Below are 57,671 nucleotides of genomic sequence, written 5' to 3' on the forward strand. Positions count from 1 at the left end.
ATTCGGACCTCCGACTACCTATAGACCATTTGCCGTTCTCCCTTTTTGGTCGTTCGATATTCCATCCCTTCACACTAGGAACGGAGTCTATGGGTTCTCCCCTGTTGACACTCCATCTTTGTATTACATGAATAGCTCCTTCCGACACCGCCAAAGCATCTGCCATCTCGCCATAACGAAGGCAGATATATCGACTTCCGTACTGTCAACTACGTCGTCCTTTGGATTTATAGTCTTTCGGTGCTCAATCACTATCCCTGCAACCATGCTGTCTACGCTTCGTGTAGCACGTTACCATACCACACGCAAGACTCGCTTCCGATGCTGCGGCTTACAGCTTATCGGGCGGACGTTTGCAATCCACTATATGAAGCGCCCTTAGCAGGGCGCACTGACAGGCACCAACGTCTTGATATTTTCCTTTTTTCTGCCAACCTTTCTTATTTCAGATGCATCTGAATGGTTTAGCTCAACAAGAATATGAATTATTTCGATTTCATGTCCGTTGAAATCTACAAGCTGTCTTATGATATCAAAGCCATCAAAATCATCAGAAAAATCCTTCACTACACAATTTGATGATTCCAGGTCCTCTATACTTGACTGTATTCCTTTACCACTAAAAGCATTGGCATAATCTTTTTCAAACAGTTTAGATAAATAATCCCGGTACGATTTCCATTTTTTCTGACTCGTATCACTATCATTCACTGAATACGCCAACATAAATACGGGACTTCTGTAATCCACATCGTTCCCTAAAACTTTTGCCATATGATCTTTATATGTTGCTTTACCTGAGAATTTACCCAATACAAATGCCTCAAACAGCTCCCTATCTGAACGTGGCTTTACACTAGAAATCATCATATCAACTTCAGACGAAGATTCTACACCGAGCTGCTTCCATATATTCCCTGTAGTACTCATCTTTTGCTGAACAGCAGCAGTTACATTAAACAGTTCCGTATATGCCATATTGAAACATTCACGGAATAAGATACTTACATGGTCTTCCATAATTTTAGCTAACTGTTTTGAGTCTTTCCCCCTTGCATTTAACAACTTATTTACTTCCAACAGATATGGTACTGAACCCTTTATAGTCCGACAGGTATTAATCACTGCTTTCAGTAAGAAAGCTCCATACCAATCTACGTCAGCCTCAATTGGTATACTACATTCCGCAAGTAATTTGGATTTATCGGCAATAGGTCTGGTCATATAACTACGTAAATAATGTACTATGTTCTCATCTTCATCTACACCAGTTGGCCTGCATCTTAATGTGGTATCCGGTTCTTCATGATGATTTTCATCTTTGTTTTCGCTGTTAGAATCCATCATCATATACAGCATAGTACCATCAAGTCGTATGGCAGTTGTATCTTGAATATGCAAAAACAAAACAGATATATTTTTTTCAAGCATTCGACCCACATCTGCCAATAGCCCTAAATATTTATTTCTAAGATCTTCATCCCATGCTTCTATTTCTCCTAATGTAAACTCATATATCCATCTGAAATCATCATTAATTCCTTTACGGTCTATTGATAAATCCTCTGTCGTATCTGTGCCCTTTAAGTTGTTTAACATAACATAGATGCAGTATAAATAATTGTAGCACGCAGAAAATGAATACTTCTTCCTATCCTTCCCCTCAAGTATCAGTCTCCACTCATGCAACGCCATTTTGTAATCTTTAACACTTGAAATATCATGAGTTGTCATGGCAGCAAGAAAAAATGTGTCGCCGGTTTTTCTTAATTCTTCAAATCTTCCGGAAATATAAAGAAATCTCTTTTTCAAACTCTCCGCTTCTAGATACACTGTACTGTTCTCTGAAAATCCTCTGTTTTTATAGAACGAAAGACGATTGTTCAAATCAGACTCAATATATGGATAGAGACATTCGATTTTCCTCTCCAGCACACAATCTATATATTTCTCATTATTGATTTTGGGGACAAGTTCCGCTTTCTCTGATCTACCAACGATTCTTGAAATCTCCTTGATAATTTCTTTCACCACATCATCGTCATCAAGAAGTCCCGAAAATAATACGAGCTCAGAGAGCTCACATCCAAGTAACTTATCAAGAAATGCTTCAAACAACTCACTACTCGTTTTTATAGATTCAAACGCAGCTTTAACAACTCCGTCCATGTCATACATTACGATATTGTCATAATTCAGAGCTGAGGTTGATATCATTATTTTATCAAGAAGTTCTTCCAATAGAACCATTGCATCTTTATCAGAAGCTGCTTTTGTCAAAAACGCTATGCTGATTTTAAGCCTATACTCAAAGTACTTAATTTGCTTTTCTTTATCGCTATAATCAAAACCAAAAAGTGTTTTCTTTTCATCCAAAGGCAATACAGAAATATGCCGTTCAAATATCTCTCTGCTGAATGATTCTTTAAATACTCTTACATCAATAAAATGACTGAATCCGTCATTTTCACCCACCAGCACTCTATACATGGATTCATATGCGGTTTGAAGAAGGCCAGCTATAATTTCACCTGCAAAATAACCTGCGTCGAGCGCTTTGTCTGTATACTCTGCAAGAAGATAAAAGCATCTACTATGCTCTACATCACTGTGTTCGGATTCCATAATGGCTTTAAAATAGTCCGAAACCCCATTAGAAATCCGTTCCCCATAATTTCTTTTAAAACCAAGGTCCATCAAATGTTTGTATACGCAATAATATGGGTTATCATATGTATCGGATTTCCTTGAGCATTTATTCTGATGTACCAAATATAACATGACATCCAGTATATCCCTGGTTTCCGGAAAATAAGTTCTCTGCGCATAAAAGTCAAAAACCTTTTCAATCACATCACACAAGGATGATACATACTCACGAATCTGTGTTTTTTCCATCGGAACATTAGAAAGCAACAGCTTTGCTCCCGGATAAAATGTTTCCGAATGAAGCATCATTTCCAAAATGCTTTCCCCTGGAACTGATATGTTTGAAGTTGTTATTCTGTCACTGTCGAAATATATTTTGAGCAACTTATAGACATCTTTCCTGCCCATAAGCTCCACGTATCTGATATTATTAATGATGCTTCCGAGATAAAAATAATCGCCCCATCTTTTTCTATATTGGCAAATATAAGTATCTTCATATAAAGGTGAAGTATAATTTCGAAACACTCTGTTCTCGTCACTTATGAATTTTTCAAATCTTTCACGTGATAAATCTAACCCTTTGTAGTAACAAAACATTGCTGCATTAATGAATTTATCAAGTTCAGAAGAACCGGATACATATTTACTGTCATTCTCAACGGCTGTTGCTATAGTCTGTAAAAGACGCTCCTTACTTTTATAATCATCATTATCCCGGACATAATCAACAACTTCAGGAGATAACCCTATCTGAAATGCTATTCGAAACCACTTTTCAGATAGAACCTTGACATCCTCATCCGAAGAAACATAGTCCCAAAGCCTTGCCATAGCCTTAGTGATGTTACTGCTATGTCTCCCCTCTGAAAGATATGCTTTATCTCCAATCCGTTCCACAAAATTGTTATCAAAGAACCAATCAATTTTCGGTACGCTATCACAGACAGCCCTCCACTGATCCAGCATACCGGTCAAGTCCTCAACCTTGATCCAGTATTTTCCTACCGTCATATCACTTTGATCATCCACCCATAGAATAAATCTCAATATGTCGGCATCAACATCCGCTGTACAATCTTTCCAAGTCTCATCCTGCCCTTTGTGGGTATGATGTCCGATAATATGATAATGTCCATAGCAAGTCTCCACCCATCCTCTACTTATGAGATCTTCTACAGTATAACTAAACTCCGGGTTCTCATTCTTGTATAATTCAATCAGTATGGAAACCTCATCATTCTGTACCGCATCCGACTCCAGCAGTGCCTTTTTGTAAAGCTGAAATAGTATATCTGTAAGAGGAAAATCAATTGTTGCTCCAGGTGCATAATTCCTTTCTCTGCTGCCAATACAATATTTCACTTTAGAGATTAATTCTTCACGTTCTCTGTAAAATGCCATGCTACAAAGCATCTATAACCTCCATCATCCGATTTCTTAATATCATCAAACCAATTGAAGAAAGCAACAAAAACATGAATTTGCTGGTTTTATATCTCGTATAAACATGCCTATCTCATTTAGAAACAAATACAGATTATGTTAATATAAGCAACTGTAATTATCTTATTAATGCCTGATCCAGCAGCTTCTGTATCTCAGCATCCTCATACCCCAATTCCCTCAAGACAATTGCGTAATTCAAGTGTTCTACCAATCGAATTGATTTGACAGCCTTAATGTCAGGGTGATATTCTCTTTTTTCATGCGCCAGTTCATTACGCCATGTATTAGCCGCCTCAGCCAGTATTTCAATGTCCTCAGGTTTAAACCAATCCTCTGACAAACCTGGTCTCAAAGCCTTCCAACCTTCATAAACTTTTCACACTGCAATCTATTTAAGTGTCATTGTTTCATGAATACGCCACGGGCTCAAGGATACGTAAGTTTTACTACTTACTCATCTGCCTGCACCTCCGAACTCATAAATCGGTCGGAAATAATTCTTCCAGATCCACTCTCCGTTCTTGTAATAACCGGTAACAATGGATGTTACGGAATAGGCTGTGGGTATCTCCCGCTTCATAACCCTGTAGTCGCCGAAGTCACCATCTATTTCATACTTTTCAAAGTATCCGCCGATGTTGTCCCAATAATTCTGATGTGCCAGCCTTTTCTCCGGCAGATTCTGAATCTGCGTCGTCCACATCTGATACTGGATGTATGTTGTGTTATCTTCTTCGAAGTTAAAATCCTGATCTGCGATCCAGTAGAGGTCATTATGATACTGATACACCCAGCAATGGCAGTCCGGCCGATATACACGAGGAATGCCAGCCGCTATAAACTCCGCATCTATATTCGGTGCTGCGAAGTTCTCTTCAGGGAAATAATGAACGCCAGCTGACGATATGAACACACCCGTGGATAAGGGCAATGTCAGCGGCCATTGAATCAGTACTTCGTACTCACCGTCTTCTGCTTCTCCACTCGCCGTAAAGCCAACGTTCGTGTAATCCCGGTCGCAGAGGAAATAATCATTTACATCAGGTCGAGCCAGTCCATACTCCATATTCAGCATTATCTGTTCTCCGTTGTCAGCCGAATGCAGAAGCAGCTTCGGAGTACCCATGGGATAATCGTAACGAAAGGCAAAGCCATTAAGTTCGACTTTACCATCATGCAAAAAAGCCTTATCAATCTGAAAACAGTAAGCTCTTGATGTAGTATCCGCTTCCACACCGATTGCTCCGCGCCCGTGGATATAGACTCCGAGACAGACTATCATGAAAACAAGGCTAATGGATGTGATCACCGCCGTCCTGCGTTTCCCGGAGGCCAGTATGCTGACAAGGGTGAAAAGCTCGATACCAATCACAGCGCCGAGCGTGTTCGAAAACACATCATCCCACTCAAACAGTCCTCTCATCAGAAACAGCTGGAGCGTCTCGATTGTGAGGGAGAACAGGATAGCAGTCCCCGTTATCACGGCTACTCTGGACTTGTGGTTGGAGGTCGGCAGGACAGAGCTCACCAAAAAACCAAACGGAATAAACATAGCTATATTGGCCATGATTTCGTCTCTCAGATTTGTATCCCCTGCAAACCACCGCTTATAGGAACAGAACAGTTCAAACCTGGCTATATGATATCCCGTCGGCCGTTTCAGCACAGTGAACCACAGGACAGTGAAAATGTAAACGAGTAGAAAGATCAGGCTCATCATATGCCTGGTGCGATTGTTTTCGATATGGGTCACCTCCCATGGATAATGACGGTTTAGTACCACAGAATCGGTAAAATGTCAAATAACTCATGTTAATTAAGACAAGCTCACAAATTATTACGTTTATATCGCATCTCTGCGCCTGAGCCTACTAGCAAGAACAAACCAACGCTGCCCTCAGTTCTTCTAAAGGACCATTGGAAAACGACAGATCCCGGTCATGTCCCATATCTATCACATACAACGGATAATCCGGCACAAATTGCCTTACTCTCTTATCGATATCCACCATATCATGCATCGACCTCGGTCCATCCCAAACGTCCTCGCCTGTATAAAACACAACTGTAATTATAGGCGTTACCTTCTTCCACTTTGAAACGCCTGAAAGACGTTCATCTACTGTCCATGATCTCTTGTCCCAGGCACACGGTTCAATGTTTCTACCCATCAACTATAACTGTTTTTGAAGAACTTCAGCTCTCGCGTACACTCGGCTCCAGCCACACTTCCCTGGAAACAACCTTGTCTCCCCTTATCATGCTGTTCGTCCCGTTAAGCGGCACAACCACCACGCGATAGTTACCGGACTCATTAACAAGCTCCTTCAGGTCATACTCCAGCACATTCTCCACCCTCATTGTCTTTTCCTGTGCCTTGATCTTTTCGTCCTTCTCGGTCCCCGTTGGTCCCTTGCCCACATCTCCGAACACTTCCATGGTCTCCTTATGTGCCTTCGTGTTCGACTCGTCAGCAATCACGGTCCTGTAAGACCAACCATCCTTCATCACCTTTACCTCATAGGCTGAAGAACCCAATGCCTCGTCCCACGACACTATTCCCTCCGGCGATATCTTTACAGAATTAACACTTCCGGTGTGCGTCAATGCAAGCTTTGCTATCTTTACCTTTACAGTCGCATCATACCCGTCATTGTTCACTTTGACTTCCTCAACAGTAACACCGCTCCCCGCTGTTCCTCCGGCAAGAAGATTAGTCACACTGACGTCTTCTTTCTTAAGATTAAACTTATAACTGTTCTTACCGGTCAAACTTATCAGGAATTCCGGTTCGTCATCCAGTCCCCATACAGGGTCCTTATGGTTAATCGTCATAACACTGACTTCATAATCACTATTCTCCTTATCGTTATTGATTATAATGTTCTCCGTCCCCACGCTCTCACCGATCTGTATTTCCGGTTCTATCGTCAATGCCAACGACCGGATCGTCTTCGCAAAAGCCGCCCCGGTTGTTGACCCACTCAGAACCATTAAAACAACTAATACTCTCAAAAAATATCCTGCTCTCTTCACGACTCTATCCCTCTATGAAATATCACACTTGTTTAATGTGATTAAAAACGTGGGAAAGACTTGTAAAAACAGTCTGTCAACCTACCGGAGCTAAAGTTTATAAAAAATTCCCGATACACGGTTCCAATGTGCTTGGAGCATGCCCACATGTTGAGAAATCACCAATACGAAGGTCGAGGAGCTTCTGGTTTCGTGCGCCCGTATCATACTGAATATAACCCAATCAAAAACTTTGAACACCGGATAGAGAAATGGATGATGCTCTTTCATGAAGGAGTTTATAGGATGTACATCCATTAAATCGAAAACTGCTTTTACGTCCTTATCTCTGATATATGGCCATACCGGCCTGAAGGCAGTAATCATTCCTGTCGCCGGTGTAATAATAAGATTTGGCTTTTCAACGGTTTTCCATAGTTTCTTCAGGTTCCAGGTGAAGTTCAGTTCGAAAAGTACACGTCTGAAGGAAATGCTCTTATGGTAAGGCGTAGTGGGAACCAGCATAATCTTCAGATTATCTTGAACTGATATTGCCTCTTCCGACCTAATTTTATTAAGTCTTCTAGAATAATTCGATGTCCACCACACACAGTTATAGTTTTTTGAAAGCTCTCGTCCGAATCTTAAGTATCGTATTTCCTGGGTGTTTTCCCCTGGAATCAGTCCATAGGGATACACAAACCATATTGTTTTCACTTATGATGCTCCTGCTCAATCAGCGACGGTTGTCGCCGCGAGCCAATATTTCTTCCCATTCCATTTAATCTGCTGTTCATGGAAAGTGTAAGTTGTTGTATCGATATTGTCTGGATATCCGGTGATCCCTTCTCCTGTCATCTTGGCCACAGCCTCTTTGCGGCACCAGATACGGGTAAAGTCACCGTCGTACACAGCTTTCTCAGCATCTCTTAGCGACCGCTCTATCAGATGTGGAGGGTAGGAGGTTTTAATGATTTCCACGTCCACACCAACCAGATGATCGGATATTGCTACAACGCAGATACCATGACTGTGAGAGAGGCTGAAATAGATGCTGGAATCAAGTAGGTAAGGCTTACCGGTATCTGTGAATGTGACATCTCCTATCGGAAGGCCGTTTTCCTGTATTGTTTGATAGAGAAGATTCCAAACTGAATAAGATGCATATTTAACAATTCCGTGGAGACCACCCAGATGCTCGGATAAAACAGTTCCGAGTGGCGGGATTGTTTCGGTTTCAGTAATTGGAGCCCATTTGACGGTCATCAAGACTTTGTTTCCCCTTTATCGGGCATACCTTTAAGCACATATAGCATCTTACACACTTCGTCTCATCTATTGCTGGATACTCAAATCCCTCATCATCTTCTATCATTGAAATTGCCCCCTGTGGGCATATAGCAAAGCATGCCGTACAGCCACAGCATAATGCTTTGCTTTCATATAAAACCGGTAGTGCTTTCTGCATGAAACTTGCCTCCATCAAAAATGAAGAGTCTTAAAAATCTTTCTTTTGATTCTTGTTAATAATGGCTGATGAATACTATGGACGATATACTTGCTTATATCTTTTCCTCCATTATGTTCGAAGAAACTATCCCTCTTGCTATTTCTATTAACCGATTTCACAACCGGTGAATTAGTTTGAATAACAACATCGTTTTGAATCTCGCAAAGGTTTACTGTTTTTGATAACTCTTCTAAAATACGAATCGCTCTATCGTTATGAGCCAATATAATGCTTGTGCCTTTGTCATCAAAGAAATCTGGCAGTAGCGTGTGCACACCCCAGAAATCAGCTATTGTGAAATCTGATTCTCGTTCAATACCTCTAAAACTACACTCATAGCAAGATTCTCTTAAGTACAGATTATTTAAGAATCCTCTCATGTAAGGATCCTTATGCTGAGATTGTAAATATGAGTTTCCATTATCGAAATCTATCCGAAGCCCAAAATTCCTCCATCCGTTTGTCTTGTCGCGGAAATTAATATTGGTAATCTTTTTGTCTTCAGACACTTCTCTCAAATATCTACGCCAAACCATTCTGCTCGGAACTCCGTGACAAATAAAATCAATTGTCACCAGTAATTCTTTCCAAGCATTATCCTTTATTGTATTTGTCAGATACGAAATAAGGCCTTCAACCTGACATGGCGTTCCACAAAAAAGCACCTTTTCCCCAGAAAGCAATGCTCCCCTCACGTTAGTATAAGTATTGCCCATCGAGGATTGCACATACTTACTCTGCATAATCCTTTGCAAATCTTGAATACTACTACATGCTTCGTGATGCACTTGCCATTCACTATCAAATGCAGCACCAAATACGATTCCACCTTCAGAAAGAGTCTTTTGAGCCATGGCATAGAAAACTCCACCCGAAGAACTCATTGCACGAATCGACTCATCCTTATTGTAAGCAGCAAATGATTTTGTAGTGCTCATGCTGCCACCTCCATTCCGTAGATGGTAGACGGCATTATTTGAGCGCTAGCTAATACCCCCCCGGGTATTTAGTGAGTTAATCATCATCTTCTTCACCTTACTAATTAAAGAAGTTTTCGTGAGGCCATCAACAATTGTAATAAAGTTTTCTCCTTTATTGAGTCTTTCAAAGAATTCCTCTCGTTTTTCATTATACTTTGTTGATTCAGCAATGCATGAATTTCCCTTAATGGCTCTTTCGATATTCGCATCTGCTATCTTAATAGAGTCCGTAATGCCCTCAAATAACCGCATTCCCTGCTCCGTATGAACAAGTACCAGGGATGTTCCCTTATTATCGTCCATTTCTGGAAGATGATCCCACACGCCCCAATAATCTCCAAGAGTAATATCTGTGCATCTATTTACTCCCTTAAAACTACATGAATAGCAAGACGGACGAAGGTATAGATTTGCCAGCATTCCTTTCATATATGGGTTTTGCCGTCTTGGAGTCACTGTAGTCGAACCGTTATCCATTATTTCTTTCCACGCATAGTTTCCATAAGTCCAGCCTGTAGATTTGTCTCTCATATTTATAGAAGCTATGTTGTTTCCTTCTAAACTTTTGGACTTTTTATACCCATTCCACGCAACCCGCCCTGGCACTCCATGACAGACAAAGTCAATAACGTACAGATGAGTGCGAGGTGTTTTAGTCTCATTTACTAAAGACACAAGACCCGCACATTGACAAGGTGTTCCCACAAATAAGACTGATTCATAATTCCTTAATCGGCTGATAATGCTCCGAAATGTTGTGGAGAGTGAGGATTGGACATATTTAGATCCTTGACTATCAACGATTTCATGTTCGTTCTCGATTGTTCTATGGCAAACATCGAGGTTGTCATCATAGCACGCAGCATATACAACTCCACCATTATGTATCACTTCTCTTGCAATAAGCGGATAAATGCCACCTGATGAGCTATGACTTCTTTCCTCATCATTGAGGCTGTAACAAGCAAATGCTTTTGTGATCATTAAAGTTCTCCTCATTCAAAAGCCAAGGATATCAGCGATTCTTTCCATCCTCAAAAAACATAGTACTTTTCGTCCAATAAATATCACTATAAGGCTGCCAAACAACGCTACAACAAATGATATCGCTGCCTGAAACATCCAAGTGATACCTAGCAAATTGACAGTTAATGACTTAACTACTCTTGCGCATAAAATGATAAAAAAATAGTGTATAAAATAGATCCCATATGAGTGATCTCCCAGATAAGCAAATGCCTTGGAGACCAAACTCATTTGTGTCGATGACACTTGCACTCCGATGAACAACCTTACTACTATCGTAGCCAGGAGAAATGCACTAATCCGTATTTGACTACATGCGAAATTAGTAGGAAAGCCAAGTCGTAAGGAATAATACGCCTCAATAATTTCAAGTATAATAGCCACTCCAGGTAGTATAAGCGATTTTATCCCCTTGCATGTTTTGTTTCTACTTTCCAATCCCCATACATAAAAACCGATCCAGGCTGGAAATACATACTGGTACAAAGGTGGCATTGTTCCGTTTAAATAGCACCAATAGTATATAAAAATCAGCCATATAGGCGTGACCGCATATAGTATCTTTGAATATCCGCTCTCAATACACTTTATCAAAAGAGGCGTGATTACTGTTAATTGAAGCAACACGACTATATAATACAAGTGTGGAGCTGATTTCCCGGTAATAATCCGTACTGCAAATGGCACCACACCAATCAGCTCGCCACCCGAAACATACGCTCTAATAAAACTGATTAAGGCATAAAATGTGGACCATATGAGAAACGGTATTAGTAGCCGTACCCCCCCCCGCTTCAAAATAAACGACTTATAATCTGAGTATTTGCTGTAGTTCGTAAACCTTCCTGCAATAAAGAAGAAAAGGGCGACAGGAAAATTGACGAACTGTCGAAGCATTAGCCAGCTATTGAAATCAATAGTATCTTGCGGAGCGTTAATTGCGTTTGGGCAGTGTATCAATATTACGCATATGATTGCGACCCCTCTCGCGATTTGCCAGCTTATATCTTTCCTTGTAGGTGAAGACTTTTCCATATTGTCACCTTCAAAATGATAATCAATGCCGTCTGTGAATTATCTTATTCTTAATGTTCAAAATCATTCCTTTTTCAGATTCATTCATTCCGAATAACCACATAGAGATGCTAAACACTATTCCATAAACTATCGCCCATAATATTAATTGCAGCAAATTGTTGACATGAGCAAATTTCATAATGGCAACACCGGTTATGGCGGGTAGAATAAGAGCGGGTATGAAAGAAAGAATATTTTTCCAGAATGCCGGAATGTCAAGCCCAATATGCTTGTGATAATACCAATTCATAAACAAAATGTTTCCAACAATCAATGCGACAGCTGTTCCGATTGCTGCACCGATTGAACTGAACTGTCGAATTAAAGGAATGCTCAAAAATATATTTGCAATGGCTATACAAAAATACACGACAGCCCTTGCTTTATGCTTATTCTTCGCGCGCTGGATCTCAATGCCCAAATTCTGAATTAATGGTACCGTGACAGGGATAATTAGCCAAAGCGCAACATAATAGGAATCTACATATCCCTTGCCTCCCCAGAATCTCATAAACGGTTGACCAAGAAATATGAATCCAGTCATAACTAAACTAAGAACAAGAAATTGGATTCTGCCAACACTGTTAAAAATAACTGAAAGTTCCCTGTCATCATTAGTCTCAGCCACAATTCTATTTACTTTAGGAACAAAGACGGAAGAAATCGAAGTGGAGAGCATTATGTACATTGAATTTATCTGAGCGCCCAGACTATAAATCGCCACAGCTGATGTTCCTATCATTCTTCCAAGTAAAAAGCGATCTACACTCCAATTAATCTGATCAATAATTTGGTTCAGGAAAATAAAAAAAGTAAAACCCCAAATCTCTCTTAATAATGAGAAGTCAAAACCCTTAAAGATAAACTTGGCATGTAACCTAAAACACACAAACCAAATATTTGAAACTAGATGTGCAATCGTAATCACCGTTGTGACAACAACCATTGCGATCGACCCGTATCCCATAAGGAGAAGTGGGAGTGTGAGGAATGGATTGAGGAGGTTTTGTAGTACAAGAAGTAACCGCTGAAAAAAGAACTTTTCATGAGCTGATGTTATACAAGTAAAAACGCTATTGGGAAAAGTCAATGCAAGATTTAATACCATCAGCATCATGAGAATTCTGGCTGTATCGTATTCATCAGTTGTTAAGCCATTCTTGAATATTGCTTCGATTTTTATCGTCATAACAGAGCCACATACTACAGCAATTGTAGCAATGACGATAAATACAGTAAGAAACATTCCATTTAGCCTTGATATCTCATCTTCTTGCCCCCTAGCTTTATATCTGGAAAAGAACCTTACATATGACGCAGTAAACCCTAGACTAAGAAGACTCAAATAGGAAACGACTGAATATACTAATTGATAAAGGCCATATTCACTCTGCCCCAGAAGTCTTAGCATTATAGGGGTATATACGAGTGATGTGATTATTTTAATTATCTCAGAAGCATATGAAAGCAATACCCCTATCTTTCTCTGATTTTTCATTAAATCAACCTTTTAAATCTTTTTTGTGCACAACTACCTGTAGTATTAGATCAGACGTGTCCAAATCGAATTATCGAAGAAGTGTTATATGTACTTCCATATAACCATTCATATACCCATTGAACTTCTAAGGAATGCATATACCTTTTTTCGTTCCTCTTCCAATCTTTTATATCCATTTTCATAGTTGCACTCAAAATCATCATTTGGCATCTCTTTATCAACAAATTTTCTTTCCAAATCAAACATAGAAAACAAAGTCTCAAGTCTAGATAACATATCAGTATCAACGCCCTCCCGTGCATATAACAAAAATGGTCTTCCAAACAAAAAGGCAAAGATACAAGCATGGAAAGAGTCTGTCTGTATGATTTTTGCATTTTTTATAAGATACAGAAACTCGGAAGGGCCAGACGTAAACAACCCTGTCGCTTGTGTGTCAAACATATTATAAACCTCAAGGCGGTACTCTCTCGAAAGATATTCATTTTTACATTTTGCCTTCTGTGGCTCTCCACCGATAAAATAGTTCAGCACATACTCATTCTTAACGTCGACTTCTGATGGCTTTTTTATAACCTTCGACCATTCATCTGCGTCGATCATTAGTGTAGGATCAATTAAAACTTCAGCCTCACGTCCAGTGAGTTCTTTAATGATATCTCGCCCCGCGGTTTCCCTAACTGAGAGCATCGGAATAGTTTCCAAATGTTTTTTAAAATACGTCTTCCACTCATCTGGTAATTTGCTAACTCCGAAGCTTGGAGAAAAACAAACCTTTTTCCTGTCTTCCGTGAATGTCAGAAGGAATAACTCTTTTTTTATGTTATCGTACCTTTTTGGATTCCAGACCTGGTCAGATCCTAGAACAAAATAATCTGCGTCACTAATAGCCTTTATAGACGCATACCCTTTTGTATGAATGAACTGATTATTAAACAACTCAAAGTTTTTTTGTCTCTTATACTTATTCTTTAGTTCTACCGATGATTGAAGAATAAGTTGAGCATATTTAGAAAAATAAAGATCTATTAGTAATTCACGGATTCTCTTTTTATACGGTTGTATGTAGATTACTTCCGTATCAAAACCTAATCCTCTCAAAACCTGTTGAGCGGCATAGCTCTGAAGTCGATTTCCATAATTAAAATATCCGTAAAGCGAAACTATTCCTGCCTTCATAACATTTCCTCCAACGTAACAACAAGTAGTCATTAATAGTCTTTATCTCTTATAAATCTACCAATGCAGATACCCCATATCATAGCATGAGGAATAGTCATTACCGATTCTTCAAAGAAATAGCTGATAGCTGTTAACACAATCATTGAAACCATAGTATAACTCATTACCGGTGCATCAGTGGATTTTGCCCTAATCATTTCTATCGTTTTGGCTAGCAAATACACAATAAAGATAATAAGAAGGACTAAACCAACATATCCGTAATCGTATAATGTTTCAATCAAGCTGTTATGTGCAAATCTTGCTTTTCCGAACGGTCGTAGATTATAGAATACGGAATGAAATCCATGACCAAATAATCTTTCACTTTTGGAGGAATTATTAAAATCAGCTAGAATTAATTCCCAGATTCTTGTACGCCCAGATCCACCATCATCAATGGCATTTGATAATCTAGTCAATATCCCTATATTATATTTATCTATCAGATACCATCCAAATAGGTATATTGCGACAAGTATAAACACCGCTAATATCATGCGATGAATCTTTTTCCCTTGCTGACCTGCAATATAACTATTAAGGATATAATATAAGCTAATACCAATTGCAACAATAATAAATGCACCTCTTTTTAATGTAAATATCATTAAAACCGCGACTATCGCACTAAAGATAGTTGATAGTCTCTTGTTACAGTACAAGTAAACAAATGGCAAAAAAGAAAAGCTCAAATATGTGGTAAATACAGTTGAGCCGCCTATAGCACCAAAGCGAATTATACGCGTTAGAACAAATGCAACAAGAGAGCAAACAAGTGTCATCCCAATAATAGTTATTTTGTTCGCAATTAATATAGATAATTCATTGTCTCGTGAGTAATCTAAGAAAACGATGAATAACAAAGGCCATGCGATTACATCTATAATTATGTTCGGAATGATAAACATATTATTCGCTGCTGAAACTACCAGTTCATAAGTCACAATCGCGAACATTAGTATCCCGATAAATTCCAACCTTATATATCTTTTACTCAACAAATAAATGAAACCCAGAGCTATATTAATAAACACCGGAGCAGAAGATATTATTTTCCAGCTATAGCTGTATGTTAGTCCATAATATATATATGTGAGCGCAAAAATATATGAAAACAAATATATAAGCAAAATACATGCATCCTTAGTTCTTACTTTCATAAAAAACTACCCCTCAGTGTATTCGCCACAATCATCGGTGAGCAGTTCGACCTGACAATATAATCTCAGTGATTTTTCGGTTACTTGTTAACAATTCTCTTGTTTTTGTCATAAGTAAATACATCCCGTTTTTTATAAAAATTGATTTCATTTTATCAACGCCACCGTATTCTCCTCGAATCCCTTTCTCAAGAGCCGAGCAGAACGGCTCGCTTTTTACAAAACGATTTGCATCACGATGTTTATCAAGGAATGATTTTGGATTGTCTTTGTGAAAAAACTCCAGATTAATCGCACGATTCATCTCATGAAACGCACGATACATGTATGCCAACTCAAGTCTTTCTGTCAGTTTGTTTTCTACAAAGAAGCTGTTTGCTGCATTAAAGAACTTAACCATCTCAGCGGACAATCCCGGTCTATATCGGTGCGTCGCACTACTGCCATGCATTACATAGTGGTAAAGATATTTGTCTACATAAATGATCGAACGAACTCTATACAGTACATCAAGTGCAAATAGAGTATCCTCTGCGAATGTAATATCTTCATTAAACCTTATTTCATACTTCTTTAAAAAACTGTTTTTATATAGTCTACTACATGGTGAACCAAGTGAAAAGTAACTCAAATATCCCTTTGGTAGTCGACCTAGCGATAACGCAGATTCCATTACCATAAGTCTAAGATCATCACTACTACCATAGTCTATATTTTCTTTGAGAAAGAACTGATTTTTTGTCAGAATTCCTTCTGCGTCTTTATATCCATTGAGAATTATCAATTCCTCAGCATTGCTTAAATAAGGTTTCACTTTAGAATACCAACCATTTTCCAGATAGTCATCCGAATCCACAAACATAATCCACGTGCCAGATGCGTTTTTCATTCCGTAGTTTCTAGCAAATGAAACACCTTTATGCGGTCTGTGAAACACCTGTACTCGATGGTCAGAAATAAATGAATCAGTAATGAAATGATACTTTTCCTCAGAGCCGTCATCCACTATCAATAATTCAATATCGGCATCCTTAGGCTGAAGGATACTCCTGATACACCGTTCAAATAGATTTTTTTCAGTTTTATAAAACGGCACAATTAAAGTAATGGCAGGCATAATTTTTCTCCAGTTTCACGAATTATCAAGTCAAAAAAAGATGGCTCGTTCTAATTTTGTAGAGTATTTTCATCTGCTTTTAAAATACTGACTAAGACATAATTTTCAGATGAACCATAAAACCGTTACAACTTCATTTTTGACGTTTTATTTATTTGGCGATAGTTTCTAGGACGTCTCTGACACTCTCTACCGTATCAAAGAATCCGCGGTATTCATCTGGGGTCCACTTCTCTCTTATTCTTTGCTGCACTCCAGCAAGCCCAACAACGCTTGGAACACTAAGTGCCACTTACCTGCATCCGTGTTCACCCATCAGTACTGAGCTTTCACGCGAAATTGTCGGCCGCTGATTAATGATCGCATCGGCGAGCTGGCATACGCAGGTAGCTATCCAATAATGTGTTCTACCCTTAGCTGCTATTATTTGTCCACCCATTGCTTTCGTCTTTTCAGCCAGTTTTTTCCTATCTTCTGCATCCCATTTTAGTCCTACATCATTGCAGTATTCTTCAATCGGAATTCCTCTTCCGACCACCCATACTTTCAGCTTATTCACAACGATACCTCAATCTCTTATTTACCTGCAAGAACTTCCAACTCAGCAAACTTCACCTTGCCGTAATCATTCCGTGGAATCTCGTCAATGACAAACACACGGAAGGCTGAGTTATGCAGATTGGTCTTTCCGCTGATAAACGGAATGATTTCATCCTTAAGCCCTGCGTCAGTTATAAAGATATTCATTTTCTTGTCATCGCCGGTGCAACAGAAATCGACATTCGGATACTGCGTTTTCAAAATACGCTCTGTCTCATCAAGACTTACCCTTAATCCGAACAGCTTAAGGAATCGACCTTTGCGCCCGATGATAAAATAGAATCCGTCGGCATCCCTTTTGGCTATATCACCAGTGTGATATTCCCCGCAGAACTCATCGTCTTTCTGAAGATCATCTTTATTCAATGCATAACCCATCGTGACATTAGGTCCACGATAACCAAGCTCTCCCGTTACCGTACCGTCCTCACCTTCAGCCTCATCAAGTAGAAACAACTCACCGTTAGGAATCGCCTTGCCTATGCTCCCGATCTTCTGAAGAGCGAGCTCTGGATCAAGGAAAGCCATGCGAGCACTGGTTTCACTAGTTCCAAATGTTGCGCAAAACCGCTTACCATTCTCTTTTGCATAGGTAGCGATCCACTTAAACATCTTATCGGTCAGTTTGCCGCCGCCCTCGGCCAGAGTATAAAGCTTCGGTAGATCCATCTTGTCAAAGCCCACTCTACGCATAACCTCATAGCTAAATGGCACACCACAGAAGCTGGTTCCTCCATTAACCTTGATAAACTCCCAGAAATCGGGATCCATTAGATTGGCTTTCACCATGAGAACGGTTGCACCGACCACAAGGTGGCTATTGATAACGTTCAGCCCCATGGTATAGTTCATGGGCAGATCACAGATGCCAACCTCTTCATCTGGTCGCCAGGAGAAGACTTTAGCTACATTTTCCGCGTTTGCTTCCAAATTGCCGTACTTATGCCGCACCAGCTTGGGGCTGCCCGTTGAACCAGATGTAGTCAGAAGCATAGAGAGTTTGTCGTTCAGCGGATAGGGCTCATACTCAGTCTTCAGAAGAACATAGCCGTATGCTGAGAACACTTTCTCACCTTTGATTTCCTCAGCCTTCCGTTCCGGCACCCAATAATAACTTGGTGTGTACATGGATTCAAGGTTGCTTCTCAATCCTTCATCCAATCCGGCACCGAGAAGAAGTGGAACCTGTTTGTTGTTTTCAAATGCCATATAGCCAATCAGTGAGCCAGCGCAATTCTCACAGAGGCAGAAAATAACAGAACGTGGGAGATTCAGAGCGTCAAACTCCTCTATCGTCAGGCATACATCACCATAGGTGAGCTTGTAACCGCTATCATCTTTGATTGCCATTTTATTTTTATTATGCTTATCGACATTTAAAAACACTTTTCTAACTCCTTTGCGTGGGATACCACGATTTCTTCAAACTACACAATATTGCTTGGTCTACATAATAGTGCAGCCGTCCACAGCCAGCACCTGTCCGGAAACATAGGTAGAAAGATCAGATACCATGAAGAGACAGGCTTTTGCGATATCTTCCGGCTCTGCCAGATGTCCCATACAGATGTTGTTGATCCTGCTTTGCAACTTCTCCGGATCAGCCTGCTTCATCATGTCAGTGTTGGTAAGGCCAGGCGCAATAGCATTTACACGGATCTTCTTCTCCGCCAGCTCTTTTGCGGCGGATTTAGTTAATGAAATCACCGCACCCTTGGTTGCCGAGTAAACCAACTGGCCCTTATTACCTCTCAATGCCGTCATGGACGTAATATTCACAATACTCCCGCCGGTCTCCTGGCGTCCCATTATTCGGCTCACCATCTGGAGCATGTTAATAGTACCGTAGACATTCACAGAGAACATTTTCTCCATGTTATCGTGACTGATCATACCAATGAGTTCATTGAACTCTACACCGGCATTGTTGACCAATCCATCAATGTAACCGCAGGCTCTCTTAATCTGCATTACGCCGTCCCTGGCAGCACGTTCATCGGAAATGTCAAAGTACAGGGACCGAACCTCCCCGCTCACATCCTTATTGAACTCCTCAGACCACTCCTCCACAGAGCCTTCACGAGTTGCTATCGCATAAACGGTAGCTCCATTCTGAGCAAAAACCTGTGAAATGGCCTTTCCAATCCCCCGGCTTCCGCCGGTAACGATACAGACTTTTCCTGTCAGCATATTGTTTCCCCTATTAGAATTCTACTCCGTACCTTTTAAGAATCTCGATCCCGTTCAAGTAGGAGCCGTAGTGAAGAATATCATCCGATTCGAACAGGACATCAAATTCATCCTCAAGTTCCGAGATCAGCGAAAGATGAGCAACCGAATCCCACTGAGGAACAGCTTTGAAAGTGAAGTTTTCATTCAGCACGGACTCGTTTACATTCAATACTCTGCAAAAAACATCATTGTATTTTTTCAAATTATCCATGCGATAATCCTCACTTTTCCATCAGAGACATGATATCTGCAACCGTCTCAAAGGCTTTAACCTCAGCACCAGTTACCTTCTTATCGAACTCATCATCAAACATCACGATAAGAGAAAGCTTTGCCATAGAGGTATATTCATCCAGATCTGCCAGTACGGTTTCCGGAGTCAGCGTGCCTTCATCCATTTCGAGAGTTTCTTCGATAAGTGCCAGTTTTTCCTGATTATTCATTGTATTTTCCTCCTAAAATCTTTTACTATTGGTTAGTTTCTCAATACTGTCCGGGGATAAGTTTCCCCTCTTTGTAGTAATCCTCAGTTTGCACAATCGGATAAATCTTATCTGTATCAACTTCAATATTTGCAACGCCCCAGCTCAGGCCGATACCGAAGCCGCAAATAAGTGCCTTCAGTTTCTCCCCGCTCTTGTCTCCGTACGCATCACAGAGTGTTAACGGGATCGAGATACCACCAGTATTCCCGTATCTGTCCAAGGACAGCGGAACTTGATCATTGGGGAGCTTCATTTTCCGGATCAACTGTTTGATAATAAACTGGTTTGCCTGGTGGAAAAGGAACGCGTTGTAGTCGGCCACGGTCGTTTCTGTTAGCCTCAGATAATCCGTGATCGCCTGCGGTACATCCGAGATGGAGAACGAGAACACTGATGTGCCATCCATGAAGATGTCGTACAGCGACCGTTCAATACCATCACTGCACATAAACCGTTCATGTCCGGGGTTCATATCGCGGAATCCACCCGCTGGCAGGACAATCGCTTTATAGCGGCTTCCATCGCTGCGAAGAAGAGATGTTGTCTCCACTCCGTCCTTCCGCTCCAGAAGAATCGCAGCGCCGGCGTCCCCGTACATCATCACGATGGACTTATCCAGAGGATCAACAAGCTTTGTTGCTGTCTCGCCCATAAGAAGCAGTCCATACTTGTAATCGGAGGCAGACATCATAGCCATTGCAGTTTGAAGTCCATAGACAAAGCCAGAGCATCCCAGGTTGATTTCCATACAGGAACAATCAATAGGAAGTCCCAACCTGAGCTGAACGATGCTTGCGCTGGACGGTCTCCGATAATCAGGGGACTGCGTGACGAGGAACATTGCTCCGATTTCAGACTTATCTATATCAATGTGGCTAAACAGCTCCTGTGCCGCGTCAACAGCCAGATCGCTTGCGGTCTGCTCCGGAAGCGCCTTAAATGTTGCTTTAATCCCTGTGCCGGAGGTAAATTTGCTTGTTACTTCTTCACCAAATACAGATGTAAAGCTCTCTACCGGTACATTGTTTTTCGGAACAGCGCATGCGACCCCTGCGATACCAATTCCGCTGCTTTTGAATACTGACATGTTTTTTCTCCTTCACCGTTTTAATACGAAACCATGAAAATGCCCCGGATAGACCTTTGTTCCATCTGGAATAGCATCTATTATCTTCTTTCCCTTTTCTTCCCATTGCTTCTTGCTTCCGCCGGGAAACCGTACCTCTATCTCTTTCCCCTCCAGCAGGCTGTCACCAGAGAAGAATATATCGTCGATCCAAATTCCTATGCTACCGGGTGAATGACCTGGAATCTCGACCAACTTTATTCTGTGTCCCTGCCAATCAATACGCTTCTCACATTCAAAAGTGATATCCGCCTCACAGGTAAATCCCAAATCAAAGAGGGACGGATCCCACTGTGCAGAAAAGGATTGTATCTCACAAAACGAATCAAAGTGTCTTGCCTGATTCTTCTTTGAATCCTTTATCCTCTCACTGCAAACCTTGCTGCATAATAACGGAGCGCCTGTTTGTTCTTTCCACGCATTAACCCCAAATATGTGGTCGTAATGCTCGTGAGTAATGAAGAGGTAGTCGATGATGAACTTATCCGCTGCATCTGTAATTAAGCAAGGATCAATTACGATTGCGTGACCGTTCTCTGATACGACATACATACTGGAGTTCAGTAGTCCGGAGTCAACTCTCTCAACTATCATTTGTTCACTGCTTCCAGTGTAGAATTCAGTGTTTTCAGGTTTTCCACCCTATATATATTCACACCTGTGAGCGTCTTCTTCACCAAGCCAGACAGTGTTCTTCCCGGGCCGCACTCAATGAAGGTGTCTATACCTGCTTCCCTCATATTCTGCAGTGTTTTTACCCATTGCACAGGAGACATGGCCTGTTGGACAAGCAAATCTTTCACCTTGCTTCCATCCTCAATGGCCTCCCCATCCACATTCATGTAGACAGGGATTGCAGGATATGAGAATGATTTGCTTTTAAACAATTCTGCCAGTTTCTCCGCCGCTGGTCTCATCAACTTACAATGGAACGGAGCACTCACTGGCAGCTTCATGCAGGTTATTCCGCGCTCTTCAGCGATACTTACAGCCTCATCAACGGCTGCCGCTTCACCAGAGATAACAGTCTGCGCTGGACTATTATAGTTTGCAGGAATCACATATCCCGACTTCACCATTTCACAAATCTCAGCAGCTTGATTTGATTCCTTTCCAATCAAAGCTGCCATCGCGCCTTGCCTTGCCGGAACAGCCTCCTGCATCGCGTCCGCGCGAACCTGTACTATAAGAAAGACATCATCCTGTTTGATTGCCCCTGCAAATGTCAGCGCCGCATATTCACCCAAGGAAAAGCCTGCTACAGCTTCCGCCACGACTCCTTTTGATCTTAATAATTCGCCAGCCGCAAGATCGGCGGCAAGGACACATGGTTGCGTATTATGCGTTAAGTTCAGATCTTCCTGCGTCCCGTGGAAACACAGATCCGAGATCGAACGTCCCAGAGCTTTATCTGCCTTATCGAACACATCTCTTACAACTTGCTCTTCCTGATATAAATCCTGTAACATTCCGGGGTATTGCGCCCCTTGTCCTGAAAAAAGGAATGCTATCCTCATCTTCTTACTCCAACTCTTTCATCCTTTTTGCCGGGTTTCCAAGCACGGTTGTGCCTGCCTTCACATTAGAAAACACAACGCTTCCTGCAGCGATAGTAGCTCCGTCTCCAACCTTCTTTTCCGGTATGATGAATGCATGTCCACCAATGTTGACCTCTGAGCCGATCTTGCATCCACCACTGATTCCGGTTCCGACCATGATCGTTGTATAGTCGCCTATCTCTACGTCATGTCCTACGGATACTCTGCCATTCAGAAGGACTCCATCCCCGATCTTGCAGTTGACGGAAATGCTCGTGTATCCATAGATCACGCTGCCGGCTCCAATCGTACATAAAGATGAAATACGGGCATCCGGAGCAATAATAGTCTCAAACTGTACACCCTGTTCCGTAAGCCGCCGCTGTATCTTTGCTTTGGTCCTTGGATACCCGATCGTGCATGTGCACACACACTCGTCCTTATGCTCAATAATCCATTCACCGGTTCCCAGCCACGGATATCCGTTAATGATTACACCTTCATGATACTGGGAGCCGTCATCAAGAAAGCCAAGGAGCTTATAGGTAGGCGCCACTTCGTTAATTCGTTCAATAATATAAGCTACTTCTTTGCCAAAGCCGCTGGCTCCATACAAAACGATATCTTTCATCCATCAATCCCCCTATACTCACGGATAAGGGAGAATGCTTCTGCCGCTTTAAAGCCAGAGGTTGAACCTCTCAGCTTCGCTAGTGCTTCCACGGCTTCAATAGATCTGGGATTAGGGAATTCACCAACCTGCGAAGTAAAACAGGCCATAGCTTCAAGTTTCTTCGGCAGATAGTCGGTAATATCAATAAAAGTATTCGGAATGAACGAGTTAGTCACATGGGGAATGTTCCACTCCGTTTCTGAAAGGCACTCATAGGAATATACAAACCGAGGCACATGCGCATATTTCGGCCTTACTGCGACCATAACTGCCTCTGAAACAATTGTATGATCTTTTTGCATATCTCCGAAGTGGGGAATAAAAACCACATCTGGCTTGACCCGCTGAATAACATCACTGATCTTTCCGTTAACAATATGTCGTGGTTCATTCTCTAAAAGGACACATGGGAACTGAAGGAAAACCGTCTCCTTAATCTTCAAAAGTTCATGTGCGGCTTTAATCTGAGGATATATGATGTGTGGCCAACCGTTCTTCTCCGCCAAGTTGTCCTTATAAACATAAACCGGCGGCTGAGGGCTTGTAACGATACATACCGTTACCTCCGCTCCTTGATCAATATACCGTGCCATCGTACCGCCGCAGCCAAGCACTTCATCGTCCGGATGCGGGGCAAATACCAGAATCTTCATCTGCTTCTCTCCAAAGGTTATATATTTACGAAGACAGCATTCCTCCATCTACTCCTACATTGGCTCCCGTAATCATACGGGAAGCATCCGACAGAAGAAATGCTATCGTGTTTGCCACATCAATAGGTTTACCAAGCCCCAAGTACTGACGCTCTATCTTCGCCTGTGCATCGTGGCTATCGCCAGCATTATCCTGGAATGTCTGGAAAAGAGCTGTTTCAATAATACCGGGGCAAACCGTGTTTACACGGATTCCATTCGGAGCCAGCTCCTTGGCCATGCATCTGACAGCCGAGTCCATTGCTGCTTTAGAAGAACAATACGCTGTCTTGCCCAGACTTCCCATTGTAGAAGAAATAGATGAGATTCCCACGATGCTCATTCCAGCGTTGAACATGTTCTTCTTTGTGGCGCACCTGACAAGCTCAACAAAGGCGCTGAAGTTGATGTTCATTACTTCGCTCAGAGCAGCAGGCTTCATCATCTTCAGCGGGCGAGTTCCGGGAATGCCCGCAGAATATACTATCCCGTCCAGAGCCCCGGTTTCCTTAATTGTGCCTTTCACAAAGGCCTCTATATTATCAAGCTCATTGAGATCAAACGGGTAATATCTGTGTCCTTCTCCTTGGAGCTTTTGCATTACCTCAAGCAGCTTATCTTCTCTTCTTGCTACCAGCACAACCTTCGCGCCAAGTTCGCTGCAGAGCGCAGCAGTCTCAGCTCCCATGCCTGAGGAAGCCCCGGCGATCAGTATTGTTTTATCTGATAAGTCAATTATGTTTTTCATTCAAATACACCTTGGCATTAATCACTTAACTAACGGTTTAGCTGGATTTCCAACAACCGTTAGTCCTTCATCAACATCTTTAACTACAACTGCACCTAATCCAACCGTTGCGTTTGCCCCGACATTCCTTTGATTTCTAATGGTAGCTCCGGCGATATGACAATTCTCTCCGATTTTTACACTTCCACAGACATGGCAGGGTGATGTAATAAGGGTATTTGCGCCAATCTCATCATTATGGGCTATATGAACCATAGTATTGATTTTCACGCCCTTATGAATAATGGTGTCATCAATTGCGCCACGGATAATCACACAATTATCACCGATGTGAACATCATCTTCGATAACAACTCCACCGTAGTGTCTGAGCATTGTTTTCTCGTTCTGTTCATTTTTTACATAGCCAAACCCGTACTCCCCAATCACGGTTCCCGAGTGAATCGTACAATTGGCCCCTATTCTGGTCTTGTTCCGAATAACAACATTATGATGGATTTCAGTATTATCGCCGATTACAACATTTCCTTCAATTACGCAGCCTACACCGATTCTGACATTTTTGCCAATCGTAGCGGTCGGAGCAATATAGGAATTTTTCTTATACACCTCTGGATCTGCGGAAATACCGGTAATGTCTGCTCCTGGTGCTTTCTCAAACAATCCATCTAAAAGTGCAAAGAACACTCTTCTCGGACTTTTGACTCGTATGACAGAGGAAAAAACAGGCGAATCTTCTTCTGTCTCTCCGATAATCATAAAGGGAATTTTGATCGTGCTAAATTGTTCTGCATAATCTGCAAAATGTCTTTCAGGAACAATAAAGGTCATTGTCCTTTCTCTATAATTGAACAGGCTGGAATAACCATCAATCTCAACATCCGAGATTCTTACTGCTTCATATTCGATTCCTTCCTGGTCAAGAAAGCTAAGTATTTCTGAACTCTTCATTTTGTCATTCTCCCTTCAACTTTTTTCCCGTCACAGCCACATCAAGACGTCCCCGGGTAGAATCATTTGCGTCCGGAGCTCCTTCCCGCAGTAGCACGACTTTAATGGTTTGGAAGAATATTTTCAGATCCAGTAAAAAGGATATGTTTTCCGCATACCAGACATCCAGTTTCAACCTTTCTTCCCAGTCAAGCTTATTCCTGCCCTTGATTGCAGAAATGTTCGCCATTCCTGGACGGACATTATGCCTTTTATGTTGTTCAGGCGTATATACCTGCAGGTATTCCTTCAGAAGAGGACGAGGCCCAATAAAAGCCATGTCTCCCTTGAAGATATTAATCAAGCTTGGCAGCTCGTCCAGGCTTGTCCTCCTCAAAATGCGTCCGAACTTCGTCTGTCTTTCCTCATCAGGGAGAAGCTCACCAGATTCATCACGGGCATCAGTCATAGAGCGAAATTTATAAAGTTTGAAAATCTTCTCTTTATAGCCCGGTCTCTCCTGAGAGAAAATCACAGGGGAACCTAACTTGGCTCGAATCAGAATCGCCGTTATTAGCATTATTGGTGATGCAACTACAAGGCCAATAGATGAAAGGCACAGGCTGAAAAGTCTTTTTATGTACTTCGAGTAAATCACTTTATATTCCTTTCCTCTGTGAACCGATTCCACAGGTAATCAGCAAGTTCATTTGATATGGATTGCTTTTTCGGAGCCAGTTCTGCAGGATAATTTTCTCTTTTTCCAAGCTTCTCCAGATATACATCAAGCGGCTCTATAACCTTCGCCGGTACCCCCCCACCACGGAATTTGAGGGCACATCTTTTGTAATCACACTTCCTGCTGCAACGATCACGTTTGACCCTATTCGCACGTTACTGAGAATTGTTGTTCCTGCTCCTATAAAGACATTATCTCCTACTTCAATGCATCCGACCTGTTCTTGTACTTTATCGGCCATCGACAAATTCTCTGCCGAATTCAACATCGAATGAATAATGCTGTGTGTAACAAAGTTAACGCGAGACGCAATCTTGACATTGTCTCCTAATGAAATCAGTTCTGAATACAGGGGAAGCTTTCTCCCTTGAAGATATACTTTTTCTCCTATATGACAGAAAAGGTTATGCTTTCTCAGATAGTTCGCACGTTTATATCCGTTTCGCTGCACATTCAGCATGATTGTGTGCCACAATCGTTTTGGAGTCATGTCTTTCTACCTCATTTAAACAGCGAAAAACCGCTGCTTTTTTCATTAACTTCAGCTCCATCGGCGTAGTCACGGCTGGCTGTAGCTTCTACACCAACTTCAACTCTGCTGCCTAATCTCTTGTGTGGATAGACACACGATCCCGCCGCCAGAAAGCACTCGTCACCTACTTCTGCGCGTTCAGAAACAGAAGCTCCGGACATGATGGAAACGAAAGAACCGATCTTGCAGTCGTTGCATATCGTGCTGTGGATATAATAAAGATTGAAGTCTCCCAGTTTTGTATCCACGGACACTGTAACCTGTGGGAAGACGATGCTTCCATTCCCCACTGGACTTGTCGAGGCAATTACTGCTGTCGGATGGATGATTGATTCCCAAGAATTAAACGACTGATGTTCTTCAACTATCTTTTTCCTGACGCTCCCGTTCTGGATTGCGATTACAGCACTACACTGTCTTTGGCTGCTGATTGCTTCGAGATCCGAAACACTTCCCAAGACCTTATACCCATAAAACTCTCCACCGAGCTTATCCTTATCGTCATCTAAGAATCCGAGGATTACGAAGGTTGGTTCTCTTTTGTTTATATCCTCAATAAGCCAGACAACTTCCTTACCGAGGTCGCCGGCACCGATAATCACTATGTTTTTCATGCTCACCGACCTCCTGTTACAGCGGGATGTTACCGTGTGAATAACTAAGCTCAGACCGTTCCTTTGAACTCAGGCTCTCAAATGCCGTTCTGATTTTTCGCCTTGTTTCCTCCGGGCTTATCACTTCATCGATAATACCGAGCTTCGCAGCTATGTAGGGTGACATGAACTTGTCATTATACTCAGCTATCTTCTCAGCTCTTACAGCCTCTTTATCAGCTGCTTCCTCAAGCTCATGCTTGTACATGATGCCAACTGCGCCTTCAGCTCCCATAACAGCAATTTGCGCAATGGGCCAGGCGTAAACGATATCCGCTCCCATTCCCTTGCTGTTCATAGCGATATAAGCTCCGCCATATGCTTTCCGCAGAATAAGGCTAACCTTCGGCACACTTGCCTCGCAATAAGCATAGAGAAGCTTTGCTCCGCGTCTAATAATTCCGCCATGCTCCATTTTGCTTCCCGGCATGAAACCGGGAACATCGATCATGGTTAAAAGCGGAATTCCAAAGCAGTCACAGCAACGGACAAATCGTGCGGCCTTTTCGCCAGAATCGATGTCCAGAGATCCACCGAGCCACATAGGATTCGATGCGACAATTCCAATCACCTCGGAATCCAGTCTGGCGTATCCTACCACAATACTCTTTCCGAAATCCTGATGGATCTCAAAGAAGGTTCCTTCATCCACAAAAGTGTCAATCACCTTATGAACATCATAAGCACGTCGCTGATTGTCCGTGACAATCTCCTGAAGTTCTTCGGAATGATCACGTGCTTTTCCTATGATTCTGACTGGCTTCTCTCTGTAGTTCTTTGGTAGATAGGAAAGCAGCTTCTTTACCCCATCCAAGCATTCATATTCCGAAGAATACTTGAAATGAGCAACACCGGATAATGAACTGTGGCTATCAGCTCCTCCGAGCTGCTCTGTACTGATATCTTCACCCATAACAGTTTTCACCACTGCAGGCCCCGTTAAAAACATCTGGCTGGTCTTCTCAACCATGAAGACATAATCGCAAAGAGCCGGTCCATAGCAAGCACCGCCAGCGCATGGTCCCATAATCACAGCAATTTGAGGTATCTTTCCAGACGCCCGAGTATGTCTCAAGAACATATCACCATAGCCATCAAGGCCTGCGATGCCCTCCTCCATCCTCGCCCCGCCGGAATCATTGATGGTTATGAAAGGAGCTTTTGATTGGAAAGCCATATCCATGATACGGACGATTTTCTTGCTGTGGTATTCGCCATAGGTACCGCCAATAACCGTAAAGTCTTCGGCAGCTACATAAACAGCTTTCCCATTAATAGTTCCGAATCCTGTAACAACACCATCTCCGGAGAGCTTTTTTTTATCCATTCCAAAATCAGTAAAGCGAGATTCGACAAGAGAACCCACTTCATGAAACGAGCCCGGATCAAATAGATAATTGATTCGTTCCCACACGGTCAGTTTTCCTTTTCCGTGTTGAACATCAATACGTTTTTGTCCTCCGCCATCTTTAGCTTTAGCACGTCTGGTATTCAAATCTTCAATATATTTGGGATTCCACATACCGTCCACAGCTTCCTTCTTCACTCTTTCTATTTATTTCTTGACTTCCTTTTTCAACCACCTTTACCTGATTTGGCGTTTCTACAAATATAGCCCACCTTTAATACCCTCTATACACTTCCTAAATAATCAAATGCGTGTTGCTAATTTTTTTATGCATTTTATTAAGTATCCATGCAATCAAAAAAGAAGAATCGTTTTTATAATGCGTAAAGAAAATAATAATTCTTAATTTGATATCCCAAAAATCACATCCAACCTTTGGGAAGTGTTCTCTTGAGAAATCATTCATTTGCCGCACAATACAGTTATATTTTTTCTTTTCTTCCAAGCTACACCCATAATAATACGACCATGTTCTGGCAATCGAGAATGCACAGGTTTTTAGTAAATCCTGATCATATGCCTTATCAACAACACCTATAAGAAAATCATACCTTTCTTTATTTGATAACCATAAATCTGTAAGGTTTTTCATACTGTGTATTCTTGAGATGCTATCCGACCTCTGAAAATAATGATATTTACTTGAGTGTATAGCACAAACTTTTTCAGCATCATATAATAGCCGATAGGTTATAGCGTACTCTTCAAATAGTCTGCCTACAGGAAATCTGAGATTCTTAAAGCATACATTCCTCCAAAGTTTGCTCCATACTGTATTGCTAAGTTTTCCTTGAAGTAGCATAAGTACCGCATTTTCTCCTGTAAACACTACATCTTCTTTTATGTTTTCTACTGTACTGTTCTGGTATTCCGAATAATACCCACACTCCACAACATCCGCCCCAGTCTCCAGCGCTCTGTCATAAAGCGCCTCATACATATCCTCATCTATCCAGTCATCTGAATCCACAAACCCGATCCAATCACCTTTAGCTTCATCCAGTCCCAGATTTCTAGCAGCACTAAGTCCTCGATTCTCAGTATGAAAGACTCTGATTCTCTTATCCTTCTCCCCATACTCATCGCAAATCTTGCCACAACCATCTGTGCTTCCATCATCAATCACAAGTATTTCGAGATCTTTATAGGTTTGATTCACTATGCTGTCGAGGCATTTCCGCAAGTAAGGTTCAACATTATATACCGGAACAATCACTGAAATCATTTCACATTGCCTCACTCACACAACCCCCTCATACAGCAGCTTATCCCCAACATATACCGGATGAACTCCCGTTTCCTTATTCTTATTGAAGTTGAAGCTCAGCATATATCCGGTTGTGAGTCCAAAGTAGTCCAGATACTCGCTGATCTGTTTCTCGCCTTCGGCATTGTAACGATCGCCACGCCAGATTTTCAGTTCTATGATATATTGCTGTCCCAGGTAATCTACTATAATATCTGTTCTGGTCTGATCTCTGGTTTGCGCTTCGATATAATAGTTACCTGTACCGTTGATAATCGGCTTTATATAGAGCAGGAACTGTTCTCTTCCGTCTTTCTCCTTGAATCTTTCCTCCAGTGGACCAAATACCTCTGTATATGTAGCGATGAACCTCTCCATGATCAGCCGCATGTTAAGCTTTCCATCAGCGATAAACTGATTCTTTGCAAGATCTCCCGCTTTTGAAAATACATTGTTTTTCAGCTCTTCCTCAGACAGAAACAGGTTGTACAGCATAGTTTCAAATATTCTGTTTGCCACACGCACTGTATTATGATCATTCCTGATCAATCCATACATCTGCATCTCAACGATTTCATCCTGCTGGGCATTGTACGTGATTTTCGTTCCTTCCATCAGGATACTTCGTATAGATTCTTTTAGCTTAGGAAGATTATTCAGATTCTTAGTAAGTGACTGAAACAGCGTATTATTCTCCTGCAGAATCAGTTTCACGGCTTCGTCCAGTCCGTTTTTTGTCCATGCCTCCGAAAGACTTATCTTTTTTGAAACCTGCTCATCTATCAACTGACAGATTCGACTCACCAGAAATGGATAACCGTTTGTATATTCCCGAATTTCTTTTGCAATATCTGCTGTATCCATTCCTGTCTGGTGATCCGCTTCATATTCATCAAGCATACCTTTGATACCTGTTTCGGATAGGCTCATATCTATGTCAAAGTCTGCCGCTATATTCCAGGGACTGTTTTTTTTGCGTTGATCCTCATCACGAATCTTGCTCCTAAGATGTTTTACATCATTTACTCCTGCAAGAATTACGGATTGGAAAGTTTTTACTTTTGGATTCTTTTCCCTTTTGAGATACAGAGAACGAAGCTGAGCAAGAAAATCAAGGAAAACCTGATTATTTGTGGCAGTATCAACCTCATCAATGATAAGTACTATTGGCTCTGTTGATTCCAAAAACCAATTACGAAAAACGCGAAATAAATCATCCATTTTTACTTCTGTAGTTTCTCTATCATTCAAAGCCTGTAGTTTTTCTTTTATATCCTCCGGCACCGTCAGACCTTCAAAATCTGATGCATCCAGCAAAATTCTTGCAAAAGCTTTTGAAAATTCTCCACCATTTATAAAACTGCCATCTTCAATATCCTGAAAATCCAGACTGATAACAATATATTGATCCTTGAGAACACGATAAAGCGCATCTATTGTCGTGGTTTTACCATACTGTCTCGCTCTGTTAATGGTAAAATACTTCCCTGAATCAACCAGCTTTTTTATTTCTTTTACTCTTTCGGAGAGATCAACCATATAATGTTTTTCCGGTATACATACAGCTGTTGTATTGAATTCTTTCAAGTCTGTCTCTCCTTTGCTTAACCACGATTTCTGTAACCTAAGATTTCCTATTTTTCTTTGACGGATTACTCTTCTATTTTAACATATTTTGTAAAACAATTCACTTTTTGGCCAATTATAAGTGAATGATAGTCACTACCCAAAACACCTATGTATGATTTCTATAACTCTCTCCTGTTCCTCCGCCGTCATCTTATTATCGCTCGGCAGGCAAACTCCTCGTCTGAAGATGTCAGCACCAATGTCCTCGAAACCTGTTTCATTTATATAGGCATTGGATCTTGCTCTGCCATTTCCGGTCTTCGTCACAAATGCATGACTCCTGTATATCGGCTGCATATGCATGGGTTTCCATACAGGTCTGCCCTCGGCATTGTATGCCTTCAATGCTGCAAGTATCTCTCCAGGACAGCCCTCCCCTTTTTCAGAGCACCACAGCTCTTCCTTTTCACCTCTAACCGACCGGCACATCGCCGTTTCATCTATGATCATGCAGGAGAGCCAGAAGTTCGGGATGCTGTTCTCTTCATCGTATGGATTCATCTGTACCGGAAGATCCTTAAGTCCTTCCTTATATCTCTCGTAAATTGCTTTTTTCTGCGCTATATGCTCTTCGAGATATGGCATCTGACCTCTCAGGATTCCGGCGATGATATTTGACATCCTGTAGTTGTACCCAAGTTCCTCATGCTGATACCATGCGGCATCTTCACGGGACTGTGTACTCCATTTTCTCACCTTGTTTGCATCCTCCTCACTGTCTGTAAGAAGGAATCCTCCGGAACTTCCTGTGATTATCTTATTCCCGTTTCCGGATATGATACTCACATTACCGAAGCATCCTGTCTGCTTTCCTTTATACGATGCGCCGAAGCTTTCCGCCGCATCTTCAACTATCAGGGCGCCATGAGCATCGGCGATTCTCCTGATCTCATCCATCTTTCCGGGTGTTCCGTAGAGATGGGCAACTACTATAAGTTTAACTTCCGGATAGATCTCAAATGCTTTTTCAAGCGCCTCAGGATCCATATTCCAGGTGCCTTTTTCAGTATCTATGAAAACCGGAATCCCGCCTTCATAGCAAACAGGATTAACCGTTGCATCAAAGGTCATGTCAGAGCAGAAAACCCGTTTTGCTTCAAGTGTTCCATGAGATACATTTGCCATTCCGTAGAGCTTTTCTCCGCAAAGTCTGATGGCGAGATGAAGTGCTGCTGTGCCGGATGCAAGAGCTACTGCATACTTTCGACCAACCTTTTCAGCTACCTGTTTCTCTACTTCATTGATATTTTCGCCAACTGTGGAAACCCAGTTTGTACGTATAGCTTCATCAACCCATCTCTGCTCATCTCCATGCATGGTGGGGCTTGACAGCCATATCTTCTTTTCAAATGGTTTGATTCCTTTAAATCTCTCATCTTGTAAAAAGTCAACCATGGATTTCACCACTTCCCCTACATAGATTTCTGTTCGTATTGTGTATGTCTTATAATCGACACCGCTATGATACATTACGTGGGTGACATTTTTACCTGCCACCCACGTAAATTACACATTCATAATACTTTTCCCTAGGCTATCTTACTAGAGCTCTTGTTCTCTACCTTATAGGTCGGAACAACACTTGCCACCAGTCTCTTTATCTCCATGCTTTCATGTCTTGACTCATCATCAAGTACCTTAAGCATCTTCATGAAGTTTTCATCGTCCATCTCTATAGGCTTCGCTATATATATGAGATTGTTCGGTGTCTTCTGCATGCCTTCCTCGCTCATGAGCAGTTCCTCATACAGCTTTTCGCCGGGTCTTAGTCCCACTATCTTTATAGGTATGCCGTTTTCATCCGGTGTGAATCCGGAGAGTTTGATCATATTTCTTGCGAGATCCATGATCTTCACAGGTTTTCCCATATCAAGGACGAATATCTCACCGCCCTTTGCATAGTAGCTTGCTTCAAGCACCAGAGAAACCGCCTCAGGTATAGTCATGAAGTATCTCTCTATCCTCGGATCTGTAACTGTAACGGGGCCTCCCTCCGCGATCTGCTTCTTGAAAAGCGGAATGACGGATCCGTTTGAACCTAAAACATTACCGAATCTTACAGCCATGAATACAGTTTTCGGATACTTCCGGCTCATCATCTGGATGATCATCTCACAGATTCTCTTACTTGCCCCCATAAGGGATGTCGGGTTCACTGCCTTGTCAGTTGAGATCAGAAGGAATTTCTTTACTCCGTTTTCGGCCGCCGCCTTCGCGGTGTAGTAGGTTCCCATGACATTGTTCTTTATGGCTTCGTTTGGACTTGTCTCCATAAGCGGAACATGCTTGTGAGCTGCTGCGTGGTAGATGACGTAAGGATGATACTCCTTTATAACATCTTCTATCCTTGCCGCATTTCTCACAGAACCTATAAGTGTAACCACATCGAGACCCGGATACTTTCGTTTCAGTTCCTGCTCTATGGCGTAGGCATTGTTCTCATAGATATCAAAGATGATAAGCTGTTTCGGTTTCGCTGCCGCGATCTGCCTGCAAAGCTCGGAACCGATGGAGCCGCCGCCACCTGTGACCATGATAACCTTGCCGTTTATCGCATTTTTGATCTCGTCAAGGTTTACATGAACCTCATCTCTTCCAAGGAGATCCACGATATCAACATCACGTATCTTGGATACGCTTACTTCTCCGTTTACAAGCTGATCGATACCGGGGACAGACTGAAGCTTACAGCCTGTTTCCTTACAGATATTAAGGATATCCGCTTTATCTTTTTTGCTTGCGGACGGTATGGAGAAAACTATCTTGCTGATGCCATACTTCTTCACAAGTCTCGGTATGTCATCACGGTTTCCTTCTATCTTGTGTCCGTCGATGTATTTTCCAAGCAGCATCGGGCTGTCATCCACAACAGTTCTGACCACAAAATCTTTTTTCGGTCCTATCTGCTGCTCCTTGATGATGGCTCTCGCCGCCTGACCTGCACCCACGAGAAGAACCTGATCAACTCCGTCTATGTACCTTTGATTACGGGTGATGTTAATGTTGTATCTCACCAGTCTGTACCCGAACCTTATAAGCACACAGAAGAACATACTGAGGATAAATCCCATGAGGAGTATGCTTCTCGGTATGGAAAATGGCACCACGCGGTTAAATACCACAAGTATAGGTCCGAGAACCAGATAGGCTTTCATGATCCGGCTCACTTCCGATACACTGGCAAATCTCCATATACTGTGATACAGCTTAAAAACGTAATATACCGCAAAGCTTATAAGTATCACAAATGGTATAAATAACGTAAGATTGTGTACATATCTCCTTGAGATAGTACCTATCATAAACTCAAATCTTATGAACATCGCAAGGAAGAAGGACAGTATCATGCTCAAGCCGTCTGCAAACATGATCATAAAGATTCTTTCATGATATAGCCTTATACTCTTACTGTTACTGCTGTTTTTCTTCACTTCCATGGCCGTACCCGTATTTCGCATATCTTGCGTACTTCTTACCGTACTTCTTGCCATACTTGCTGTAATATCTGTTGTAGTATCCGCCCTTGGTCATATTTACCTTGTTGAGGATGACGCCCAGGAATCTGACTCCTGTTCTGTCAAGCTGTTCCTTTGCTCTCTGGAACATGTGACGGGAGGTTACTTCTGATTCTATAACAAGCGCTGCTCCGTCAGCGTACCTTGTAAGTATGGCTGCATCTATGACAGTTCCTACAGGAGCTGTATCCATGATCACAACATCATAGTCAAGCTCGTTTATAAGTTGAAACAGCTTATCACACATCTCATCCTCGAAAAGCTCGGTAGGATTCGGTGAATATGGTCCCGCAAATATCATATCCAGATTCGGCATCTGGGGATCCGTATAGAATCCTTCTTCCAGCTTAACCTGCCCTGTCAGCATCTGAGAAAGCCCCACTGTTTCTCCCTGTATCTGGTGAACGGACACAAACTCCGACTTACGTATATCGCAGTCAAGATACAGAGTATGTTTTCCTGACTCTGCAAATACCTTCGCAAGTTCAAAGGAGGTTGTGGACTTTCCTTCATTGGGAGAAGTTGATGTGATAAGGATATTTCTGACTTTTGATCCGGAAAACATCAGATTTGTTCTAAGTGTTCTCAGAGCCTCGCTGTATCTGAAGTCATCATCCGGAGCCAGCTTCAAAGTTACTTCATGTTTATTGATAGTCATGCACAAAGCTCCTTATTTGTGTTTTTTGTTGCGATAAGCATAGTTATACTGATCCGCTTTTTTGGCAGCTTCCGGATCCTTCTCAGGTATGGAAGCAAGAACAGGAAGGTTGAAGTACTTATCGATATCATCCTGAGTTTTGATGGTATCATCTGTAACCATCGATATGGTTACACCGGCGATCGCCACCATCAGAAACAGCATAGCTGATATGACGGTATTCTTTCCGGTGTGAGGGCCTGTCTTTTTCCATGGTATCTCACCGTACTCGATGATCTTCGGAGGATCCTGCTCCATGATGTCCGCAATATAGTCTGACGCACATTCAGATACTGCATCCGTAAGTTCTTTTGCTCTCTTAGGATCTGTATCCAGCACTGAAATATTCAGAATTCTTGTGTTATTTGGATTGTTAAGAGTTATCTTTTTTCTGAGATCAAGATAATCCATGCCTTCGATGTTGAGCTTCTTTATGGCATTTTCCATAACAGTACGGGATGTTACAAGAACCTTGTAATCCGCAGTAAGCTGTGATCCTATCTGAAGGTCTGCTAATGATGTAAGAGTAGTTTCCTTACTCATTACATATATGATAGATGTACTCGTATAAGTAGGCACCATCACAAATCTTGAAATGGCATACCCTACTCCACCACCTATAATCAGAGACAGAATCAAAAGCACGATGTGCTTCTTAAGTTCAAAAAACAGCTCTACGAGATCTATGGTTATGACATTGTCATCCACACGTTTAAGTGCCACCACATTCTTGGGCTGTATAGTATTGTTTTCCGGCATAGGCTACTTCCCCTCACCACTCCTTACGGAGTAATTCTCAGCATTCTCATGTACATCCCTGATCAATCTCTTCAGAGCCGGATCGATCTTCTCTTTCACATGATACTTCTTGCGCCATCCCTTGTATTTTCCGCTGGTTATACGATGATCTTCAGGCTTTTCCGAATCAACAGGTATATACCACTTACCCTCTCTTTTGATCGCGCCTTCGATGTCACCGTGTCTGCACAGTGTCTGGATATATCGTACTGTAAGCTCCCACTTTTCAGCCACTTCACGTGCGTCAAGATATTCCTCTCGTCGTATACTTTTCACCATACCGTAAAGACTGTCAGAATCTCTGTCGCCTTTACATCCTCCCTGAATAGCAGAAAGCGTGTTGACATTCCTGCTTGTTTCGGTAAAAGACTCCGCTATAAGCATCTTTGCCGCTGCTGTATTCATTTGATCCCCTCATCTGCACCGGAAAGTCCGGTGTATAATTCATAAAAGCTTTGGTCGATCTTTTCCGTTCGCCCGAACAGCAATATCCTGTTTACCTGGACAGCACAATTCACTTTTACAGGTAATTCAAACCCTGACCGTTCATTAATTGGTGAACGCCATACTCGTCCGGTCTTCCGATCAAGCTTTCAGTTTCAACTAATTTATCTCTACATCCTCTACTATACGTCTTGCATTGCCGCTCAGGACTTTCTCCGCATACTCCGGATCCAGATTCTTCTGTATCCAGTTTAGTGCTCCTTCCACCTTCGGAGGTCTCGTATCAGTCCGATGCATATCAGTCCCGAGAAAATGTCCCTGTCGTTTTTTCAGGGCATTTCTCACAAAGACCGTTTCACGGTCGAGCATCGCGCCAAGTCCTCTTCTTGTTAAAGGTTCTGTTGATAGCTGTATGTACGCTCCCTGCGATATCACTTCCGAAAGCCCGTTATCCTGCAATCCCTTGAATCTTTCTGCATGAGCTATGACCGGTCGGTATCCCGCCTGGCGAACATTGCGGATACACTTCATTATGGTCGTATAGCTTTCAAGCGGATAAAACTCGATAAGTGTGTACTTGCTGCCGCAGAGTGTAAGTATTTCCCCTGACTTCAGTCTCTCTGTCATGCTGTCGAAGTAAAGCACTTCGTTTCCGGTATAGAGATTAACTTCTATGCCCTCTTTGGAAACGGCCTGTTTTATATCGAGTAGCTTTTCGTTTATTCTTTTCGGGTCTGTAGGATACTGCACATAATAATGCGGAGTTGCAATGATATCCGTCACTCCCTGTCTTGTGTCAGACCGGATAAGTTCGACGGACTCTTCTATATCTCTGGCACCGTCATCTATATGATAGATGATATGGGAATGTATATCGAACACTTTATCTGTCCTCCCTCTATAAAAGCCATTTCCGTTTTATCTGTCATACAGATGTCAATCCGGACAGCTCCTATATCTCTTTTACTGTTTGCCCGTTTTGTCGACAATAAAAGGCAGCAGACTGTCCGCCTACTGCCTTCCGGTTGCCTGTCTATACTAATTTAAATCAACTTAACCAACAGTAAAAAAATCAAGCTAACCAGTTGTATGTAGTGTGTCAGAGATTTTCAGTTTTATCAGCCGATGATGATACCTTCTTCATTGAACAAGTATGTAACGCCATTAATCACCTGCTGTCCTACAAGATAACGTCCGAATGCATCAACATAGTGTGTGAGAACTGTACCGTCAGCAGTGAGCTCGTTGTAGAACTCAGTCTTACCTGTTGCGATAAGATTACCATCTGCGCCGATTACGCCACCGGCTTTTGTTCCGTTAGTTTCTGTTCTAACGTAGAAGTATACTCCTCCGGCTATGGGCTTGCTATCCACAACGGTTCCGTTAGGAACAGTAGATGATCTCACGACTTCCTTCGATCCATCAGTGTTGCTCTTCTCGCCTGTTGTAAATACGTAACCGGTTCTCTCATTCTTCTCTGTTACAAGCTTGTTAGCACCATCCGTTGCTGTATTCTTGGTGATGGTATCGCCTTTTGAGTTTGTGTAAGAGCCGTTATCAACAGATGATCCGACACTGGAGCCTGATGTAACTCCGGAGCTTCCTGTACTTGAGCCTGTTCCGCCTGAACTTGATCCGCCACCTGTTGAAGTGTTGCCTTCAACCTGTCTTACGTTCTTTGCTGAAATAGCAGCCATTGAGACTGAAACAGTTGAAAGTGAAAGTCCCAAAACAAGTGCTGCCGCCATTAGTTTCTTCTTCATGAATTTACCTCCATTCTGACCTTGATTTCTCAAGGAAGCCTCTTCCGGCTTAAAGATTACTTGCGACTCCGTCTTCAGAGTCCTCATACATTTGATTTTGCAAGGTACTCATGAAGCACAACTCCTCTGTCAGAAACATCAGTCCTTTTTATCAGTTCGCCTTAGACCGATACAATACTCAGGTAAATTGGGAAGCTGAGGGAGTCACTTTCAGGGGAAAACCCGATCATGATCGATCAGTGTTTCCTTACATACGATTCCCTTGGATATATTTCACAGTACCTTTGTCGTTTAAGTATATTCTATTGCCTATAAAGTATATGTTAAAGTGATAATATGTCAAAAATCGAACTTTTTAAGTATATTTATACGCTTCTAAAGAAGTATTTTAATGTCAATTTATCCAAATATTCATAATCCGGCCAGAATTCATCCAGATTTTCTTCATGGTTTACTACACTTTTGCCTTCAAGATTTGAGAAATTATCATTGGTGAACTTCTCGTTGTTCAGTGCTATATCAAGAGCGATTTTCAGATATGTTCCCTTGGACATGTCGGTAACGATGTTGTTTTCGATGAGTTCGAAGAGTCCCGGAATGGTGTCGGAATCTTTCTTCTGCAGCTTCAGTACTTTGTTTTCAAAAGCTATCATATACTGACGGTGTCTCTTCATACGGTATATGGCAGAGAAATCAACATTGACATCTCTCCTCCTGACAAACTTCTCCGCCTGCTCGCCGTTCAGAAGGACGGTCTTGCCTTTGACGAAGGCAGGATCAGCGGCTTCCAGTCCGTCTTCATTGATGGTGACTTCAACTCCTCCCACGTAGTCGTTCAGCTCTTTTATGACATCTATGGATCCCGCCATGTAGCCGTTTATAGGAAGTCCGCCGAATACGCCGGACACTGCCTCCATGGCGTACTTTCCGGACTTTGCGTGGTTATCGCCATACATCCATGCTCTGGTGAGGTGGTCTGTCGCTGTTCCTATGGGGTCAGAGTTTGAATCCGTAACCGTGATGGTGGTCATGGTATCTCGCGGCACCTGAATGATATGTACCTTATTTTTAGCCTTGTCTTCCGCTACAAGAAAGATTCCGTCTGAGAGGCCGATTTCTGAGATTTTTCTGTCTATCTGGAGGGATCCTACATTATCGACACCAAGGATGAGCCATGCTTTTACTGCTGTATTCTTTTTGTAGTGAACGCCGTTGTAGTAGAATTCCTTTTCAGCGAAAAGGCTCGGGCGCTCTGTGGTTGCTTTTCCGTCTACTGTGTAGATGCAGTCGCCGCTTGGAGTTTTCTTGCATTCGATGGTTTTGACACCGGAGGTTTTGGATGTACCGGATGTAGTGGAACCTGTCGTACCTGATGTAGTGACTCCTGAGTTTCCTGAGGAGTCTGACGAGTTTGTGGTGTTAACCGTGGAGCTTGAGCCTGATTTATCAGAGCCATCCGCCCCGGATCCTGCATTTCCTGCCCCAAACTGCTCTCTCAGACCATCCAGGCTCACACCGCCTATGGTGAGATTTCCGTTTTCATCCACCGGCATGCCCGCTTCCTGCATTTTCTTCTGCAGCTCTTCACGGGATACAGTCTCAAGAGTTGATTGACCGCTTCCGGAAAGGTTATCAGAATATACCGAACCGTTCTGGTTCTCCGGAATATATGTATTGGCATTACTTCCGTAATCTACTGTATTTCCTGCATTACCCGAATCCCGGGAATTGATATTCCCCGTCAGAGTAGTATTGTTTGCCGCTTCAATTGATTTTCTGACATTGTATTGATTGTAGCTCCAGATTCCCACGAATACCGCTACTGTCAGCATCCCCCCTGTTATGATCCTTATGGGCGTCTGTCTTTTCCTGCGAAGCTTTTTTCTTGTGTCGTTTCCTTCCTGTCTCATATCAGCCTACCTTTGAATGATTATGCGAAGACATGCTTCTGTATCCATTTTAATATCTTCCCTTACCCATCCAAAACAGTTTTTGACATATTCGTCGTTTATATCATTCTGCAATCTTGATCCATTCATTTTTACTGACGAAAATACAACGATTGTTACATTTTTACTGACGAATAATTGGCGTTGATTACATTTTTACTGACGAATATATCGTGGATTTGACATAAATACTGGCGAAAGGCATCAAACCATGTCCTCTAAGATTCGATTCAGTGATCAATGCAGCATTTAGCCATCCTATTACTAATATTTGTAGTTATGAAAGAGTATAAGTCCGCCGTAATTAGTAATTAAGACAGGAGTAGTACTGCGATCATCATAGGATAACAGCTGTTTTTATAAGAAAACAAGAAAGACCGGAATTGCGCTGGGCGTAGTGTCGGTAAAACTGTGCAGAAAGTATATAAAGGACGTAGAGCCTTCTAAAACATGACCCCGGTTTCGGATGTTCCTAAAAAGGAGAAAATGTATGGATAATAAAATGTATCAGGTTTCGACATTGCAGGCACTTGCTTTGGGATACAGCCGTGCGGTTATAAGCGTAGGTGAACTAATGAAGGAAGGGGATACCGGTCTCGGAACTTTTGAAGATGTAAATGGCGAAATGATCGTTATGGATGGTCAATGTCACAGAGCGGATCAGAGCGGAAATGTATCAGTGGTTTCGCCGGAGACAGGAGTCCCTTTTGCAGCGGTTGCAAAGTTATACGGAGAACAGCAATTTACGCTTAATGATATGCCGGATATCGCATCTATTCGAACAGAACTGACACGAAAAATTGAAGAGAGATTTGGTCTTAACAGCATGCATGTCGTGAGGATCGATGGGGTATTTGAAAAGGTGGATGCAAGATCTGAGGCGCCCTACAGATCTCATCATATAACATTGAAAGAGGTTCTCAGCAAAACTCAGGAGGCATTTATCTTTGAGAATATCCGCGGATCACTGGTGGGTGTTTATTTCCCGGACTATATGGATGGGATAAATATGCCGGGATGGCATCTGCATTTCCTCTCTGAGGACAGATCAAAAGGCGGACATGTTTTTGATGTAAGTTTAAGAGAAGGTCTGGCAAAGGTAGACAAGATCACCAATATATTTATAAATCTTCCTAAGGAAGCGGCTTTTGATACCTATTCGCTCAAACAGGATCTGCAGGCAGAGATCAAGTCTGTAGAGTGAATTTCCTACTCACTGATAATGCGCATCACGCCCGCTTTCGAGTGGAATGTTCGGATGCAAAACATAGCGAAACGCTGATTAAAGCGTTTCCCTGGCCTGATTTTCGATGTGAAACATCAACCCATTGAAAATCCGTACCATCTGCTTAGAAGTAACTTTTCAAGTAACCGATGGAGGTGTTACAAAATGATGAATAAAATCGAGGAAGCCATCATATATGCAACTGTCATGCATCAGGGCAAGGTCAGAAAATTCGGAGGCAAGCCATTTATCCTGCATCCGCTGGAGGTTGCCCAGATACTTTCGACCATGACGGATGATGAAGATATTATCACCGCAGGTATACTGCACGATATCGTTGAAGATACGGATGGAACGCTTTCTGAGATTGAAAAACGTTTTGGAAAGCGGGTAGCGTTTATCGTGTCATCGGAATCCGAGCAGGAGTATCCGGATGAGGCACGCAGCGCCACCTGGCAGCGACGCAAAGAGGAGTCACTTCTTGTATTGAAAAACAGTCAGGATATCGGCGTGAAAATGCTTTGGCTTGCAGATAAGCTTGCGAATATCAGATCTTTGGCAGGATACTATTCAGAGCACGGTGAAAAGATATGGCAGGATCTTCACCAAAGCGATTCCGATATGCAAAACTGGTACTATCGCAGCATCGGAGAAATGGTGGAGCTTTCACTTAACAAGACCGGTGCCTTTAAAGAGTATATCAAGCACGTGAATTTCATCTGGCCCGGCAGTTTCGACCGTGACAAGGCGAGATATAAAAAGTACAGAGAAGTTTCTGTGGATGGCTGCAAATGCATCGGACGAGGCGCCAAGGGAGAGGTTTACCGTTATGATGATGAACTTGTCATCAAGGTATACAATGACAACAATACCTACCGTGATGTTGAGAAAGAGATATCACAAAGCAGGCGGGCATTTGTCATGGGCATCCCTACAGCGATTTCTTTCGGAATAGTGGCTGTGGGTGATCGATATGGTGCCATGTATGAGCTTCTTGATTCAGAAACAGTTTCCAGCTTCATCGCCAAAAATCCGGGGCATGTCGAGACCTATGCCAAGATAATGGCAGACCTTGCCAGAACCATACATGGTATCACGATTTCAGAAGATGATTGCTTTCCGCCTGCCACTGACAGACTTAAGAGCTATATAAGAGGCGGAGTCGCAAGGGAAGATGAGACATTGGCAGAAAAATGCACTAAGCTGGTGGATGAACTGCCCGATACCCGTACCATGGTTCACGGAGATTTCCATACCGGAAATGTTTTCCTGCAGAACGGAGAGCCGCTCCTTATCGATATGGACAGGCTTTCTGTTGGACATCCTATGGCTGAGATCAGTGATCTCTACTACTTCTATGAGACATTGGGCGAAAATGACCCTGCTGTTGTAGAAAAATTCATGGGATTTTCGTATGAGACAGCGCAGCTGTTTTTAGACCTTTTCCTGAAGTTTTATTTTGAAACCGAGGATGCAAACATTCTAAATGATATAAAGGAAAAGGCGTCATTCATATGCGCCGTACGAATGATAAACAAGATTCACAAGAAGGACAAGCTGTCTGATAAGGATAAAGAACTGATTGACCATTATATGAAGACAGTCACTGAACTGTCAGCTAAACTTGATACGCTGGCGTTTGAAGTCAAAAAATGATGTACTGCCTAAAGGCACTAAATCACGTCTTTGTACGATGGTTTGGTGCCTTTTAGCGCATTTCCTCAATTTCGTAATCTAACGACAAAAGAGTTATAGAAATATTCCCTTTCACAGCGTAAAAAAGATGGCTCTCATTGAGAACCATCCCTGTAATCATCCCTCTTTTATCAGAAGTTCTTTTCCCTCAAAGGCAAAAGCAAATTTCTTTATTTTTTCTTTGTCATATCCTGCTGCCAGAAGTTCTGTTTCGTACTTCTTGTCTTCGATCTGCTTCAAAGCCATATCCGCAAGTTCATCAAGCGTCTTTCCTTTTTCGCTTCTACGCTTGGATTTAAACTCGATTATGACTGCATTATCCTTCTTATCCTTTGGGCGAAGCATAACATCATATCTTCCCAAACCGCTTTCACGATTTGACTTTATCTCATACCTGCTCCTGAGTTCAACCAGAAGCCCTATCACAAGTCCATGATAAAAGTTTTCCGGAGCAGCCTTACCGCTGCCGTCAAAGGTACTTATCATATCCTCACAGATCTCTGACAACGTATCCATCATGTCAACGATGTTTCCTTCAAGGAGAGCCTTTACGAAATAACTGTAGTTTTGTCCGGCGTTCTCGAACCATCTTTTTACGAGTACGCTAAAACTGACAACAACTTCATAATTTGTAAGCTTAAGCTCATACCTTGCTATTCCATCTATATCAATCATGGATACAGCTTTGAGATATCCGCTTGCAAACAGAAGGCTCCATACGGCTTTTTCATTTCCGTCCATTTCTCCGTAAACAAGCTGCTCATCTATCTCTGTTTCAATGCTTCCGCCCCTAAGCAGTTCCTCAAAGGACTTCTTTATCTCAACCTCTCCTTCTCTTACAAGCTTTGATACAAGCGAATTGGAACTGGTATTCGCCCAGTATGCCTTGTACTTACCTTCCTGAAGGAATGAGATAATAGACCATGGGTTATAAATACCCTCGGTATTTCCAAACTTAAATCCGTCATACCACTCCTTTACCTTTTCTTTTTCGGAGCTGTAGCCATAGTTATCCAACGCTTCAAATACTTCATTTTCCGTAAACCCGAAGCAGTCAGCATATTCTTCTGAAGTAATGGTTACCATTTTCAGGTTATTAAGATCCGAGAACAATGACTCACGGCTCACTCTTGTAATACCGGTTAAAAGTGCTTTTCCGAGATACGGATTCGTTTTCAGAGTCGTGTTAAACATATTTCTCATAAATTCAACCAGCTCGTCCCAATATCCGCTAACATAGGCTTCCTGCATGGGAGTGTCGTATTCATCGATGAGGATAATGACATTTTTACCATAATACTCACTTAGCCACTTGCAAAAATATCCAATACAGTTTGAGGCTATTCCCGGTTCCATATCAATGGATATTTTATTGTAGAATTCAAGATCAGCGTCGCTAAGTTGATCCTTCATATATTCCATCGTGGAAAGAATTTTACTGAAGATTATATTGAATTGTTGTAATGCACCTTTATAGCTTCCGGCCTTAACATTTGCAAAGGAAACAAAAAGAACAGGCCACTGGCCGCACTCTTTCATGACCTCCGCATCTTTATAAACGTTTAGCTCCTTAAAAAGTTCCTCATTATCTTTCTTTCTGACTGAGAAAAACTCTTCTACCGTACTAAGCATCAATGTTTTTCCGAAGCGTCTGGGCCGGGTGATCAGTGTGACATCATCCTCTCTTGTCCACCATTCTGATATGAATTTTGTTTTATCTATATAAAAAGCATTTGCCCTTATAACTTTTTCAAAATTCTGTAAACCCAGTCCAACTGTCTTTAACATATGAACACACCTCGTCTTCTCACATCTTTGATCATCATTATACTAGCACATCGGTTGCTACATTTGCCACGTAAAAAGCACTGTGAAAATGATTCTCTCATTTTCACAGTGCCGGTATACTACTATTCAAGGCATAGTTTTCAGGTAATTCCTACGTTCATCAACCTGTCCCTGTCTTTAATTATGATTCTTGATATGATGAACCACCAGAATCATAAAACCTGATGGAGATACCATTGGCAATGCTTTTGCGCTGCCGGAATTGACGACTTCAACACCCTTTGGAGGAGCAAAACCACGTGAAGCCAGGAAATCACATGCCTCATCAAAATCATCAACATTCATTCTGATTTCCATCAGAGAATCCATAGGTATCTTTTCATCCTTCACTATATTCATTCTGAACCCGTTTGAATCCTTCATGACGATACCATCTATTTCTCTGCCTTCTACATTCTGCTGATTATGATGCATTTCGAAGCCAAGATCCTTGAATAAATCGATAACGGGATCCAGATCCTTTACTACAACTTGTGGTCCAAATGATGTGATCTTCATGATTGTCTGTTCCTCCTTTAAAATCTTAGATAATAACGCTTTCCTTTGCAAAAAAAGTGCTAAACCTAACCTTTTCCGCCGATAACCCACTTTATTTATCGTCGTCACAAAGAAATAAAAGAATTAGAGAATTTTTGCATTTTAATTAACATTTTCCTTATAGCTGAATATCTTGCGATAAAAGGACAGAATATCGGCTCATAATACAGATAATTCTTCAAAAAAAAGTGAATTTTTTCTAATTCTTTTCCTTATTCATGACGACTATCTTTATAAGTTCGTTTTGGGATAGTGATATTCATTTCAAAGAAAGAGAGGACAGTAATGAAGATTACCACATTTAACCCTATGATTCTGACAAAGAATGCAGAAGAAACTATCAGGCTTTTTGAGGAGCTTGGATTTGAAAAGCGTCATGCTCCAACTGTTGATACAGGAAAGAGTCTTGTGACCAGTACCCGTATGAAGAATGCAGACGGATTCTGCATCGATATCGCAGATGTCCAGAGTATGGAAAAGGATATGACTATCATCCGTATGAACGTTGATGATTTTGATGAAGCTTTTAAGCTGCTGACCGACAAGGGCTTTACACGTCCGGGTGAAGGCAAACCTGTTGAAACAGAGTCGAACAAGTCTGCAATGCTTTGTTCACCGTCAGGTTACGCTTTTGATTTATGCCAGCATATAAAGAAAGATTAGTGATTAAAGGGTGCCGCATTTGCGACACCCTTTTGTTAATCAGGTCTTCTTTATATACATACAAACTTAATTGATACTCCAGAGCCTATTATGTTTTAGAATCCTTGAATCAGAATAAATTCTTCATTCCGGGAATCATTCATATATAACATTACCCTGTTCATCGATGTAATACTTCGGCACACGTCCGATTCCCGCGAAGAGGGTCTGACAGTTTCCAAAATCCAATCCGGTTCTGTTTATCCAGTCATCAAATCTTATTCCCGGATGATCACCGATGATCTCTGTATCATCAAACTCAGTGATGTCATCAGCCCCAGTAATATCCACAAGACAGCTGTCCATACACGGCTCGCCGACAACATTAAACAACCTTCCGCGTATCCGGACCACCGGGTTTTTACAGGTCAAAAAGAACGGAAGATCCCAGCTTCCGAAGGACATAAGTGCGACTTTACGAACATTGTCGGGAAGCTTTCCCGAATAGTCAGTCTGACTGTCCGGTCCTATAAATGCTGTTTTGAGAACAGTCCCATAAATCGATATTATTCCTTTCACATCCGGCCGGTTCTTCTCCCCCTGCTTTCCTATTCCATACATCAATGCGCCGATTCTCACCATGTCATACGCATATTGAGGATACTGACAGCAGAGCGCTGAACTGTACAGATGTATTGTAAGCTTCCTGCGAATCTCTTCTTTTAATGCTTTAAATACCCTGTCATACGACTGTATTTCCGCAAATGCCTTATCCTGTACATCTCCGTATGCCGAATAGATATGGGCATAGAGTCCTGTTATCCGGACACCATGATTTTCCTCAAGGCGGTATATATTTGCCTCAAAATCCGCCCTGTCAAAACCTTTTATCCCTGATTCAAAATCCAGTCGTAAATGAACTTTTACCTCACCGTACCGGCAAAGCTTTTCAAAATCCGAAAGTCCCGATCCGGAGTAGACTGAAAATATGATCTTCTCCATAAGATAGTTTCTTCTGTTTTCGTCCAGTTTTTTTAATTCATTCTCGATATCACGTACTGACTCTCTTCCTAAAATCAGCGTTGGCTTACTGATATTTTCTTTGTACAGGTACAATGCTTCACGAAAGGACGCAGTGACAAACATATCAACATTTTCTTCCCGATCCAGAATACCTGATATTATCTTCAGACCGTGACCATAAGCATCGCCCTTTATGATCGCGGCAATCTTTGTATTATCAGGTATCCTCTCCTTTATTTTTCTTATATTATCAAGAAGAATCCTTGAATCTATGATCGTACGATTCAGCATGTACGGTCTCCTCCTACATTATCTTTTAATACCTGTCCCATGAAGATCATCACAAAACCATATGGACACACAACCGCTTGTCTAATAATTTTTCGTCGTAAAAAATCCAAAATATAAAAAACTTCTACGATTCACTGAGAATCATAGAAGTTTTTTGAACCCCTGTAAAGTGATAAACACCACACCGGAATGCTTAAATGATAATTGTAATATTCATTTATGCTGCTGTTGTTCCTGCAGCTCTGTCAGTTCCTGCCTTTGTGGCGAGAAGTTTCTTTATACATGTCACAGCCACAAGTACTCCGAGAACGATGAGGAAAGCCGCAACTATGAGCTGAAGGCCGTTTACAAGGAAAGTTCCTGTGCCTGCTGCAAATGCCTTAACATTTCCGATGATGTTAAGCACGATAGCTGAAAATGTTACAGTCAGCATGATAGCCATCGGGATGTAAAGCATTGCGCTCTTTCTGCCTGTGGCCTTAAGGAATACTGCGATTCCGATAAGTACAAGAGCCGCAAGCATCTGGTTTGCCGAACCGAACAGAGCCCAGACATTGGCATATCCGCCAAGGCAAAGGAGATATCCGAAGAACAGTGTGATAGCTGTTGCAAAATACTGGTTCTGGAAAAGCTTCTGCCATGCAGGGATCTTTGACTTGTCAGTTTCGTCACTGGCAAAGAGTTCCTGGAAAGACATTCTTCCGATTCTTGCTACTGAGTCAAGAGATGTAAGCGCAAGTGCTGAAACGCACATTGTCATGAATACATTCGCAACACTGTTTGGAACACCGAAGGTCTCAAGGAAACCTGCAACACCCTGTGAGAAGATCTGGAACGGTGTGAGGTCAGCAGGCACTGCGCCGTTAACCGCAACAGCTCCGCAGACAAGAAGTGAGCATACACCGAGAAGTGTCTCGATAACCATTGCTCCGTAACCTATAAAGAGCATATCCTTCTCATTCTTTACTGTCTTGGATGAAGTACCGGATGAAACAAGGCTGTGGAATCCTGATACCGCACCACAGGCGATGGTTACGAAAAGTGTCGGGAAAATGTAGCTGTGTGAACCGTTTGCGGCTGTGAGTACGAAACCGTTGAAAGCATTGAGCTTCATCTCAGGGTGTGCAACCACAAGACCGAGTACTGCTCCGATGATCATACCGAGAAGCATGAATGTTGTAAGGTAATCTCTCGGCTGCATGAGGAGCCACATCGGCATAACAGATGCTGCGAACAGATATGCCATGATAACGTAGTTCCACTGTGGTGCTGTGAGATAGATAGGTGCAACCATACCAACTGCAAACATTCCGACCAGAAGTGCGATGGCTACTGCCACTCTCATGCCTTCCTTCATGTCCTTGAAACGCTTCTCAACAAGACCGAAAGCCATGGCAACGAAAATAAACAGCATAGAAATGGTCGCTGCTGCCGCACCGTTGAAGTTCTGCGCTGATGTGCCGTCGGCAGCCTTTGTGAAGCCGTTGAAAGTGCTTGATACCATGGATGTGAATGCTGCGATAACAAGCAGTGTGAAAAGCCAGCAGAAAAGTGAGAAGAAACGTCTTCCGGCTTTTCCGATATACTTCTCGATGATCATACCGATAGACTTTCCGTCATTCTTTACAGATGCATACATTGCTCCGAAATCCTGTACTGCACCGAAGAAGATTCCTCCGAAAAGCAGCCACAGGAGACATGGTACCCATCCGAATGCTGCTGCAAGGATAGGTCCCTGAACAGGTCCTGCTCCTGCTATGGATGAAAACTGATGAGAGAAAACCGTAAGCTTTGAAGATGGTACATAATCCTCTCCATCCTCGAACTTAGTGGCAGGTGTAACTGCCTTCTCATCGATGCCCCAGGTCTTTGCCAGGTATCTACCGTACAAAAGGTATCCACCAAGAAGAGCAAGACCGGCTACAAGTAAGATAACCAAACTATTCATAAAGCGCCCCCTAATAATGTTTTCTGCAGCCCACCGAATTCTCCCTTTCGGAAAGGCTGTTTTATCCGGATACAACAGAGTCTTTATGTGATTATGTTCAAGTCATTAAAAGTCGATATCAAACCGCTTCGTGCCATAACTCTGCCGAATCCTTTGATTGCTTCCTTATAACAAGCACTTTATAACTTTAAATCGTTACATTCAATAGAGGCGGTTTAACGTAATTAATTTTCGTGAGATGTGACAATTTTTAAGATATTGGGATAACCTTAATTGCCGCATTATGCCATATAGTTATGTTATTGGTATTATTTTCGGGATTTATAATGAATTTGAGTTATGATTTCACTGCTTTTCAGTCATGGTATTAAGGCTGCTTTAACATTAATATATATGCCTTTTTATTCATTCATGCGGATATAAATACGATCTTCTCTCACACTTTTTATTCAATGCTTTACAACACTGTTCACATACTTCCTCCGGTCACTTTGGGTATAACAATTTTACGGTGAAGTGTGAGTGATTTTACGGAATCGAAGAAAGTTGAGTGATTTTACGGGTATTTGTAAGTCATTTTACGTTTATAGACATAAAAAACGGCAGAAATACGTGGATAGCCTCTCAACTCTCACGTATTCTGCCGTATATTCGCTCAACCTTCCGTACTTTGGCTCAACCATTCCGTACTTTCACTCAACCATCACGTAAATTGAGTCAACCACTCCGTAAATTCACTCAACTTTTATCATATGAGTCAAGAGACAAAAGCCTGCCCATCACGGATTCTCTTCTCCCACCAGTGTCTCACTGATCAGATCATAATCATTTTCTATATCGTTTGCCGCCTTAAAACGTTTATAACCATCTTTCAGAAATTCGGTCAGTTTCTTTCTGTTGTTTATATGTTTATAGCTGCATACTTCATAGAAGATATCTTCCGTCACCGCCTCCTGTAACGAATCTTTACTTATATTATCCGGGATCTCACTGAAAGTTATATATACATCATCATCTTCATAAAAAAGCACTGGATAATATCTCTCCTTGTCATTAAAGCACGCTCTGACTCCCAGCATCTTGAAAGATGACTGGGTTAAAACAATCTTTTCGTCCAGATGATTGATTATAACCGTGTTCCCCGAGATCTTCAGTTCATCCCATCTGATGGGAACCGCTCTGAACTCAGGATTGTTGGAAAGAGCTATCTCAAAATCCAACAATGTAAATTCCTTAAGTAATATCTTATATAGTTGAGCTGCGCTGTATGCCATATTCCTTCCCTCATATATCATTACGCCCACACTTTGCTACTAATATATTCGGTCAGATTTTAAATAAAATTATACCCATCAGCGAAATGATTTTAATTTCGTTGATGGGTACTCAGTCTCAAATCATTTGGCGGATGCAGACGTTTATTCTTCCGCGTCACGATATCTGATCATATTGTATCCTATGCCCATATGGGTCTCTATCTGTGGATGATCCGTTTCCGCATCCCCGAGCTTCTTCCTTAATGTCGCAATATGCACTCGAAGCGCCACCTTATCAGAACTGATATCTCCTCCCCAGATGTGATCAGTCATATAATTATAGGTAAGAACCCGCCCCACATTTTCCGAAAGAAGCTTAAGTATCTTATACTCCGTAGGCGTCAGATGAATCACTTCATCTCTTATCCGGACTTCAGCCTTCAAAAGATCTATACACATATCTCCGTTTTTAAATACAGGTGATTCCTGTTCCTGCCTTTTGAGATATGACAATCGTCTCTGTGTTGTGTGAAGACGCGCTATAAGCTCTTCCGTAGAAAACGGCTTTGTCAGGTAATCATCCGCTCCGAGATCCAGTGCCTGAACCTTTGATGAATCTTCACTTCTTGCGCTGATAACGATTATCGGCATGGTAGACCATTCTCTGACGCTCCGGATGATTTCATTACCATCCATATCAGGAAGTCCGAGATCCAGCAGCATCACATCCGGATGAAGCATAACGCACCTTTCCAGCGCTTCTTTTCCCGTAGCCGCAGTTTCGTATTTATATCCGTTTATCTTTAATGTTGTCGCGATGAGGTTCCTGATTGAATTATCATCTTCAACAACAAGGATTTCTATTGTTTCTGACATTTCTTCTCCGTATTCGCTCGTATTATGTGCATATGAAATTCTTTGCTGCCTACCGATGCTCACTTTCATTTGCGATGCACTGCCTGACACTAAAACTTAAATTCTTTTCCTGTATAAAACCGCTACGTTGTTCGTGTTCAAGCGGATCACAAATGCTAAAACACCGTGCAAGCAAGAGATCAGGTACTTTCAAGCAATCTCTTTTATCTTCAGTCTAAAACTGAATCCCGCGCCATGCGGCTTCACATTATAGGCAGTAATGCTCCCACCGTGCGCCTCGATGATAGACTTCGAAAGGCTGAGCCCCAGGCCGAGACTTCTCCCCGCATCTGCCACAGAATGATGTCCTGTATAGAAAGAATCAAATATATGCGGCAGGTCTTCATCACTGATACCGGGTCCGTCGTCTTCTATCCTGACAACAATGTCCCCTCCGTCTCTCTCGTCCGAAACCCTGATAGTTGAGTGTTCTGACGAATATTTGATGGCATTATTCACGATGTTCACCACAACCTGCATGATGAGTCTGGTGTCCATTTCCGCCATCAGAAATTCATGATCAAAGCATTTTACAATTTTATGTTCACTGACATGTCGATCCACATGCTTCAATGCCTCTTCCAGAACATCCTCCAAAACCTCGGCGGTCTTATTGAGTTTCACACCTTCATTTAGTTTACTGATTGACAGAAGATTTTCAACCATATTGATGAGCCACATGGAATCATCATAGACATCAGTATAAATCTGCAGTCGTTCATCATGAGACAATTCCGACTCACTGTTCATAAGAGTATACGCATCCCCGGAAATAGAAGTAAGCGGAGTTCTCAGATCATGGGATATGGACCTTAGAAGGTTTGCTCTGAATCTTTCACTTTCTGCAAGAATGACTGCATTTTCGCGTTCTCTTGCGATCCTTCTGTTCTCCATTCTGATACTGCATTCACCGATGATGGACAGAAGAATGGTCTGCTCAACTTCTGTAAACTCTCTGTCGTTCATGTCGATGGCGATAACACCGTAAACCTCCTCCCCTGTGATCATTGCCAGAAACTGATAACAGGAATCGGAAAAACGACCGGTGAATGCTCCCGCCCTCGTCCTGTTTTTATAGACCCAGTTTGCAATCTCTATATCCGACTCCGACATACTTTCCGTTTCGGACTGTCCCCGGACATGATGATGGATCGGGGAACTAAGTCTGTTATCTTCAATGCTGAAAAGTACAATGTCACGCCCGAGAAGCTGTATGAGCTGATTTACTGTAATGGTAAAGAGCTCGTCCTCAGTTTCCGCTTTCTCCAAAAGCTTCGTGGCATTGAGAAGCACTCTTGCCTGGTAGGCACTGTCCTTTGCATTCTTCATGCTTTCCTTCATCTGCGCAGAAAGTGTTCCCGTCAGAACTGCGGCACAAATACTGACAAAATATGTCACCATATAGGACGGATCATAAACTCTCAGAGTAAATCTCGGATCGATAAACAGAAAATTGAACAGCAGAATATACAGTACTGCCGCAAGAACACCAAACCTTTTCTCAGAAGTCATGATAGACGCCACAAGTACCGCGAGAATGTATACCGTTATGATATTGGCATTGCTGTAGCTGGAATGGTAAAACAGTAAAGATACTATGGTAGCGATCGTCATGATGAAGATAAGCTTCATAGTATCTTTAATGATATACCGTTCGGTTTCTCTCCGGTTCCGTAACCCCGATGGCTGAAGCTCACTCCGTTCATCCGGGATGATGTGAATGTCTATGTCAGGAAGCAGTTTTGTAAGTCTCTTTGAAACCGTCTGCTTCCTGTCCTGTCCACTCATTCCGATATAGAGATCGGTGATGTGATTGGCCTTTGCATAATCAGCTATGGTCATTATGACATCTTCCCCGTATATCTCTTTGAAGCTTGCCCCCAGTGATTCTGATAGTTCAATGTTTTCCTTAAGCATTGTACTGACGATGCCCTCTCTGGTTCTGACATACAAAGCCGTCAGCTGACATCCGGTCAGGGTTGCATTACGGGCAGCAATTCTTATGACTTTAGGATTACTTGGAGATCCTGAGATGCATACCAAGATATTTGATTTTGTTGATAAATTCTTTTGCGTAATAATGTTGTCTTCCATAGTCATGTCCCAAAGGATGCTTGTGTAAACCAAACTCCTCATCTATTAGATGTGTTATTCTAATATATAATAACGCATTAAGGAGTATAAATCCCAAAAACAAGATCCAGCCTTCCATTTTTTCCTCCTTTCCTGATTTCTTTACATTACGCAAATATCTGATACATCAAACGATCACACAGATACTGACCGTTTCTTTAACATTAATCCATCCCGTTTTACTATCACGTTTCTTTATGATGATATTTCCGGCAAATGAATTTGACTGAAAATCATCTGAATATGTGCTCATTCAAAGATGAAATACTTTTCTTATTCTGTTTACCGGTCCGAGAACCAGTACAGTTCCGCCCTCAGGAAGCACAGAATCCGGTGCTATATCCATGGCAAGTCCCCGGGTAGCTCCCACACCCCTTATACCAAGGATATTTACCCCGAACTGATTTCGAATATTGAGCTGTCCTACGGTCTTGTTCTGCCAGTCCTTTGGGATCGTCAGCTCGAAAATGGCATATCCCTCTGTAACATCAATGTAATTCTTTATCTGCTCGGAACTGAATCTGATAGCGGTCCATCCCGCCATCTCACGTTCCGGAAATACCACATGATCCGCACCGTTTCTGAGAAGGAATTTCTCCTCTTTTTCTCCCGATGCTCTTGCTACCACATATCTTGCTCCAAGATCCTTAAGAAGAGATGTTATCTCCAGAGACGCCAGAAAATTATCTCCTATGGCAACTATGCAAAGATCAAAATTGTTTACTCCGAGTCCTTCGAGGAAACTCTGACTGGTACAGTCACCTATCAAAACTCTCGTTGCAAAAGGGATGACCGATGAAACCTTTTCTTCATCCTGATCCACTGCGATGACCTGCATACCAAGTTCGTGAAGTTTTTTTGTAGTAAAATATCCGAATCTTCCCATTCCTATAATCAAAACATTTTTCATTGTTATATCTCCTGTTATCCGATCATGAGACTTTCCTTAGGATACTGTACCGCTGCTCTCACTCTGTAGAAATCCGGAGCCGCATAGAATATCGTCAGCGCACCGACTCTTCCGAAATACATAAATCCCATAAGGATAATCTTTGAAAATGTACCGAGGGTAGGCGTTATACCTCTCGTAAGTCCAACTGTTCCAAGCGCCGATGCGCATTCAAATGCTGTATCTATAAGAGGCAGACCCTCGATACCGCTTATAATGATCGCCCCGGCAAAAAGCAGTAACACGTAAAGCATCATAAGTGTGATTGCATGATATATCGCCGATGTTTCTATGGTTCTGTCTGATGTAGTGATGTTGTCATTGCCACGAAGCGAATGAATCATGGTAAGCACCAGTACTGCAAGTGTCGTGGTCTTCACACCGCCGGCGGTTGATCCCGGTGAACCGCCAACCAGCATCAGAAATATCATAAGAAGCGTACTGCCTTCACTCATTAGTCCCAGGTCTGCTGTATTGAAGCCTGCCGTTCTCGTGGTCACGGACTGAAACAGTGACTTTTGAATCCTGAGTGACAATGCCTCTTCTCTGAAGTCTGCAAAGAAGAAATATATTGCCGGCAGAACTATAAGTATCAGAGTTGTTATGAGAACAATTCTTGTCTGCAAACGAAAGTGTCTGATGTTCCACTTTTTATCCAGAATATCTGCCTGAATCCCGAAGCCTATACCACCGACTATAATGAGCATCATAATCACAATATTCATCAGTGGAACACCTGCAAAACCGGTAAGAGACTGGTACGGCGCAGTCACTGTTCCCGAAAGATCAAAACCTGCATTGCAAAATGCAGATATGGCATAAAACACTGAATTCCCGAGACTTGTTGCAGGACTAAAGCGCTGTATCATTACCGGAAATATCAGTATCGCTCCCAACAGTTCAAAGCATAATGTGGCACGAAGCATAAAACGCGTAAACCTTACAATACCTCCAAGCTGTGATGCTCCGATGGCATCCTGCATGGTAAGTCTCTGAAACAGATTGATCCTTCTTCCGGCAACCAGCTGAAACCATATGCTTATGGTGATAACTCCGAGACCGCCTATCTGAATAAGTAAAAGAATTACTGCTTTACCGAACAGTGTCCAGTGGGTTGCAGTGTCATGAACCACAAGTCCTGTAACACAAACTGCCGAAACCGATGTAAAAAGCGCATCAAGAAATGACGTATGTCCGCTATAAGACGCTATGGGAAGTGTAAGCAGCACACCTCCTATAAATATGACCAGCATAAAGCTCATAAGTATCAGCTGAAAGCTGGAGATATTAATCTTTAACCATTTATCCGAAATCATAATCTGTTACTCCCTTTTATTGATGATGAGTGTGTTCAAATATATACATAATCCGTCGTGCTGCCAGCTACACATCTCGAAAAACCGACCGGAGAATAATATAGTCATTGTTCTCTATCATCAATTTAAGTATGTCATATTCCCTGTTAAAACAGGGTGAAGATGTTAAGGCGAGTTGTAAAGATTGTGTTAAGAAATTTATTTCACTTTTTCAGTTCCATTACAGCTTTATACTCTATAGTGGTGACATCCAAAGGGAAATAAAAAAGAAACAAAAAAGCAGGTATTACCTGCCGGATATGACCGGTCTTCTCAACAATATGAAACAGGACCGGAATCACAATTAAGATGAGGTATATAAAATGAAAAAGAACACTAAGAAAACATTTGCAGCTATCGGTATCTGTGCACTTCTCGGAATCGCTTCCGTAGGCGCTATCGCTTCATTTGCAGACGAGACAACAACTGCAGCAACTGAGATGTCACAGCCTGAGAATAACGGCATGTACATGGGTAAGATCACAGCCATTGACGGTACTTCAATCACCATCGAAACCATGATGGGCGGTCACGGCGGTAAGGGTCAGGGCCAGCCTAATGACGGTACAGCTCCTACTGATGCAAATGGCGAGGCTATGACTCCTCCAACCAATGCTTCAGGCGAAACTGAGACACCTCCTGAGATTCCAACAGATGCTAACGGTGAGACATTGGCAGCTCCTGCAGATGGCGGTCAGCAGGGCGGTGGCATGGGTCAGGCTCAGCAGACAATGACATTTACAGCTGAC

General features: G+C 42.1%; 54 protein-coding genes (1 of these 54 running past the window's edge). 4 read left to right on the plus strand and 50 right to left on the minus strand.

Annotated features, from left to right (window positions below):
* Positions 1-378: 378 nt before the first annotated feature.
* From BM294_RS11790 to BM294_RS11990, 41 genes are all read right to left on the minus strand, one after another.
* On the minus strand, positions 379-4,065 hold the full coding sequence (locus BM294_RS11790; RefSeq protein WP_091208517.1) for a hypothetical protein: 3,687 nt from the start codon (positions 4,063-4,065) through the stop codon (positions 379-381).
* A 148-nt stretch (positions 4,066-4,213) separates the two neighbouring features.
* Positions 4,214-4,438: a hypothetical protein gene (locus BM294_RS11795; RefSeq protein WP_139225881.1), complete on the minus strand. Its 225-nt coding sequence runs from the start codon at positions 4,436-4,438 to the stop codon at positions 4,214-4,216.
* Between the two features lie 114 nt (positions 4,439-4,552).
* Positions 4,553-5,818 carry a VanZ family protein gene (locus BM294_RS11800; protein WP_091208523.1) on the minus strand — a complete coding sequence of 422 codons (1,266 nt, stop codon included), beginning with the start codon at positions 5,816-5,818 and terminating at the stop codon, positions 4,553-4,555.
* A gap of 151 nt (positions 5,819-5,969) precedes the next feature.
* Positions 5,970-6,269, minus strand: a complete 300-nt coding sequence (locus BM294_RS11805; protein ID WP_091208527.1) for an Rpn family recombination-promoting nuclease/putative transposase — start codon at positions 6,267-6,269, stop codon at positions 5,970-5,972.
* A gap of 25 nt (positions 6,270-6,294) precedes the next feature.
* Complete coding sequence (locus BM294_RS11810; RefSeq protein ID WP_139225882.1) at positions 6,295-7,038, minus strand: hypothetical protein; 744 nt, start codon at positions 7,036-7,038, stop codon at positions 6,295-6,297.
* Between the two features lie 186 nt (positions 7,039-7,224).
* On the minus strand, positions 7,225-7,830 hold the full coding sequence (locus BM294_RS11815) for a glycosyltransferase family protein (protein ID WP_091208532.1): 606 nt from the start codon (positions 7,828-7,830) through the stop codon (positions 7,225-7,227).
* A gap of 15 nt (positions 7,831-7,845) precedes the next feature.
* The gene (locus BM294_RS11820; RefSeq protein WP_091208535.1) at positions 7,846-8,379 is read right to left on the minus strand and encodes a 4'-phosphopantetheinyl transferase family protein; all 534 of its coding nucleotides are present in this window, start codon (positions 8,377-8,379) and stop codon (positions 7,846-7,848) included.
* Positions 8,351-8,581: a 4Fe-4S dicluster domain-containing protein gene (locus BM294_RS11825; protein ID WP_091208537.1), complete on the minus strand. Its 231-nt coding sequence runs from the start codon at positions 8,579-8,581 to the stop codon at positions 8,351-8,353. Before BM294_RS11825 ends, BM294_RS11820 begins: the two co-directional genes overlap by 29 nt.
* A gap of 14 nt (positions 8,582-8,595) precedes the next feature.
* On the minus strand, positions 8,596-9,561 hold the full coding sequence (locus BM294_RS11830; RefSeq protein ID WP_091208540.1) for a Coenzyme F420 hydrogenase/dehydrogenase, beta subunit C-terminal domain: 966 nt from the start codon (positions 9,559-9,561) through the stop codon (positions 8,596-8,598).
* Positions 9,562-9,606: 45 nt separating this feature from the next.
* Positions 9,607-10,587, minus strand: coding sequence for a Coenzyme F420 hydrogenase/dehydrogenase, beta subunit C-terminal domain (locus BM294_RS11835; protein WP_175494662.1), 981 nt, complete (start codon positions 10,585-10,587; stop codon positions 9,607-9,609).
* A gap of 15 nt (positions 10,588-10,602) precedes the next feature.
* Positions 10,603-11,664, minus strand: coding sequence for an acyltransferase (locus BM294_RS16840; protein ID WP_091208544.1), 1,062 nt, complete (start codon positions 11,662-11,664; stop codon positions 10,603-10,605).
* 22 nt (positions 11,665-11,686) lie between these two features.
* Complete coding sequence (locus BM294_RS11845; RefSeq protein WP_091208547.1) at positions 11,687-13,204, minus strand: lipopolysaccharide biosynthesis protein; 1,518 nt, start codon at positions 13,202-13,204, stop codon at positions 11,687-11,689.
* 108 nt (positions 13,205-13,312) lie between these two features.
* The gene (locus tag BM294_RS11850) at positions 13,313-14,386 is read right to left on the minus strand and encodes a polysaccharide pyruvyl transferase family protein (protein WP_175494663.1); all 1,074 of its coding nucleotides are present in this window, start codon (positions 14,384-14,386) and stop codon (positions 13,313-13,315) included.
* A 32-nt stretch (positions 14,387-14,418) separates the two neighbouring features.
* On the minus strand, positions 14,419-15,591 hold the full coding sequence (locus BM294_RS11855) for an O-antigen ligase family protein (protein WP_091208552.1): 1,173 nt from the start codon (positions 15,589-15,591) through the stop codon (positions 14,419-14,421).
* A 31-nt stretch (positions 15,592-15,622) separates the two neighbouring features.
* On the minus strand, positions 15,623-16,708 hold the full coding sequence (locus tag BM294_RS11860; RefSeq protein ID WP_091208555.1) for a glycosyltransferase family 2 protein: 1,086 nt from the start codon (positions 16,706-16,708) through the stop codon (positions 15,623-15,625).
* Between the two features lie 292 nt (positions 16,709-17,000).
* Positions 17,001-17,267: a Rossmann-fold NAD(P)-binding domain-containing protein gene (locus BM294_RS11865; RefSeq protein WP_091208558.1), complete on the minus strand. Its 267-nt coding sequence runs from the start codon at positions 17,265-17,267 to the stop codon at positions 17,001-17,003.
* 17 nt (positions 17,268-17,284) lie between these two features.
* The gene (locus tag BM294_RS11870) at positions 17,285-18,658 is read right to left on the minus strand and encodes an AMP-binding protein (RefSeq protein ID WP_242944524.1); all 1,374 of its coding nucleotides are present in this window, start codon (positions 18,656-18,658) and stop codon (positions 17,285-17,287) included.
* A gap of 96 nt (positions 18,659-18,754) precedes the next feature.
* On the minus strand, positions 18,755-19,498 hold the full coding sequence (locus BM294_RS11875) for an SDR family NAD(P)-dependent oxidoreductase (protein WP_091208563.1): 744 nt from the start codon (positions 19,496-19,498) through the stop codon (positions 18,755-18,757).
* Between the two features lie 13 nt (positions 19,499-19,511).
* On the minus strand, positions 19,512-19,751 hold the full coding sequence (locus tag BM294_RS11880) for an acyl carrier protein (protein ID WP_091208566.1): 240 nt from the start codon (positions 19,749-19,751) through the stop codon (positions 19,512-19,514).
* Positions 19,752-19,761: 10 nt separating this feature from the next.
* Entirely contained in the window at positions 19,762-19,983 is a 222-nt protein-coding gene (locus BM294_RS11885; protein WP_091208569.1) for an acyl carrier protein, read from the minus strand.
* A gap of 40 nt (positions 19,984-20,023) precedes the next feature.
* Entirely contained in the window at positions 20,024-21,112 is a 1,089-nt protein-coding gene (locus tag BM294_RS11890; protein ID WP_091208573.1) for a 3-oxoacyl-ACP synthase III family protein, read from the minus strand.
* Positions 21,113-21,124: 12 nt separating this feature from the next.
* Positions 21,125-21,745, minus strand: coding sequence for an MBL fold metallo-hydrolase (locus BM294_RS11895; RefSeq protein WP_091208576.1), 621 nt, complete (start codon positions 21,743-21,745; stop codon positions 21,125-21,127).
* Positions 21,742-22,668 (minus strand): ACP S-malonyltransferase, encoded by a 927-nt coding sequence (fabD, locus tag BM294_RS11900; protein WP_091208580.1) that lies wholly within the window; start codon positions 22,666-22,668, stop codon positions 21,742-21,744. The genes BM294_RS11895 and fabD overlap by 4 nt, the downstream gene beginning before the upstream one ends.
* A gap of 4 nt (positions 22,669-22,672) precedes the next feature.
* Positions 22,673-23,320 carry an acetyltransferase gene (locus BM294_RS11905; RefSeq protein ID WP_091208583.1) on the minus strand — a complete coding sequence of 216 codons (648 nt, stop codon included), beginning with the start codon at positions 23,318-23,320 and terminating at the stop codon, positions 22,673-22,675.
* A complete protein-coding gene (locus BM294_RS11910) occupies positions 23,317-24,015 on the minus strand; it encodes a PIG-L deacetylase family protein (protein ID WP_091208685.1) in 699 nt (232 codons plus the stop codon). Before BM294_RS11910 ends, BM294_RS11905 begins: the two co-directional genes overlap by 4 nt.
* Before the next feature lie 25 nt (positions 24,016-24,040).
* Entirely contained in the window at positions 24,041-24,802 is a 762-nt protein-coding gene (locus tag BM294_RS11915; protein WP_091208585.1) for an SDR family NAD(P)-dependent oxidoreductase, read from the minus strand.
* Positions 24,803-24,823: 21 nt separating this feature from the next.
* Positions 24,824-25,753 carry a UDP-3-O-(3-hydroxymyristoyl)glucosamine N-acyltransferase gene (locus BM294_RS11920; RefSeq protein ID WP_091208589.1) on the minus strand — a complete coding sequence of 310 codons (930 nt, stop codon included), beginning with the start codon at positions 25,751-25,753 and terminating at the stop codon, positions 24,824-24,826.
* 4 nt (positions 25,754-25,757) lie between these two features.
* Positions 25,758-26,423: a sugar transferase gene (locus BM294_RS11925; RefSeq protein WP_091208592.1), complete on the minus strand. Its 666-nt coding sequence runs from the start codon at positions 26,421-26,423 to the stop codon at positions 25,758-25,760.
* Positions 26,424-26,526: 103 nt separating this feature from the next.
* Complete coding sequence (locus BM294_RS16845) at positions 26,527-26,961, minus strand: acyltransferase (RefSeq protein ID WP_091208594.1); 435 nt, start codon at positions 26,959-26,961, stop codon at positions 26,527-26,529.
* 11 nt (positions 26,962-26,972) lie between these two features.
* The gene (locus tag BM294_RS11935) at positions 26,973-27,617 is read right to left on the minus strand and encodes a PglD-related sugar-binding protein (protein ID WP_091208597.1); all 645 of its coding nucleotides are present in this window, start codon (positions 27,615-27,617) and stop codon (positions 26,973-26,975) included.
* Positions 27,618-27,633: 16 nt separating this feature from the next.
* Complete coding sequence (locus BM294_RS11940; protein WP_330389872.1) at positions 27,634-29,202, minus strand: acyl-CoA carboxylase subunit beta; 1,569 nt, start codon at positions 29,200-29,202, stop codon at positions 27,634-27,636.
* Positions 29,203-29,299: 97 nt separating this feature from the next.
* A complete protein-coding gene (locus BM294_RS11945; RefSeq protein ID WP_139225883.1) occupies positions 29,300-30,289 on the minus strand; it encodes a glycosyltransferase family 2 protein in 990 nt (329 codons plus the stop codon).
* A 15-nt stretch (positions 30,290-30,304) separates the two neighbouring features.
* Positions 30,305-31,897: a P-loop NTPase family protein gene (locus BM294_RS11950; RefSeq protein WP_091208601.1), complete on the minus strand. Its 1,593-nt coding sequence runs from the start codon at positions 31,895-31,897 to the stop codon at positions 30,305-30,307.
* A gap of 135 nt (positions 31,898-32,032) precedes the next feature.
* A complete protein-coding gene (locus tag BM294_RS11955) occupies positions 32,033-33,334 on the minus strand; it encodes a DegT/DnrJ/EryC1/StrS family aminotransferase (RefSeq protein ID WP_175494665.1) in 1,302 nt (433 codons plus the stop codon).
* A gap of 134 nt (positions 33,335-33,468) precedes the next feature.
* Entirely contained in the window at positions 33,469-35,397 is a 1,929-nt protein-coding gene (locus BM294_RS11960) for a polysaccharide biosynthesis protein (protein WP_091208604.1), read from the minus strand.
* Positions 35,351-36,112 carry a CpsD/CapB family tyrosine-protein kinase gene (locus tag BM294_RS11965; protein WP_091208607.1) on the minus strand — a complete coding sequence of 254 codons (762 nt, stop codon included), beginning with the start codon at positions 36,110-36,112 and terminating at the stop codon, positions 35,351-35,353. The genes BM294_RS11960 and BM294_RS11965 overlap by 47 nt, the downstream gene beginning before the upstream one ends.
* 12 nt (positions 36,113-36,124) lie before the next feature.
* Positions 36,125-36,910 (minus strand): YveK family protein, encoded by a 786-nt coding sequence (locus BM294_RS11970; protein ID WP_242944526.1) that lies wholly within the window; start codon positions 36,908-36,910, stop codon positions 36,125-36,127.
* A 3-nt stretch (positions 36,911-36,913) separates the two neighbouring features.
* The gene (locus BM294_RS16595) at positions 36,914-37,354 is read right to left on the minus strand and encodes a hypothetical protein (protein WP_330389873.1); all 441 of its coding nucleotides are present in this window, start codon (positions 37,352-37,354) and stop codon (positions 36,914-36,916) included.
* 198 nt (positions 37,355-37,552) lie between these two features.
* Positions 37,553-38,275, minus strand: coding sequence for a CpsB/CapC family capsule biosynthesis tyrosine phosphatase (locus BM294_RS11980; RefSeq protein ID WP_091208609.1), 723 nt, complete (start codon positions 38,273-38,275; stop codon positions 37,553-37,555).
* A 236-nt stretch (positions 38,276-38,511) separates the two neighbouring features.
* Complete coding sequence (locus tag BM294_RS11985) at positions 38,512-39,156, minus strand: hypothetical protein (RefSeq protein ID WP_091208612.1); 645 nt, start codon at positions 39,154-39,156, stop codon at positions 38,512-38,514.
* A gap of 365 nt (positions 39,157-39,521) precedes the next feature.
* Positions 39,522-41,066: an LCP family protein gene (locus BM294_RS11990; protein WP_091208615.1), complete on the minus strand. Its 1,545-nt coding sequence runs from the start codon at positions 41,064-41,066 to the stop codon at positions 39,522-39,524.
* A 529-nt stretch (positions 41,067-41,595) separates the two neighbouring features.
* Here BM294_RS11990 and BM294_RS11995 point away from each other — a divergent pair.
* Positions 41,596-42,309 (plus strand): acetolactate decarboxylase, encoded by a 714-nt coding sequence (locus tag BM294_RS11995; protein ID WP_091208617.1) that lies wholly within the window; start codon positions 41,596-41,598, stop codon positions 42,307-42,309.
* Positions 42,310-42,495: 186 nt separating this feature from the next.
* Positions 42,496-43,986 (plus strand): HD domain-containing protein, encoded by a 1,491-nt coding sequence (locus tag BM294_RS12000; protein ID WP_091208620.1) that lies wholly within the window; start codon positions 42,496-42,498, stop codon positions 43,984-43,986.
* Positions 43,987-44,142: 156 nt separating this feature from the next.
* Here BM294_RS12000 and BM294_RS12005 read toward each other — a convergent pair whose 3' ends face one another.
* On the minus strand, positions 44,143-45,813 hold the full coding sequence (locus BM294_RS12005) for an AAA family ATPase (RefSeq protein ID WP_091208623.1): 1,671 nt from the start codon (positions 45,811-45,813) through the stop codon (positions 44,143-44,145).
* Between the two features lie 177 nt (positions 45,814-45,990).
* On the minus strand, positions 45,991-46,371 hold the full coding sequence (locus tag BM294_RS12010) for a VOC family protein (RefSeq protein WP_091208626.1): 381 nt from the start codon (positions 46,369-46,371) through the stop codon (positions 45,991-45,993).
* Between the two features lie 324 nt (positions 46,372-46,695).
* Between BM294_RS12010 and BM294_RS12015 the strand changes: the two genes are divergently transcribed.
* Positions 46,696-47,073, plus strand: a complete 378-nt coding sequence (locus BM294_RS12015) for a VOC family protein (protein WP_091208628.1) — start codon at positions 46,696-46,698, stop codon at positions 47,071-47,073.
* A gap of 135 nt (positions 47,074-47,208) precedes the next feature.
* Here the strand turns inward: BM294_RS12015 and BM294_RS12020 are convergent, their stop codons facing one another.
* The 7 genes from BM294_RS12020 to BM294_RS12050 all read right to left on the minus strand — a co-directional run bounded on the left by BM294_RS12020 (position 47,209) and on the right by BM294_RS12050 (position 56,883).
* A complete protein-coding gene (locus BM294_RS12020) occupies positions 47,209-48,366 on the minus strand; it encodes an alanine racemase (protein ID WP_091208631.1) in 1,158 nt (385 codons plus the stop codon).
* A gap of 217 nt (positions 48,367-48,583) precedes the next feature.
* A complete protein-coding gene (locus BM294_RS12025) occupies positions 48,584-50,314 on the minus strand; it encodes a carbon starvation CstA family protein (RefSeq protein ID WP_091208634.1) in 1,731 nt (576 codons plus the stop codon).
* Between the two features lie 779 nt (positions 50,315-51,093).
* Positions 51,094-51,588, minus strand: a complete 495-nt coding sequence (locus tag BM294_RS12030; protein ID WP_091208636.1) for a hypothetical protein — start codon at positions 51,586-51,588, stop codon at positions 51,094-51,096.
* Between the two features lie 144 nt (positions 51,589-51,732).
* Positions 51,733-52,446 (minus strand): response regulator transcription factor, encoded by a 714-nt coding sequence (locus BM294_RS12035; protein WP_091208639.1) that lies wholly within the window; start codon positions 52,444-52,446, stop codon positions 51,733-51,735.
* A gap of 189 nt (positions 52,447-52,635) precedes the next feature.
* Positions 52,636-54,612: an ATP-binding protein gene (locus BM294_RS12040; protein ID WP_175494666.1), complete on the minus strand. Its 1,977-nt coding sequence runs from the start codon at positions 54,610-54,612 to the stop codon at positions 52,636-52,638.
* A gap of 259 nt (positions 54,613-54,871) precedes the next feature.
* Entirely contained in the window at positions 54,872-55,528 is a 657-nt protein-coding gene (locus BM294_RS12045) for a potassium channel family protein (protein WP_091208647.1), read from the minus strand.
* 14 nt (positions 55,529-55,542) lie between these two features.
* Positions 55,543-56,883 carry a TrkH family potassium uptake protein gene (locus BM294_RS12050; protein WP_091208650.1) on the minus strand — a complete coding sequence of 447 codons (1,341 nt, stop codon included), beginning with the start codon at positions 56,881-56,883 and terminating at the stop codon, positions 55,543-55,545.
* A gap of 362 nt (positions 56,884-57,245) precedes the next feature.
* On the opposite strand from BM294_RS12050, the gene BM294_RS12060 reads away from it, so the two are divergent.
* Positions 57,246-57,671, plus strand: the 5' portion of a protein-coding gene (locus BM294_RS12060) for a hypothetical protein (protein WP_091208656.1). The gene runs 126 nt beyond the window's last position; only the first 426 of its 552 coding nucleotides appear in the window; the start codon lies at positions 57,246-57,248; its stop codon lies beyond the right edge, outside the window.

It is taken from the genome of Oribacterium sp. WCC10 (assembly GCF_900113415.1).
Taxonomy (GTDB): Bacteria; Bacillota; Clostridia; order Lachnospirales; family Lachnospiraceae; genus Oribacterium.

Coding starts and splice junctions, on each gene's coding strand:
- BM294_RS11790 (WP_091208517.1), bottom strand. CDS start 4,065: ATGCTTTGTAGCATGGCATTTTACAGAGAACGTGAAGAATTAATCTCT.
- BM294_RS11800 (WP_091208523.1), bottom strand. CDS start 5,818: ATGATGAGCCTGATCTTTCTACTCGTTTACATTTTCACTGTCCTGTGG.
- BM294_RS11805 (WP_091208527.1), bottom strand. CDS start 6,269: ATGGGTAGAAACATTGAACCGTGTGCCTGGGACAAGAGATCATGGACA.
- BM294_RS11820 (WP_091208535.1), bottom strand. CDS start 8,379: ATGACCGTCAAATGGGCTCCAATTACTGAAACCGAAACAATCCCGCCA.
- BM294_RS11825 (WP_091208537.1), bottom strand. CDS start 8,581: ATGCAGAAAGCACTACCGGTTTTATATGAAAGCAAAGCATTATGCTGT.
- BM294_RS11830 (WP_091208540.1), bottom strand. CDS start 9,561: ATGAGCACTACAAAATCATTTGCTGCTTACAATAAGGATGAGTCGATT.
- BM294_RS11835 (WP_175494662.1), bottom strand. CDS start 10,587: ATGATCACAAAAGCATTTGCTTGTTACAGCCTCAATGATGAGGAAAGA.
- BM294_RS16840 (WP_091208544.1), bottom strand. CDS start 11,664: ATGGAAAAGTCTTCACCTACAAGGAAAGATATAAGCTGGCAAATCGCG.
- BM294_RS11845 (WP_091208547.1), bottom strand. CDS start 13,204: ATGAAAAATCAGAGAAAGATAGGGGTATTGCTTTCATATGCTTCTGAG.
- BM294_RS11850 (WP_175494663.1), bottom strand. CDS start 14,386: ATGAAGGCAGGAATAGTTTCGCTTTACGGATATTTTAATTATGGAAAT.
- BM294_RS11855 (WP_091208552.1), bottom strand. CDS start 15,591: ATGAAAGTAAGAACTAAGGATGCATGTATTTTGCTTATATATTTGTTT.
- BM294_RS11860 (WP_091208555.1), bottom strand. CDS start 16,708: ATGCCTGCCATTACTTTAATTGTGCCGTTTTATAAAACTGAAAAAAAT.
- BM294_RS11870 (WP_242944524.1), bottom strand. CDS start 18,658: ATGGCAATCAAAGATGATAGCGGTTACAAGCTCACCTATGGTGATGTA.
- BM294_RS11875 (WP_091208563.1), bottom strand. CDS start 19,498: ATGCTGACAGGAAAAGTCTGTATCGTTACCGGCGGAAGCCGGGGGATT.
- BM294_RS11880 (WP_091208566.1), bottom strand. CDS start 19,751: ATGGATAATTTGAAAAAATACAATGATGTTTTTTGCAGAGTATTGAAT.
- BM294_RS11885 (WP_091208569.1), bottom strand. CDS start 19,983: ATGAATAATCAGGAAAAACTGGCACTTATCGAAGAAACTCTCGAAATG.
- BM294_RS11890 (WP_091208573.1), bottom strand. CDS start 21,112: ATGTCAGTATTCAAAAGCAGCGGAATTGGTATCGCAGGGGTCGCATGC.
- BM294_RS11895 (WP_091208576.1), bottom strand. CDS start 21,745: ATGATAGTTGAGAGAGTTGACTCCGGACTACTGAACTCCAGTATGTAT.
- fabD (WP_091208580.1), bottom strand. CDS start 22,668: ATGAGGATAGCATTCCTTTTTTCAGGACAAGGGGCGCAATACCCCGGA.
- BM294_RS11905 (WP_091208583.1), bottom strand. CDS start 23,320: ATGAAAGATATCGTTTTGTATGGAGCCAGCGGCTTTGGCAAAGAAGTA.
- BM294_RS11910 (WP_091208685.1), bottom strand. CDS start 24,015: ATGAAGATTCTGGTATTTGCCCCGCATCCGGACGATGAAGTGCTTGGC.
- BM294_RS11915 (WP_091208585.1), bottom strand. CDS start 24,802: ATGAAAAACATAATTGACTTATCAGATAAAACAATACTGATCGCCGGG.
- BM294_RS11920 (WP_091208589.1), bottom strand. CDS start 25,753: ATGAAGAGTTCAGAAATACTTAGCTTTCTTGACCAGGAAGGAATCGAA.
- BM294_RS16845 (WP_091208594.1), bottom strand. CDS start 26,961: ATGACTCCAAAACGATTGTGGCACACAATCATGCTGAATGTGCAGCGA.
- BM294_RS11935 (WP_091208597.1), bottom strand. CDS start 27,617: ATGAAAAACATAGTGATTATCGGTGCCGGCGACCTCGGTAAGGAAGTT.
- BM294_RS11945 (WP_139225883.1), bottom strand. CDS start 30,289: ATGATTTCAGTGATTGTTCCGGTATATAATGTTGAACCTTACTTGCGG.
- BM294_RS11955 (WP_175494665.1), bottom strand. CDS start 33,334: ATGGTTGACTTTTTACAAGATGAGAGATTTAAAGGAATCAAACCATTT.
- BM294_RS11960 (WP_091208604.1), bottom strand. CDS start 35,397: ATGCGAAATACGGGTACGGCCATGGAAGTGAAGAAAAACAGCAGTAAC.
- BM294_RS11965 (WP_091208607.1), bottom strand. CDS start 36,112: ATGACTATCAATAAACATGAAGTAACTTTGAAGCTGGCTCCGGATGAT.
- BM294_RS11970 (WP_242944526.1), bottom strand. CDS start 36,910: ATGCCGGAAAACAATACTATACAGCCCAAGAATGTGGTGGCACTTAAA.
- BM294_RS16595 (WP_330389873.1), bottom strand. CDS start 37,354: ATGAATACAGCAGCGGCAAAGATGCTTATAGCGGAGTCTTTTACCGAA.
- BM294_RS11985 (WP_091208612.1), bottom strand. CDS start 39,156: ATGAAGAAGAAACTAATGGCGGCAGCACTTGTTTTGGGACTTTCACTT.
- BM294_RS11990 (WP_091208615.1), bottom strand. CDS start 41,066: ATGAGACAGGAAGGAAACGACACAAGAAAAAAGCTTCGCAGGAAAAGA.
- BM294_RS11995 (WP_091208617.1), top strand. CDS start 41,596: ATGGATAATAAAATGTATCAGGTTTCGACATTGCAGGCACTTGCTTTG.
- BM294_RS12000 (WP_091208620.1), top strand. CDS start 42,496: ATGATGAATAAAATCGAGGAAGCCATCATATATGCAACTGTCATGCAT.
- BM294_RS12005 (WP_091208623.1), bottom strand. CDS start 45,813: ATGTTAAAGACAGTTGGACTGGGTTTACAGAATTTTGAAAAAGTTATA.
- BM294_RS12010 (WP_091208626.1), bottom strand. CDS start 46,371: ATGAAGATCACATCATTTGGACCACAAGTTGTAGTAAAGGATCTGGAT.
- BM294_RS12015 (WP_091208628.1), top strand. CDS start 46,696: ATGAAGATTACCACATTTAACCCTATGATTCTGACAAAGAATGCAGAA.
- BM294_RS12020 (WP_091208631.1), bottom strand. CDS start 48,366: ATGCTGAATCGTACGATCATAGATTCAAGGATTCTTCTTGATAATATA.
- BM294_RS12025 (WP_091208634.1), bottom strand. CDS start 50,314: ATGAATAGTTTGGTTATCTTACTTGTAGCCGGTCTTGCTCTTCTTGGT.
- BM294_RS12030 (WP_091208636.1), bottom strand. CDS start 51,588: ATGGCATACAGCGCAGCTCAACTATATAAGATATTACTTAAGGAATTT.
- BM294_RS12035 (WP_091208639.1), bottom strand. CDS start 52,446: ATGTCAGAAACAATAGAAATCCTTGTTGTTGAAGATGATAATTCAATC.
- BM294_RS12045 (WP_091208647.1), bottom strand. CDS start 55,528: ATGAAAAATGTTTTGATTATAGGAATGGGAAGATTCGGATATTTTACT.
- BM294_RS12050 (WP_091208650.1), bottom strand. CDS start 56,883: ATGATTTCGGATAAATGGTTAAAGATTAATATCTCCAGCTTTCAGCTG.